The 55783-nt window shown below is 48.7% G+C and carries 59 protein-coding genes, 1 tRNA gene and 3 pseudogenes (1 of these 63 cut by a window edge); 28 read left to right on the top strand and 35 right to left on the bottom strand.

Features of this window, described 5'->3' with window-relative positions; all coding sequences use genetic code 11:
* The 7 genes and pseudogenes from A3SI_RS07990 to A3SI_RS07970 all read left to right on the top strand — a co-directional run.
* Nucleotides 1-949: the 3' portion of a B12-binding domain-containing radical SAM protein gene (locus A3SI_RS07990; protein WP_316929132.1), read on the top strand. The gene continues 581 nt to the left of window position 1, outside the view; the window shows 949 of its 1530 coding nt (coding positions 582-1530); its start codon lies off the left edge, out of view; it ends in the stop codon at nucleotides 947-949.
* On the top strand, nucleotides 883-1611 hold the full coding sequence (locus A3SI_RS22515) for a hypothetical protein (protein ID WP_316929131.1): 729 nt from the start codon (nucleotides 883-885) through the stop codon (nucleotides 1609-1611). The genes A3SI_RS07990 and A3SI_RS22515 overlap by 67 nt, the downstream gene beginning before the upstream one ends.
* Nucleotides 1612-1830: 219 nt before the next feature.
* On the top strand, nucleotides 1831-2193 hold the full coding sequence (locus A3SI_RS20530) for a hypothetical protein (protein ID WP_238531664.1): 363 nt from the start codon (nucleotides 1831-1833) through the stop codon (nucleotides 2191-2193).
* Nucleotides 2151-2930: an ATP-grasp domain-containing protein gene (locus tag A3SI_RS07985; RefSeq protein WP_238531663.1), complete on the top strand. Its 780-nt coding sequence runs from the start codon at nucleotides 2151-2153 to the stop codon at nucleotides 2928-2930. The genes A3SI_RS20530 and A3SI_RS07985 overlap by 43 nt, the downstream gene beginning before the upstream one ends.
* A gap of 133 nt (nucleotides 2931-3063) precedes the next feature.
* Nucleotides 3064-3345, top strand: a complete 282-nt coding sequence (locus A3SI_RS07980) for a DUF202 domain-containing protein (protein ID WP_040670471.1) — start codon at nucleotides 3064-3066, stop codon at nucleotides 3343-3345.
* A 12-nt stretch (nucleotides 3346-3357) separates the two neighbouring features.
* On the top strand, nucleotides 3358-4335 hold the full coding sequence (locus A3SI_RS07975; RefSeq protein ID WP_009054973.1) for a TerC/Alx family metal homeostasis membrane protein: 978 nt from the start codon (nucleotides 3358-3360) through the stop codon (nucleotides 4333-4335).
* Between the two features lie 108 nt (nucleotides 4336-4443).
* Nucleotides 4444-5321 (top strand): annotated as a pseudogene (locus A3SI_RS07970) (Ppx/GppA phosphatase family protein).
* A gap of 68 nt (nucleotides 5322-5389) precedes the next feature.
* Here the strand turns inward: A3SI_RS07970 and A3SI_RS22510 are convergent.
* From A3SI_RS22510 to A3SI_RS07945, 7 genes are all read right to left on the bottom strand, one after another.
* Nucleotides 5390-5890, bottom strand: coding sequence for a molybdopterin-binding protein (locus tag A3SI_RS22510; RefSeq protein WP_316929130.1), 501 nt, complete (start codon nucleotides 5888-5890; stop codon nucleotides 5390-5392).
* 32 nt (nucleotides 5891-5922) lie between these two features.
* Entirely contained in the window at nucleotides 5923-6312 is a 390-nt protein-coding gene (moaC, locus tag A3SI_RS22505) for a cyclic pyranopterin monophosphate synthase MoaC (protein WP_316929129.1), read from the bottom strand.
* The gene (gene mobA / locus A3SI_RS07960; protein WP_040670435.1) at nucleotides 6306-6917 is read right to left on the bottom strand and encodes a molybdenum cofactor guanylyltransferase; all 612 of its coding nucleotides are present in this window, start codon (nucleotides 6915-6917) and stop codon (nucleotides 6306-6308) included. Before mobA ends, moaC begins: the two co-directional genes overlap by 7 nt.
* Nucleotides 6905-7339, bottom strand: a complete 435-nt coding sequence (locus A3SI_RS07955; RefSeq protein ID WP_009054969.1) for a helix-turn-helix domain-containing protein — start codon at nucleotides 7337-7339, stop codon at nucleotides 6905-6907. Before A3SI_RS07955 ends, mobA begins: the two co-directional genes overlap by 13 nt.
* A 10-nt stretch (nucleotides 7340-7349) precedes the next feature.
* Nucleotides 7350-8015 carry a Cache 3/Cache 2 fusion domain-containing protein gene (locus A3SI_RS07950; protein WP_009054968.1) on the bottom strand — a complete coding sequence of 222 codons (666 nt, stop codon included), beginning with the start codon at nucleotides 8013-8015 and terminating at the stop codon, nucleotides 7350-7352.
* Nucleotides 8016-8133: 118 nt separating this feature from the next.
* Nucleotides 8134-8262 carry an MFS transporter small subunit gene (locus A3SI_RS23535; protein WP_449406403.1) on the bottom strand — a complete coding sequence of 43 codons (129 nt, stop codon included), beginning with the start codon at nucleotides 8260-8262 and terminating at the stop codon, nucleotides 8134-8136.
* Nucleotides 8259-9677 carry an L-lactate MFS transporter gene (locus tag A3SI_RS07945; RefSeq protein WP_009054967.1) on the bottom strand — a complete coding sequence of 473 codons (1419 nt, stop codon included), beginning with the start codon at nucleotides 9675-9677 and terminating at the stop codon, nucleotides 8259-8261. Before A3SI_RS07945 ends, A3SI_RS23535 begins: the two co-directional genes overlap by 4 nt.
* A gap of 228 nt (nucleotides 9678-9905) precedes the next feature.
* Here A3SI_RS07945 and fdhD point away from each other — a divergent pair, with 228 nt between their 5' ends.
* Genes fdhD through moaA form a run of 3 tightly spaced genes read left to right on the top strand, consistent with a single transcriptional unit; the run spans nucleotide 9906 to nucleotide 14094 of the window.
* Entirely contained in the window at nucleotides 9906-10787 is an 882-nt protein-coding gene (gene fdhD / locus A3SI_RS07940) for a formate dehydrogenase accessory sulfurtransferase FdhD (RefSeq protein ID WP_083836461.1), read from the top strand.
* A gap of 14 nt (nucleotides 10788-10801) precedes the next feature.
* Nucleotides 10802-13099, top strand: a complete 2298-nt coding sequence (locus A3SI_RS07935) for an FdhF/YdeP family oxidoreductase (RefSeq protein ID WP_009054965.1) — start codon at nucleotides 10802-10804, stop codon at nucleotides 13097-13099.
* 2 nt (nucleotides 13100-13101) lie between these two features.
* Nucleotides 13102-14094, top strand: coding sequence for a GTP 3',8-cyclase MoaA (gene moaA, locus A3SI_RS07930; protein ID WP_009054964.1), 993 nt, complete (start codon nucleotides 13102-13104; stop codon nucleotides 14092-14094).
* Nucleotides 14095-14176: 82 nt separating this feature from the next.
* On the opposite strand, the gene A3SI_RS07925 is transcribed toward moaA, so the two are convergent.
* The 16 genes from A3SI_RS07925 to A3SI_RS07855 all read right to left on the bottom strand — a co-directional run bounded on the left by A3SI_RS07925 (nucleotide 14177) and on the right by A3SI_RS07855 (nucleotide 29979).
* Entirely contained in the window at nucleotides 14177-14437 is a 261-nt protein-coding gene (locus A3SI_RS07925) for a helix-turn-helix domain-containing protein (RefSeq protein ID WP_156810223.1), read from the bottom strand.
* 19 nt (nucleotides 14438-14456) lie between these two features.
* Nucleotides 14457-15716: a peptidase domain-containing ABC transporter gene (locus A3SI_RS21570; protein WP_262491764.1), complete on the bottom strand. Its 1260-nt coding sequence runs from the start codon at nucleotides 15714-15716 to the stop codon at nucleotides 14457-14459.
* Nucleotides 15643-16578, bottom strand: coding sequence for a cysteine peptidase family C39 domain-containing protein (locus A3SI_RS23530; protein WP_449406402.1), 936 nt, complete (start codon nucleotides 16576-16578; stop codon nucleotides 15643-15645). The genes A3SI_RS21570 and A3SI_RS23530 overlap by 74 nt, the downstream gene beginning before the upstream one ends.
* Nucleotides 16579-16639: 61 nt before the next feature.
* Nucleotides 16640-17140 carry an HlyD family efflux transporter periplasmic adaptor subunit gene (locus A3SI_RS07915; RefSeq protein WP_040670432.1) on the bottom strand — a complete coding sequence of 167 codons (501 nt, stop codon included), beginning with the start codon at nucleotides 17138-17140 and terminating at the stop codon, nucleotides 16640-16642.
* Nucleotides 17137-17811 (bottom strand): biotin/lipoyl-binding protein, encoded by a 675-nt coding sequence (locus tag A3SI_RS07910; RefSeq protein ID WP_162098433.1) that lies wholly within the window; start codon nucleotides 17809-17811, stop codon nucleotides 17137-17139. Before A3SI_RS07910 ends, A3SI_RS07915 begins: the two co-directional genes overlap by 4 nt.
* Nucleotides 17812-17980: 169 nt before the next feature.
* Complete coding sequence (locus tag A3SI_RS07905) at nucleotides 17981-19522, bottom strand: T9SS type A sorting domain-containing protein (RefSeq protein WP_040670428.1); 1542 nt, start codon at nucleotides 19520-19522, stop codon at nucleotides 17981-17983.
* Nucleotides 19489-20607: a hypothetical protein gene (locus A3SI_RS07900; protein ID WP_040670426.1), complete on the bottom strand. Its 1119-nt coding sequence runs from the start codon at nucleotides 20605-20607 to the stop codon at nucleotides 19489-19491. The genes A3SI_RS07905 and A3SI_RS07900 overlap by 34 nt, the downstream gene beginning before the upstream one ends.
* Nucleotides 20573-21610 carry a hypothetical protein gene (locus A3SI_RS07895; RefSeq protein ID WP_009054957.1) on the bottom strand — a complete coding sequence of 346 codons (1038 nt, stop codon included), beginning with the start codon at nucleotides 21608-21610 and terminating at the stop codon, nucleotides 20573-20575. The genes A3SI_RS07900 and A3SI_RS07895 overlap by 35 nt, the downstream gene beginning before the upstream one ends.
* A 316-nt stretch (nucleotides 21611-21926) precedes the next feature.
* On the bottom strand, nucleotides 21927-22451 hold the full coding sequence (locus A3SI_RS07890) for a hypothetical protein (protein ID WP_009054955.1): 525 nt from the start codon (nucleotides 22449-22451) through the stop codon (nucleotides 21927-21929).
* Between the two features lie 187 nt (nucleotides 22452-22638).
* On the bottom strand, nucleotides 22639-23562 hold the full coding sequence (locus A3SI_RS07885) for a DUF4625 domain-containing protein (protein ID WP_040670424.1): 924 nt from the start codon (nucleotides 23560-23562) through the stop codon (nucleotides 22639-22641).
* A 98-nt stretch (nucleotides 23563-23660) separates the two neighbouring features.
* Nucleotides 23661-24779 (bottom strand): TonB-dependent receptor domain-containing protein, encoded by a 1119-nt coding sequence (locus A3SI_RS20510; protein WP_238531662.1) that lies wholly within the window; start codon nucleotides 24777-24779, stop codon nucleotides 23661-23663.
* A 7-nt stretch (nucleotides 24780-24786) separates the two neighbouring features.
* Nucleotides 24787-25812: a TonB-dependent receptor plug domain-containing protein gene (locus tag A3SI_RS20505; protein ID WP_238531661.1), complete on the bottom strand. Its 1026-nt coding sequence runs from the start codon at nucleotides 25810-25812 to the stop codon at nucleotides 24787-24789.
* Entirely contained in the window at nucleotides 25806-26081 is a 276-nt protein-coding gene (locus A3SI_RS07875) for a peptidase associated/transthyretin-like domain-containing protein (protein ID WP_156810221.1), read from the bottom strand. The genes A3SI_RS20505 and A3SI_RS07875 overlap by 7 nt, the downstream gene beginning before the upstream one ends.
* 374 nt (nucleotides 26082-26455) lie before the next feature.
* Nucleotides 26456-26647 (bottom strand): hypothetical protein, encoded by a 192-nt coding sequence (locus A3SI_RS20500; RefSeq protein ID WP_238531660.1) that lies wholly within the window; start codon nucleotides 26645-26647, stop codon nucleotides 26456-26458.
* Nucleotides 26602-28479 carry an alpha-amylase family glycosyl hydrolase gene (locus A3SI_RS07865; protein ID WP_009054949.1) on the bottom strand — a complete coding sequence of 626 codons (1878 nt, stop codon included), beginning with the start codon at nucleotides 28477-28479 and terminating at the stop codon, nucleotides 26602-26604. Before A3SI_RS07865 ends, A3SI_RS20500 begins: the two co-directional genes overlap by 46 nt.
* A 432-nt stretch (nucleotides 28480-28911) precedes the next feature.
* On the bottom strand, nucleotides 28912-29979 hold the full coding sequence (locus A3SI_RS07855; protein ID WP_040670417.1) for a LacI family DNA-binding transcriptional regulator: 1068 nt from the start codon (nucleotides 29977-29979) through the stop codon (nucleotides 28912-28914).
* A 291-nt stretch (nucleotides 29980-30270) separates the two neighbouring features.
* On the opposite strand from A3SI_RS07855, the gene A3SI_RS07850 reads away from it, so the two are divergent.
* The 8 genes from A3SI_RS07850 to A3SI_RS07820 all read left to right on the top strand — a co-directional run bounded on the left by A3SI_RS07850 (nucleotide 30271) and on the right by A3SI_RS07820 (nucleotide 37883).
* The gene (locus tag A3SI_RS07850) at nucleotides 30271-31860 is read left to right on the top strand and encodes a sodium:solute symporter (RefSeq protein WP_009054944.1); all 1590 of its coding nucleotides are present in this window, start codon (nucleotides 30271-30273) and stop codon (nucleotides 31858-31860) included.
* On the top strand, nucleotides 31845-32702 hold the full coding sequence (locus A3SI_RS07845) for a glucosidase family protein (protein ID WP_009054943.1): 858 nt from the start codon (nucleotides 31845-31847) through the stop codon (nucleotides 32700-32702). The genes A3SI_RS07850 and A3SI_RS07845 overlap by 16 nt, the downstream gene beginning before the upstream one ends.
* 144 nt (nucleotides 32703-32846) lie before the next feature.
* A complete protein-coding gene (locus A3SI_RS18860) occupies nucleotides 32847-33014 on the top strand; it encodes a hypothetical protein (protein WP_156810220.1) in 168 nt (55 codons plus the stop codon).
* Nucleotides 33015-33016: 2 nt separating this feature from the next.
* Entirely contained in the window at nucleotides 33017-33925 is a 909-nt protein-coding gene (locus tag A3SI_RS07840) for a carbohydrate kinase family protein (protein ID WP_009054941.1), read from the top strand.
* Between the two features lie 89 nt (nucleotides 33926-34014).
* Nucleotides 34015-34734, top strand: coding sequence for a LamB/YcsF family protein (locus A3SI_RS07835; RefSeq protein ID WP_009054939.1), 720 nt, complete (start codon nucleotides 34015-34017; stop codon nucleotides 34732-34734).
* Nucleotides 34727-35449, top strand: a complete 723-nt coding sequence (locus tag A3SI_RS07830) for a 5-oxoprolinase subunit B family protein (RefSeq protein ID WP_009054937.1) — start codon at nucleotides 34727-34729, stop codon at nucleotides 35447-35449. The genes A3SI_RS07835 and A3SI_RS07830 overlap by 8 nt, the downstream gene beginning before the upstream one ends.
* The gene (locus A3SI_RS17305) at nucleotides 35442-36293 is read left to right on the top strand and encodes a 5-oxoprolinase subunit C family protein (RefSeq protein WP_009054936.1); all 852 of its coding nucleotides are present in this window, start codon (nucleotides 35442-35444) and stop codon (nucleotides 36291-36293) included. The genes A3SI_RS07830 and A3SI_RS17305 overlap by 8 nt, the downstream gene beginning before the upstream one ends.
* A 78-nt stretch (nucleotides 36294-36371) precedes the next feature.
* Entirely contained in the window at nucleotides 36372-37883 is a 1512-nt protein-coding gene (locus A3SI_RS07820) for a DUF4301 family protein (RefSeq protein ID WP_009054935.1), read from the top strand.
* Between the two features lie 76 nt (nucleotides 37884-37959).
* Here the strand turns inward: A3SI_RS07820 and A3SI_RS07815 are convergent, their stop codons facing one another.
* The 5 genes from A3SI_RS07815 to A3SI_RS07795 are packed head-to-tail and all read right to left on the bottom strand — an operon-like array spanning nucleotide 37960 to nucleotide 41530.
* Nucleotides 37960-38916, bottom strand: a complete 957-nt coding sequence (locus tag A3SI_RS07815; RefSeq protein WP_009054934.1) for a helix-turn-helix transcriptional regulator — start codon at nucleotides 38914-38916, stop codon at nucleotides 37960-37962.
* 9 nt (nucleotides 38917-38925) lie between these two features.
* Complete coding sequence (locus A3SI_RS07810) at nucleotides 38926-39552, bottom strand: hypothetical protein (protein ID WP_009054933.1); 627 nt, start codon at nucleotides 39550-39552, stop codon at nucleotides 38926-38928.
* 57 nt (nucleotides 39553-39609) lie between these two features.
* Nucleotides 39610-40479, bottom strand: coding sequence for a DUF5777 family beta-barrel protein (locus A3SI_RS07805; protein ID WP_009054932.1), 870 nt, complete (start codon nucleotides 40477-40479; stop codon nucleotides 39610-39612).
* A complete protein-coding gene (locus A3SI_RS07800; RefSeq protein ID WP_009054931.1) occupies nucleotides 40476-41027 on the bottom strand; it encodes a YceI family protein in 552 nt (183 codons plus the stop codon). Before A3SI_RS07800 ends, A3SI_RS07805 begins: the two co-directional genes overlap by 4 nt.
* Nucleotides 41027-41530 carry a QcrA and Rieske domain-containing protein gene (locus tag A3SI_RS07795; RefSeq protein WP_009054930.1) on the bottom strand — a complete coding sequence of 168 codons (504 nt, stop codon included), beginning with the start codon at nucleotides 41528-41530 and terminating at the stop codon, nucleotides 41027-41029. Before A3SI_RS07795 ends, A3SI_RS07800 begins: the two co-directional genes overlap by 1 nt.
* A 438-nt stretch (nucleotides 41531-41968) precedes the next feature.
* On the opposite strand from A3SI_RS07795, the gene A3SI_RS07790 reads away from it, so the two are divergent.
* Nucleotides 41969-42451, top strand: a complete 483-nt coding sequence (locus A3SI_RS07790) for a Rieske 2Fe-2S domain-containing protein (protein WP_162098432.1) — start codon at nucleotides 41969-41971, stop codon at nucleotides 42449-42451.
* Between the two features lie 20 nt (nucleotides 42452-42471).
* On the opposite strand, the gene A3SI_RS07785 is transcribed toward A3SI_RS07790, so the two are convergent.
* The 3 genes from A3SI_RS07785 to A3SI_RS07775 all read right to left on the bottom strand — a co-directional run bounded on the left by A3SI_RS07785 (nucleotide 42472) and on the right by A3SI_RS07775 (nucleotide 44387).
* Nucleotides 42472-42684, bottom strand: a complete 213-nt coding sequence (locus A3SI_RS07785) for a hypothetical protein (RefSeq protein ID WP_009054927.1) — start codon at nucleotides 42682-42684, stop codon at nucleotides 42472-42474.
* Nucleotides 42654-43112 carry a hypothetical protein gene (locus A3SI_RS07780; RefSeq protein WP_009054925.1) on the bottom strand — a complete coding sequence of 153 codons (459 nt, stop codon included), beginning with the start codon at nucleotides 43110-43112 and terminating at the stop codon, nucleotides 42654-42656. Before A3SI_RS07780 ends, A3SI_RS07785 begins: the two co-directional genes overlap by 31 nt.
* An 87-nt stretch (nucleotides 43113-43199) precedes the next feature.
* On the bottom strand, nucleotides 43200-44387 hold the full coding sequence (locus tag A3SI_RS07775; protein WP_162098431.1) for a DUF4221 family protein: 1188 nt from the start codon (nucleotides 44385-44387) through the stop codon (nucleotides 43200-43202).
* 228 nt (nucleotides 44388-44615) lie between these two features.
* Here A3SI_RS07775 and smc point away from each other — a divergent pair.
* From smc to A3SI_RS07755, 6 genes and pseudogenes are all read left to right on the top strand, one after another.
* Nucleotides 44616-48156, top strand: a pseudogene (smc, locus tag A3SI_RS07770) (chromosome segregation protein SMC).
* A gap of 95 nt (nucleotides 48157-48251) precedes the next feature.
* Nucleotides 48252-48625: pseudogene (locus A3SI_RS23210) on the top strand (bile acid:sodium symporter family protein).
* On the top strand, nucleotides 48589-49077 hold the full coding sequence (locus A3SI_RS22490; RefSeq protein WP_009054923.1) for a bile acid:sodium symporter family protein: 489 nt from the start codon (nucleotides 48589-48591) through the stop codon (nucleotides 49075-49077). Before A3SI_RS23210 ends, A3SI_RS22490 begins: the two are co-directional and overlap by 37 nt.
* Nucleotides 49077-49802: a 1-acyl-sn-glycerol-3-phosphate acyltransferase gene (locus A3SI_RS07760; protein ID WP_009054922.1), complete on the top strand. Its 726-nt coding sequence runs from the start codon at nucleotides 49077-49079 to the stop codon at nucleotides 49800-49802. Before A3SI_RS22490 ends, A3SI_RS07760 begins: the two co-directional genes overlap by 1 nt.
* 65 nt (nucleotides 49803-49867) lie before the next feature.
* Nucleotides 49868-50095, top strand: a complete 228-nt coding sequence (locus A3SI_RS17300) for a hypothetical protein (RefSeq protein ID WP_009054921.1) — start codon at nucleotides 49868-49870, stop codon at nucleotides 50093-50095.
* 142 nt (nucleotides 50096-50237) lie between these two features.
* A complete protein-coding gene (locus A3SI_RS07755; RefSeq protein ID WP_009054920.1) occupies nucleotides 50238-50696 on the top strand; it encodes a hypothetical protein in 459 nt (152 codons plus the stop codon).
* Nucleotides 50697-50789: 93 nt separating this feature from the next.
* Here the strand turns inward: A3SI_RS07755 and A3SI_RS07750 are convergent, their stop codons facing one another.
* Nucleotides 50790-51518, bottom strand: coding sequence for an SDR family oxidoreductase (locus A3SI_RS07750; protein ID WP_009054917.1), 729 nt, complete (start codon nucleotides 51516-51518; stop codon nucleotides 50790-50792).
* Between the two features lie 165 nt (nucleotides 51519-51683).
* Here A3SI_RS07750 and A3SI_RS07745 point away from each other — a divergent pair, with 165 nt between their 5' ends.
* Entirely contained in the window at nucleotides 51684-52304 is a 621-nt protein-coding gene (locus A3SI_RS07745; RefSeq protein WP_009054915.1) for a DUF4230 domain-containing protein, read from the top strand.
* A 124-nt stretch (nucleotides 52305-52428) separates the two neighbouring features.
* Here the strand turns inward: A3SI_RS07745 and A3SI_RS07740 are convergent.
* Nucleotides 52429-52500, bottom strand: a tRNA-Glu gene (locus tag A3SI_RS07740).
* Between the two features lie 296 nt (nucleotides 52501-52796).
* On the opposite strand from A3SI_RS07740, the gene gap reads away from it, so the two are divergent.
* Entirely contained in the window at nucleotides 52797-53804 is a 1008-nt protein-coding gene (gap, locus tag A3SI_RS07735) for a type I glyceraldehyde-3-phosphate dehydrogenase (protein ID WP_040670412.1), read from the top strand.
* A 25-nt stretch (nucleotides 53805-53829) separates the two neighbouring features.
* On the opposite strand, the gene A3SI_RS07730 is transcribed toward gap, so the two are convergent.
* Both A3SI_RS07730 and A3SI_RS07725 read right to left on the bottom strand, forming a co-directional pair.
* Nucleotides 53830-54183, bottom strand: coding sequence for a hypothetical protein (locus A3SI_RS07730; RefSeq protein ID WP_009054911.1), 354 nt, complete (start codon nucleotides 54181-54183; stop codon nucleotides 53830-53832).
* Between the two features lie 3 nt (nucleotides 54184-54186).
* Nucleotides 54187-55428: a BaiN/RdsA family NAD(P)/FAD-dependent oxidoreductase gene (locus A3SI_RS07725; protein WP_009054909.1), complete on the bottom strand. Its 1242-nt coding sequence runs from the start codon at nucleotides 55426-55428 to the stop codon at nucleotides 54187-54189.
* Nucleotides 55429-55585: 157 nt separating this feature from the next.
* Between A3SI_RS07725 and A3SI_RS20495 the strand changes: the two genes are divergently transcribed.
* Nucleotides 55586-55783, top strand: a 198-nt coding sequence (locus A3SI_RS20495) for a hypothetical protein (RefSeq protein WP_009054908.1), incomplete at its 3' end; no start/stop codon positions are given.

Genomic DNA, 55783 nt, shown 5'->3' with positions numbered 1-55783 from the left:
AGCGCTGCGGGAGGAAACCCTACGCGGTGCGAGCCTGGTCTGTTTATCGGTTCCATTTCCGGGCAACTTATACAGTGCTTTGCGTATCGGGCAGTACCTTAAAAAGCTTTATCCTGCGGTAAAAGTGGCTATGGGAGGCGGGTATCCCAACACAGAATTACGAAGGCTATCGGATCCGCGTGTGTTTGATTTTCTCGATTATGTGACCTTAGATGATGGGGAGCGTCCTCTGCTGCAGGTGTACGGACACGCATGTGGGCAGGTGGAGTCCACGCAGCTGAAGCGGACCTTTATCCGTGATCAGAGCGGCGAGGTACAGTTCATCAATTCTGAGGAGCAGCCTGACTTTCCGTTTACCGCTGTGGGTACGCCCGATTACAGTGGCCTGCCGCTAAGTTCGTATTTGGGGGTAATCGCGTGGACGAATCCGATGCACCGGATGTGGAGCGATGGCCGCTGGAATAAATTGACCATGGCCCATGGCTGCTACTGGAAAAAATGTTCCTTTTGTGACATTAGTCTGCCTTACATTCAAGACTATAGTCCTCTGAGCGCAAGCTTATTAGTGGACCGCATGGAAGAATTGATTCAGGCTACGGGGACCACTGGCTTTCATTTTGTGGACGAGGCAGCCCCTCCGGCGCTTATGCGTGAGCTAGCGCTGGAAATTCTCCGTCGGGGGCTGATTTGTACCTGGTGGACGAATATACGCTTCGAGTCGCGCTTCAGTTATGACCTCTGTCGGCTGTTAAAAGCAAGCGGCTGTGTGGCTGTATCGGGCGGGCTGGAAGTGGCCTCTGACCGCCTGCTGGAGAAGATGCAAAAAGGAGTGACGGTGCTCAGGTGGCGCGGGTGGCGCGCAATTTTACCGCTTCAGGAATTATGGTGCATGCCTACCTCATGTATGGATTTCCTACGCAGACAGCACAGGAAACGGTGGATAGTTTAGAAATGGTGCGGCAGCTTTTCGGGCACGGTGTTCTCCAAAGCGGCTTTTGGCATCAGTTTGCTATGACGGCGCATGCTCCGGTGGGCTTGACGCCAGAAGATTTTGGAGTAGCGGAAGTGGGACCTGTTTTTGAGGGATTTGCCGATAATGATCGTTTCCACGAGGATCCTAGTGGGGCCGAACATGAACGCTTCGGTCCGGGCTTAAGCAAAGCGCTTTACAATTACATGCATGGTCATGGCTTGGACTTTCCACTTTCGGATTGGTTTGACTTTAAGGTTCCCCGCACCCGCGTGTCGCCGGAATTTATCTACGATGCCTTAGAAAGTGAGGAAGATGAGGTAGCAATCAAGCCCAGCACTAAGGTTGTATACATCGGTCATCCTTTCCGTCTGCGCACGCGCGCGCTGGCAAAGGGGCGTCGCCAGCAGGTGTACCGGGCTCAGTTAGGAAGTGGACAGGTGGAGCTGCCTGCTAGTCGGGAGCTTCAGGCATTTGTAGAGCAGGTGCTGCCCCTTTGCGCCCCTGGCGCGGGCAAAAAAAGCCTTAGCTGGAGCAGTTTTCAGGCCTCCTGTCTGGCTGCCGGCATACAGGATTTCGATGCCTTTACGGAGTCGGAAGTTTGGATGGGACTATTAGAGGCAGGACTTCTGCTGCTTTGAAACCTTTTATGCCCGTTCTAAGCACTTATGTCGCTTGAAATGGCCTGAAAATTGCTAAGAGGTGGCGAGGAACTGGCGTTCATACGCTATATTTGTATGTTTAAAAACTAAGCCTGTAATTATGTTCTTGATTGACTACCCGTATGTATCCGATTTTCTGAAAAGCACCTTGGCTGGCAGTGAGACTCCTGTAATTAAAACCCTGTAGCTGAGGAAATTATGGAAGGTTATTCGCCCAAGTGGATTTCCATCTCTGAGGCAGTGGCGCGCATGGAACGATCTGAACGCCCCAAATTATACACCAATTCTGAAAACACGATTTACTGGCTGCAGCAGTTTGCGGGGCACACGCCTATCCCAGAAAGCCTATCCTTTTTTAAGGACAAGCATCGGTTTAGAGGCCTCGTAAAGGCTGCTTTTCCAGATTATTTTTTCACGAAAGTGGCGGAGGAGGAGCTGGACAGTCTTGATGTGAGCCGTTTTCCATTTCCCTTCATCATCAAGCCTGCGGTGGGCTTTTTCAGCTGGGTGTATTTAAAGTGGACAGTCCTGAACACTGGCAGGAGGTGCTCCCGGCTTTAAAGGCGCAGTTGTTAGCCACACAGGACATGTACCCTGGTGAGGTAGTGAATACCCAGCAGTTTTTAATCGAGTCCTATATTCGTGGTGAAGAGTATGCGATCGATTGTTACCTAGACGCAGCAGGTGAACCCGTGATTTTAAATATCATGCATCACTGGTTTACATCGGAGGCGGATGTTTCCGACCGGGTATACTGCGCTTCATTAGGTACTTGGAAGCGGCTTCATGAACCTGTTTTAGCGTTTTTAAAGGTGTTAGCACAGGTTACTGGCTTGAAGAATTTCCCTTTGCACCTCGAGGTGCGGCAGCAAGAGGATGGACGCATCATACCGATAGAGGTGAATCCGATGCGCTTTGGGGGTTTCTGTACCACGGCAGATGTGGCGCATTTTGCTTTCGGGCTAAATGCTTATGAAGCCTTTATGCAGGAGCAGCGCCCTGATATCGAGGCCATGATGCAAGCGAAACCAGATGCGCTTTTTGCACTTGTTTTATTAGACAATACCAGCGGAATTCCGGCAGATGAAATCGCAGGCTTTAACTTCCCTGCTTTGGAAAGAGATCTCACAGGGATTCTGCATGTGCGCAAGCTCCCTTTTATCACCTATGGGGTTTTCGGCTTTGTGTTCACAGAAACACCGCTGGAGAAGCGCCATGAGCTGGAACAGCTTCTCCACAGTGACTTGAAAAAGTATGTGGTGCGTAAGGATGCGGTCACACGCCCTACCCCCTGCTAATGAAAAAGCCCTGCGCCCGCAGTAGTACGACACCATTAAGGTTTTTCTTACGTAAGCTCAAATAGGTGACTTCTGTCACCTATTTGATTCTTGTCGATAAGATAAATTTGTGAAAAAATTAAAAAATACAGCTATGAGCGCAGATCCAAAAAATGAAGAAGAGCTAATCGTACGTGATTACTTGGCTCGCCAGCGAACCACAATGGCAAATGATCGTACCTTATTGTCGTATATCCGTACCGCGCTGTATTTCTTGGTCAGCGGCACGGCCCTAATCGAGGTGAAAGCGCTCGATCATGTGAGCGATTTAGGCTATGTGGCCTTTGCACTCTCTGTGGGACTGTTGGGTTTAGGGTTTTACAATTATTTCCGCGTAAAAAGAAAGTTAGAAAAGCACTACTACAAGCAGATGTAGCGTGTCCGATGTATGGAACATGAACAGTACACCCTGATTGGGTTTTTCCTCCTGGTTCTCCTTTTGCTGGGAATCGATTTATTTGTTTTTAACAGGGAAGCCCATAAGGTAAGTACCCGTGAGGCCTTAAATTGGTCCATCGTTTGGGTGGGCCTAGGCCTACTTTTTGGCTTGTATATCGCTTGGGACTATGGAAAAACCTTTGCCTCACAGTATTACACCGCCTTTTTGATAGAAAAAGCGCTCAGTGTGGATAATTTATTCGTATTCATTCTGATATTCCGCTATTTTCAAGTGCCGGATAAGTACCAGCATAAGGTCCTGTTTTACGGTATCTTAGGCGCTATCATTTTCAGGGCCATCTTCATTTATTTTGGCGTAGCCCTTATCGAAATCACTTATCTGCCCGCCTTTTCTGTTGGCGACCTTTCGGTCAAAATCAACGTCGTCATGACCCTTTTCGGCTTTTTCTTGCTCTATGCCGGTATTAAAAGTTGGAAATCGGACGAGGAGGAAGCAGACAAAGACTTTTCTTCTTCTCTAGCCACACGTCTCATCCATCGGCTTTTCCGTGTAGATCCACGTTACCATAACGGTCATTTCTTTGTTCGCCTAGCGGACGGCAAGCGCTATGCCACCCAGCTGCTTGTCGTGGTGGCGGTGGTAGAGTTTACCGATATTCTTTTTGCAGTGGACTCTATTCCCGCGATTTTTGCGATTTCAAATGAACCGCTCATTCTGTACACCTCGAATATCTTTGCTATCCTGGGATTACGTGCACTGTACTTCCTTCTGGCAAATAGTTTTGACATGTTCCATTACTTGCAGCATGGTCTGGCCCTGATTTTGGTGTTTATAGGAAGCAAGATGCTGCTTTCCGCTGTCTTCCATGTGCCTCCCACCCTTTCCCTGCTAGTGGTCTTTTCCATACTTAGCATCAGCATCGCTGCTTCTTGGAAGCATTATCAGGACCAGCGCGCCGCCTCGTAGTGGTCACTATTTTCAGGCGGTGCTTATGAATCAGCTTCCATCTGCATGTAGGCCTAGGAAAAAGTAGTATATTAGTCATTGAAATATGTTTCACCAACCCCCTATCTTTTGAAGTTAGCCGCCGTAGATATCGGATCGAATGCCATCCGCCTCCAAATCACGAATGTTACCCACCACGATGGACAAGCCACCTTTAAAAAATTAGAGTACCTACGCTTTCCCTTGCGTCTCGGTATGGATGTGTTTCACCATCAGCGCATATCGGAAAAAAACCGCCGCAAGTTTGTCAAGCTGATGAAAGCGTTCAAGCTGTTGATCGACCTGTATGAGGTAGACGATTACATGGTCTGTGCCACCTCCGCCATGCGGGAATCCCTAAACGGAAAAGAAATCGCCGAAGAGGTGAAAGAGGATGTCGGGCTGAAGATTAACATCATCGACGGAAACCGTGAGGCTGACCTAATTAATGTGGCACTTTGGTCGTATATTGACGAAAAGCCCTACTTACACGTGGATGTGGGCGGTGGAAGTACCGAGCTAAATATTTACCACAAGAAACAGAAAATCGCTTCGAAGTCCTTTAAAATTGGCTCTGTGCGCGCACTCGAATCGAGTAACATTCCTCTTTCGGTTTGGAAAGGCATGCATGATTTCATCGCCAAACATGCTCCGCAGAAAGCCAATATCACCTGTATCGGAACGGGGGGAAATATCAATAAAATTTTTGAAATGAGTAAGCCACGAAAGGGTAATCGCTACATTTCCAAAGACCGCATCATCGAAATTCAGGCCTTTTTAGAGGGATATACCTACGAGGAGCGCGTGAACAAGCTCAACTTGAACCCGGATCGCGCAGATGTGATCATTCCGGCCTCTAAAATCTATTTGGCTGCCATGACAGCCGCCACTTCAAAGCGGATGTTTGTGCCGATGTGGGGCTAAAGGATGGACTTATGAGTGTTCTTTACGAACGCAATAAAAAGTAAGTCCACCCGCCTTATGCCCGATGGACTTACCGCTTATTCGTAATTATATCCACCTACTTTCTTTTCATTTAGGAGTCTGCTCCCGTGTCTAGCTTGTCCTGCACACGGAAAATATGCAAAACAGCAGGGAAAATAGCCGCCATAGATTCTTTGGCGCCAGCCGTACTGCCCGGAATACTGAGCACCAGTGTACGCTCGATCATGCCTGCCACCGAGTGGCTAAACATGGCATAAGGCGTGCGCTCCTGACCATAGCGCCGGATCGTCTCCTCGATACCGGGAAGGGGGCGCTGCAGGAGTGGCCGGATCACTTGGGCGGCCATGTCTTTACGGGTGAAGCCACTACTTCCGATCACGAGCACCATGCGATGCCCATCACGGACAGCTTGTAACAACTGCTTTTCTAGGATTTCCGCTGTCTCAGGGAGTACCTGATAGCCCTTTACCTGCACATTTTTAGCCTGAAGGGCCTCACGAACCAGTTGTCCCGCTTCGTCGGTTTTTTTACCACTCAGCACATCATCGGCACAGAAAAAGACCGCCGCATCTACGCCATGGTCTTGGGCCAAAGCCGCGTAATCGGTTTTCCCTCCCGTTTTTTTCAGCAGGCGTATGGAGAAATTTCCACCCCTTTATCGATAGGTTTAAGCATATCGTACATGGTGAGCGCCACCACCGAAGCTGCGTGCATGGCTTCCACCTCTACCCCGGTCTTGTAGATGGTATGAATTTCCATTTCGATGCGTACTTCTAGCCCTTCGATGCTGTACCGCACCGTAGCGAACTCGATAGGAAGTGGATGGCAGTCGGGGATCATGTCGGCTGTCCGCTTCGCGGCAAAAAGCCCGGCAACTTTCGCCATTTCCAATACATCGCCTTTGGGCACACGACGTTCTTGGATCGCTTGAATGGTCGCATCGTTGCTCACCCGTACCACCGCCTGGGCGATGGCTTTTCGTAGCGTGGTACTTTTATGTGTAATGTCTACCATTTTTTTCGGTTTTGTTCCGTGTATGTTTTGAGTTGGAGCCACTGCTCCGGCGTATTTACATTCATAAATTCGGCTGCCTGATAGCGGGGATCCCTGCTGACTTCGACGTTCTGCGCTTCTAGCTCGTGAAGGAGCGGCATCATGGCGCGGCGCCCCGCATCGAGCGCCATCGTAACGTGCGGCAGGGTCCTTTGTGGGTACAGTCCCACCGTGGGGCAAGTTCTTCCTTCTATCTGTAGCACCACGGGTACGTCGGGTGCGTTTAGGTGATTTTCCTGCAGGAGAGCTAAAGCCCAAATAGGAAGCAGGGGCATGTCACAGCTCAGCAGAAATACGGGCCCTATATCCTCGTGCTCCAAGGCGGCCTCTAATCCGGCCAGCGGACCCCCTCCAGCCCGTTTTTCAGGGATGCAGGGAATGTCTAGGTGGCGATGCTCTTCCTTTGCGCTGAGCAGAAAAACAGCATGCCCCTGAGCGGTTAGGCGTAGCTGAAGCCAGCGCCAAAAGGGGGTTTCCAACAGTTGCAAGGTAGCTTTATCCTGTCCCATGCGTGTGCTTTGGCCCCCGGCCAATACATATACGGGAGGAGCAGTTACGACTTGCATACTTTCAGCTGGTACTGTTTGGGGGTTAGGCCAAGTTGGCTTTTAAAAGTCTTAATGAAATAAGAGGTGTTTGCGTAGCCTAGTGCAAAACAGGCATCTGCCACACTTATATCTGGATTTTTTAGAAGTTCGCGTGCCACGCGTATGCGCTGTTCGTGGAGAAATTGGAGCGGTGTGGTACCAAAATGCGTTTTAAAGGCACGAAAGAACGTAGGGACGCTCATGTGCACCATGGCAGCTAACTTCTCGATATCAAGTTCCTCTTGATAATGCTGGCGCAAATATTCTCCTGCTTGGCTCACATGCCCCTGAGGAGGGGGCTGCTGTTCTGAAGGGAGGGATTTGTTTGCTTTGTTCTGAGCCACTAAAAGGCGTGCAAACTGCTTCATGGCGATTTCCAGGATAGCGCCGGGGCCATCCATGGGTCTATCTTTATAAAAATAATGAACGATCCGTGCGACGATTTCTTGGGTGTCTTTTTGGTCTGCATGTAAAATAAAATCTACGAGCTCCAGGAACTCCTCTTGCATGTACTTGGCATGCGACTGAGACTGCCAATTCAGGAACGCCCACGTAGAACATACCGATTAATTCTCCGTCTTGGATGATGGGATTATAGGCTGTCAAGTACCAGTCGTTTACCACGAAAGCAGAACCGCGATACGTTTCCCGTTTTAAGATGGCGGTGGCTACGGGGGAGCGGTTGGGGATGTAATAGTTGACAGCGCGACTGCCATCCAGGTTTAAGATATTCGTGGCGATTCTCAGGAAGCCTTCGGGGATCCGCTGAAAGATCGTTACGGTATTATCGGTAGCCTCCTTGATGGTATCGACCAGTTCGGTGTTAAAGTGCACTTGCTGACCCTGCATGGCCCACGGGTGAATCTGGGCTTTGTGCTCTTCTAATGTTATTTGGTTAATGGCAGGAACGGTAAGCGTTTTACTTTTTTCGATGTGAATCGGACCTTTCGCATAAAAAAGCTCTTCTGCTTTTTCCATGGCCAGCTCCACATGTTTGAGTCTATTTTCATTCTCTGTTTTTAGACTTTGATAGTATTCGGCGAGAATATTTTCAACATGCGCAGTACCTATTTCCATGTTTTTTTATTTCATTAAACTCCTTAATGGACGCAGGGTTTTCCTGTATCAAAAAAAGGATGTACCAAAGATACATCCTTTTTTATGTCCAAAATAGGGTAAAGCTAAGTTTTACGTTTTACTGAAAAATCGCGAGTGTTTTCAGAAAAACTTGTCCTACGCCCCAGAGCAGTGGAATGCTTACAAATCCCCAAGCGAGGGCGATCCATATAGGGGATGTCTGGGAATGCTGTTCTGAATTTTTCATGATTTCGCAGTTTGAAGTTTTGGTGTAGAAGAAGCAGTAGCATCCTTTTCTTTCATGTGGTATTTCGCATCCACTGGCTTGACTAACAGGTTGGCTATCATACCGATAACAAGTAATCCTGCCATGATGTACATGGTGAAGGAATAGGCTTGAGCTGCTGGAAGTCCGACCGTTTCGATTTGATAGGCGCGCAGATAATTGATTAGGCTTGGGCCGAAAACGGCCGCCAAAGACCAGGCTAAGAGGAGTCTACCGTGTATGGCGCCGACTTCAAAGGTGCCAAACATGTCTCTTAGGTAAGCGGGGATCGTGGCAAAGCCACCACCGTACATGCTAATAATGATGCAGAACGCAATGATGAAGGGTACTGCGGAGCCTAAATTTCCAAGTGACGGAATGACGAAGTAGAGCACGGCCCCGAGTAAAAAGAATATAGAATAGGTATTTTTTCTTCCGATTTTATCTGAAATGGAGCTCCAGAAAAAGCGGCCGCCCATGTTAAATAGCGAAAGTAATCCCACAAAACCCGCGGCGGCAGCCGCACCGATGGCTTTATCACCTACTGAGTCGGCGGAAAAGAGCTCCTGGATCATCACAGAGGCTTGGCCCAGAACACCGATTCCTGCTGTTACATTTAACATAAGGACCACGAAAAGAAAGTAAAACTGTGGGGTCTTGATGGCGACATCCGCTTCCACGTTGTTTTTGGTGATCATCTTGTTGGTGGATGCTGGAGGCGTATAGTTTTCTGGCTTCCAGTCCTTTGCGGGAACCCGCACCATAAAAACACCGAACATCATGAAGACGAAATAGATAAGGCCCATGGTGAGGAAGGTTTCGGCTACACCTGTGCTGGTGCTGCTGGCAAAAAAGTCCATCAAGCTTACAGATAAGGGGGAAGCGACCATGGCACCACCACCGAAGCCCATGATGGCCATTCCTGTGGCAAGTCCTGGTCTGTCTGGGAACCATTTAATGAGGGTAGATACGGGTGAAATGTAGCCTAGACCGAGGCCGATGCCACCAAGGACGCCGTGTCCGAGGTAAACAAGCCAAATGTTATGAATAGAAACACCAAAAGAAGCAATCAAAAAGCCTCCGGCGAAGCAAAGTGCCGCAACGAACATCGCTTTACGTGGGCCAGCTTTCTCAAGCCACTTACCAAAAAGGGCGGCGCTGGCCCCAAGGGTGAAGAGGGCGATGCTGAATATCCACCCCAATGTGGTCAGTTGCCAATCCCCATCTGCAGGAGCATCTATTCCGACGATACGGGTCATCGGCTCATTAAAAACGCTGTAGGCGTAAATTTGACCGATGCAGAGGTGGATGGCAAGGGCAGCTGGCGGAACGAGCCAGCGGCTGTAACCGGGTTTGGCAATACTTTTCTCCCGGTCGAGAAAGCTAAGAAATCCCATAGGTTTATTGTTTTTGAGTTAATGAATGCATGATGTGATGGAAAATAAGCTTGGTTTAGTGTGTTTAGTCACATTGCAAGTAACTAACTTTTCATGCCAGAAAATAACTGATATATGTCAATCTTTTCTAGTAATCCGATAATTATGAGGGATTATAATTGATGGCTGTTCGGTAATTTTACTTTCGTCTATCTGCGTCTTTTACGCATTTACAGTAACTTTATTTACATGACCCAAAATAGCTTACTTCGCCATAGGATTCATCGGGTGACAACCGAAGGGAGTCACATATTCGATGACCTAGTGGCTGTAGAAGAACCTTTAGAAATACGGCTCGGCTATGGGGAGCTCCCCTTTCGTCGGGAGCTAGCATTAGCTGTGACCATGCGGACTCCTGGGGAAGATGCTGCTCTGGCCGTGGGTTTTCTTTATTCAGAGGGCCTCATTCAAAGACCTTCCGACCTTCTTTCTGTCAAGCACTGCACGCGAGTGGAAAAGCCAGAGCAGTTTGGGAATGTCATCCGAGTAGAACTGGCTCCTGAGCTACAGTTCGATCCTGCTCGCTTACAGCGTAATTTTTATACCAGTTCCAGCTGTGGTGTCTGCGGTAAAAGTTCCATAGAGGCTGTGGAACAGCAGTGTTCGTTTATTCCCGTGCAGGAGCAACTGTTTTCTTCTGAGTTCTTATTGTCTTTACCTGATCGTTTACGTGCTGCGCAACCTAATTTTTCAGCCAGTGGGGGCATTCATGCTGCAGGTTTGTTTCGGCCAGATGGTCAGCTGATCGTGGTTCATGAAGATGTGGGACGTCATAATGCCGTGGATAAAGTCATAGGTGCTGGCTTTCAGGCTGGAGTTTTGCCGGAGGCAAATTTGCTCCTACAAGTCAGCGGAAGGGCGAGTTTTGAACTGGTCCAAAAAGCGGGACGTGCGGGAATTGCCGTGCTTTCTGCTGTCGGAGCCCCCAGTAGTTTAGCCGTACAGCTAGCAGAAGCCACCGGAATAACGCTTTTAGGTTTTAATAAGGCCGGCAGATTGAACAGCTACACGCATTCGGCACGAATTGAGGGTCTCACTTCTGTTGAAATTAAGGAAAAAATTCAAGGATAAATCGATAGTATACAATGGCAGTAACTGAAAAAAACATACCGGCTGCACAGCCGCCTGAGAAATTCGAAAAGATACGTTTAGAGAAGCCATCCACCTCTGCGGCAGGCTTCATGGGCGTCAAAGTAGCGATCGAGCATGTAGTCAGTGAAATGGGTGTTGGTGGTTTGGCTACCCTATTCAAGTTGAATCAAAAAAACGGTTTTGACTGTCCTGGATGTGCCTGGCCCGACCCTGACGAAAAACGTTCTTTTTTAGCGGAGTACTGTGAAAATGGTGCCAAAGCTGTAGCCGAGGAGGCAACACTTAAGCGTGCTGATCCTGAGTTCTTTAAAAAGCATAGTGTTCATGCGCTCACGCAGTGGACAGATTATGAGCTGGGAAAATCTGGCCGTATCACCCACCCTATGATTTTGCGCCCTGGCGCCAGTCATTATGAACCTATTCAGTGGGATGAGGCTTTTCAGCTGATCGCAGATAAGTTAAAAAGCCTTCCTTCACCGGATCGCGCGATTTTCTACACTTCGGGTCGTGCATCGAATGAGGCGGCCTTCCTGTATCAGTTGATGATCCGCATGTATGGCACCAATAACATGCCCGACTGTTCCAACATGTGCCACGAGTCCAGCGGTTATGCCTTGAGTACGACGGTGGGTATCGGTAAGGGATCGGTTACATTAGAAGATTTTCAGCATGCTGATGTGATTTTGATCGCTGGTCAAAATCCAGGAACGAATCATCCGCGTATGCTTTCTGCGCTGGAGGAAGCCAAGGCCAAGGGCATCAAGATCGTGTCGATCAATCCACTTCCGGAAGTGGGGTTGATGAACTTTAAGAATCCGCAAGGAATAAGTATGCTTACGGGTGCGCCGCTGACGGATATTTTTCTTCAGGTGCGCATTAACGGGGATGTCTCCCTATTTAAAGCACTGCTCAAACTTATGTGGGACCGCGAGCAGGAACAGCCGGGTAGCGTCTTTGATCATGATTTTATACAAGAAAAAACAGAAGGTTTCGAGGCCTTGAATGCGGATATCGCCAGCTATGATGCAGAAGCTTTGGCAGCGGATAGTGGGGTACCTTTCCATTTAGTGCAGGAAACTGCGGAGCTGCTTTGCAGCAAAAAGAACATCATTGCCTGCTGGGCGATGGGACTTACACAGCATAAAAACAGCGTGGATAACATTCGCGAATTAGTGAATATTCTTCTCCTGAAAGGCAGCATCGGCAAAAAAGGTGCTGGGACCTGTCCTGTCCGTGGTCACAGTAATGTACAGGGAGACCGCACGATGGGAATTTGGGAGAAACCGAAGCCAGAATTCTTGGATAGCTTGCACCGTGTGTTTGGTTTCGAGCCTCCTCGCGCCCATGGTCATGACACTGTAAGCGCTATAGAAGCGATGTATGCTGGGGAAGCGGATGTGTTTTTTGGCCTGGGCGGCAATTTCCTTTCTGCTACTCCAGACACCAACTATACGGCTAAGGCGCTAATGAACTGCGACCTGACGGTGCATGTTTCTACTAAGCCGAATAGAAGTCATCTGATTCATGGGAAAACTGCATTGATTTTGCCTTGTTTAGGGCGTTCAGAGGAAGACATGCAAGCTTCTGGGCCACAATTCGTGACGGTAGAAAACTCTATGGGCGTGGTACATATGTCCCGTGGAGACAGAAAGCCAGCATCTGCAGCCCTGCTGAGTGAGCCTGCGATCGTAGCAGGTTTAGCCAAAAAGCTTTTAGGCAGCGAAAAAGTAGACTGGGTCAAGATGGTACAGAATTACGATCATATACGGGATGCGATAGAGGCTGTTATTCCTGGATTTGATTCTTACAATAAGCGGGTGCGTAAGCCAGGAGGCTTTTACTTACCAAATGGATCACGTACGGGGGATTTCACGACGCCCGACCGCAAAGCACATTTTACGATCAATAAGGCTCAGGAGCTTCGACTAGCAGATGATCAGTATCTGATGATGACAATTCGCAGCCATGATCAGTTTAATACAACCATTTACGGTTTGAATGACCGGTATCGTGGGGTGAATAATGAAAGAAGGGTTATCTTTATGAATCCGAGGGATATGGAAAAAGCCGGCCTCAAGACGAAGGATGTGGTGAATTTGGTAGGACATTATGAAGACGAAAAGCGCTTTGCGTATAAGTTTCTAGTCATTCCATTCGATATTCCTGAGCGCTGCACGGCGACTTATTTCCCGGAGACCAATGTGCTCGTGCCGATTCGCAGTAAGGCGGACCACAGCCACACACCTACTTCTAAGTTAGTCATCATTTCGATCGAAAAAGCAAAAAGTTAACCATGAATACCTTATACGACAATCACGGAAGACCTATAAGTTATTTGCGATTATCCGTAACGGACCGCTGTAATCTGCGCTGCTTTTACTGCATGCCAGCGGAGGGAGTGCCTTACGTTCCGAAAAAATCGCTTCTAAGCTATGAGGAAATGCTCCGCATTTGTCGTGTATTGGCAGAAAATGGTGTTAGCAAAGTACGCATCACAGGTGGCGAGCCCTTCGTTCGGAAGGGGCTCGTCCCCTTTTTACATCAGCTTACTGCCTTAAAAGGCATCGAGGCCGTAAACATCACTACCAATGGTGTGCTCACGGCTCCCTACATTGCTGAACTGAAAGCTATGGGCATTAAAAGTGTAAATCTGAGCTTAGACACCCTGGATGCAGATCGATTTTATGCCATCACAAGACGTAATAAGTTTTATGCCGTGATGGACTGTTTGGAAAAGCTCTTAGCCGCCGGTATCGAGACAAAAATCAATACCGTCGTAATGGATGGCCAAAACATCGAAGATATTCTTCCACTGGTGGCTTTAGCCAAAACGCATCCTGTGTCTGTGCGTTTTATCGAGGAGATGCCATTTAATGGAGAAGGGCAGCATTATCCCGTCTTACACTGGACACATAAAAAGATTCTGAACCATATTCAAGAAGCGTATCCCCATTTGAAGCGCTTGCCATCATCGCCTGGAGCTACATCCACAAATTATGAAATTCCCGGTTTTCAGGGCAATTTCGGCATTATCGCAGCCTTCAGTAGAACCTTCTGTGGAAGCTGTAATCGCATCCGCATGACGGCCCAAGGTGACCTAAAAACCTGTCTATATGGAGATCCTGTCTTACAAGTGCGCGATTTGATGCGGTCAGGAGCTTCTGATGAAACACTTTTACACACCTTCAAGCATGTTTTCCAGCAGCGTGCCCGCGATGGTTTCGAAGCAGAGCAACTGCGTGCCAGTGGCGTCGTCACTGAATCCATGTCGACTATCGGTGGATAGAGCCGACAAATCACCCCATTTTGTGTAATAGGTATCCGCGCAGACGCATTTCCAAAGGAATACGGATCCACGCGGAAATAAACTATGCTGACGCTCTATTCTTCTTGATAATGCGTATGTGCACCTCCAGTTGCAGTCGACTTCCCTCTTGGAAATAAAAGGTTTGTCTTCTGCGCGAGTACTGTATTTCCAAGCCGATATCCCGTAGTTCTTCCAGAATCGCATAAAGTTTCGAGCGGCTGATACCTAACCGAGCCGCCAGCGCCTCGGGAGGTCCTGTATTTTCCTGAAGAAGGAGTTGATTGAGGAATTTGATCCGCTCGATTTGTAGAAAAAGTTCCATAGGCATTGGGTTAATCGGTTCAGGCGGCCTGAAACAGTACAGCTTGCTTGCGAATCATTTCGTAATAGATACCTTGTAGGGCGATTAAGCGCTGATGATGGCCTTTTTCAACCACCTTTCCAGCTTCTAAAACAAAGATTTCATCGTATTGCTGTACCGCTGCCAGGCGATGCGTAATGCATAAAATAGTTTTTCCCTCTTGGGCTAAAGCAAGTAAACACTCCTGAATAATGCGTTCTGAATGCGCGTCCAAAGCGGCAGTTGCCTCGTCCAAAATAATGATTTCAGGATCTCGATACAGGGCTCGTGCTAAAGCGACACGTTGTTTTTGTCCGCCCGATAAAGTGGCACCATGTTCACCGACATGCGTTGCTAGGCCCTGCGGAAGTGCATCGATAAAACTGTCCATGCCTAAGCGCTGACATAGGGCAAGCACACGCTCTACATCAGGCTGATAATCTCCAAGTGCAATATTGCTTAATAAATCGCCAGCAAATAAGGTCACATCTTGAGGAACCACAGCGATGCGTTCGCGTAGACTTTCCGGAGTTAGGTAGCGTAACTCATGTCCGCCGAACCAAATTTTTCCTTTTTCTATCGGATAAATTCCTTGGAGCAACGCCATTAAAGTACTTTTACCTGAGCCACTCTCCCCGACCAAGGCACTGATTTTGCCTGCCTGAAATTCTGCTGTAAAATCAGTGAATACAGGGGCTTTCGCACCATACCGAAAGTGAACCTGCTCAAATCGGATGCGCTCTATGGGCTCTTTAGGTAAGGGATAGCGCGTGCTTTCGGCTTCTTTTTCTTCTTCGGTGAGCTCCATGATTTCAAATAGCCGATCGGCCGCTATCCAAGCATTTTGAATCGTCTTATTCATACCTACTAAAGCACTGATAGGCCCTGTTAGATAGCCACTTAAGGCATAGAAGGACATCAATTCCCCCGGAGTTAAGACTTGTTGCAAGACATATCCAGCTCCCACCCACATGATAAGTAGGGAGAAGCCACGCGACACAAATTCAGAACTTGTACCAGTAAAAAAGCCCACCATTCCGGAGCGGTAAACACTGTTTAACAAATCTGTGAAGCGTGTTTCCATTTTCATGCTTACAAAGGACTCTGCTCCGAATCGCTTGATCGTACCGATGCCTGTTAAAGATTCAATGAGGTGCGCATCCAGCTCAGCACCATCCTCCATGAGCTTACGCTCCGTCTTCTTGTTTAAGGCGTTCGTTATAAAGTAGAGCACGCTGTAGATGGGAATAATTGCTAGCATGATAAGTGCTAGCTTCCAATAAAAAAATCAGCATTAAAGCGAATGAAAAAAAGGACGACACAAACGTTAACAACCAAGCCGATAAGCGTGTCATTAATAAAAAGTCGAATCTTAACGGCATCATTGATTCGGGATACGATTTCACCCACACGCATAGAATCAAAAAAGCTTTGCGGCAGGCGCAAAACATGTTTGTAATAGCGAGAATAAGCCGAGCATCTATCTTTTGACCTACTTTAAAAACGAAAAGATTCTTCAAAAAGCCAATGCCCATCTGAAAAAGTAGAATCAGGAGCATCGCTACCGAAAGTATATTAAGTAGACCTACATTTCCTCCGACAAATACAGTGTCGACCAGTTTTTGTACATACAGAGAAGACGCTAAACCCAGAACCGTATAAAGAATCGCTCCTATCAGTGCTTGGAAAAGTACGGGACGATGTGGCCGCAGCAGGTAGCGAAAGCGCTGCCAGATGGAAACCGTCAGATCTCCTGCCTGAAAATCAGCATGAGGCATTAAAAGAATAAGTACGCCTGTCCACTTTTCTGAAAATGATTGTAGCTCCTCTACATGCATGCAACCGTCTGCAGGATCCATATAATGCACTTTACCTTTTGCTACCCGATAAAGCACCACGAAATGCAAAAGCCCAGTTTTGAGTTGCACATGAGCGATCGCGGGATAGTTAATTTCTTGTAATGCCGCCACATTACCCCGTACTCCCTTAGCAGAAAAGCCCATTTTCTCGGTTGCTTGGAGCATGCCCATAACGCTAGTGCCCTTTTTATTGGTAGCAGCGAGTTGTCGTATTTTAGCTACAGACAACTTTAATTTGTAATGAGCAGCCACCGAGCTAGGCAAGCAGCTCCGCAGTCGGTTATATCTCTTTGTTTAATCTCTTTGCGTATCATCCTGAAAAAAATTAGTGCGTAGGTACTTGATGAGGACTAAACCAGCGGTCGAGACGCTGATACAATAGATGCCAGAGGCTCCTTTTTCCTACTTGGAAGCGCGCCTGAACGTTCATGCCCTTTTTTAAGGCGCCTACTGTACCATCTTTGCGCGAAAGCGCTTCTGTGTCCAGAGCACATACCACCCAGTAGCCCGCCTGCTGTTCTCCAAACATTTCCCGGTCGGCGCCTATTTGGAGAACCTTTCCTTTTAAAAGGCCCCAAATATGATGGTGAAAGGCATCTACCTGAAACCATACCTCCTGCCCTTCTTGTAGAAATGCGATATCTTGGGCAGGTACGAGTACATGTGCGCGAAGGGTCTCTTGGGGCGAAATCTGTGCTATTTTTTCGCCTGCCAGCACCATATCTCCCGGTCGGATGTCTGCCACTTGCAAGAGATTTCCCGCTACGCCCGCGTAAACGTGATGCATGGAGGCATTGGCCACTAAGCGTGCCTCTTGTTGTTTCATGCGGGAAATCTCCAGTTCTGTTTGCTCCAGTGCGAGGCGAATTCTGCCAACATTTGATCTTGATAGGCTTGAAAAAGTAAACGCTCCTGCTGGTACTGTACCTGCACTTCATCGAACTCAGCAAAAGGCAAAACCTTCGCCGCAAACAGGCTCTGGGCACGCTCATAGTCCCGCTGGGCTTTACGTATGGGGCTTTGACGCTGTACAAGTTGCGCCTGATAAGCTGTCCACTGGTTTTCTACTCGTTTACTTCGGAACGTGTGCTCTTCATTCGGATCCGTCGCGGCACGCAGTAGATAGATTAAATCTGCTTGGACATTTTCTTGGTAGCGCATAGTTTGGCGTAGCTCCTCCAATTCAGATCTGACGGCCGAAACATCCAAGGAAAGCAGTAAATCTCCCGCTTCCACCTTTCCATTTTGGTGCACATATACCTCTTGTACACGACCAGAAAGAGGCAGCTGCACTATATTCGGACGAACTGCCGACTGCAAGGCCCCAGTAGCATCCACGCTTACCGCAACTCGTACCAGCGGTAGTGCCAAGAGTGCACTTGCTATTAGCGTGATTAATAAAAGGTAAATGGATTTTTGGGTCACTCCGATTCGGGCATCGTACACCTCTACAGTGCTCTTAATGATTTCAGGAGGAAAAAGTGAAGACTTCTGCATAAACATAAAAAATAATTCGTTGTGCAGTAAACTTACATCAGCTACCACCTTTCAGTCGGGAAGTAAGCATTTAAAATCACTTAAAAACCCATAATCAGCCCATAAAAAAATCCCATCCACACGTAACATGCAGGATGGGGACTTTAATATAGGACGTAAACTACCTGGTTTACTGCTTAATAAAACGAATACGCTCCGTGTATGCTCCGAAATCCACGGATACTATGTACACACCAGGTTTTAAATCCAAGAAGGAGAGTTCTAGGCGGCTCATTCCAGGCGCTATGGAAAAACTTTGCCGCAGGCGGCCCTGGGTATCATGCACATAGACGTCTACCCCTTCACGGATGGCTGAGCGGAAAACAAGGTGCCCACTATCCCGCAAAGGATTCGGAAACAAGCTTGCCTGCCCTTTAATTTCCACTTCTACGCGATTCGACTCTAGTTGATAGTGCTTGAGCACCGCGGTGGTTTGATGCCAGCCAAGTGGCATTTCGTCCAGCTCTAAAGTCCAGGTATTCGGATCTTGCCGCTGCCAGCTCGTCTCAGCGCCAGCCTGAAGTAGGGCGCGCTGAAACCCACCCGCTAGTTCCACCTCCCCTAGCGCATCCAGAGGCTGCTTGGTCTGCAGACGTAAGACTGTCTTAGGGCCCTCCATTTGTGTCACTTCCAGTCGAAGCTCTTGGTCTGCCAGCGACTGCTGCATGGGTAGAAGCGGCACTAAAAGCGGAGCGGCAGAAAGTGGCAGACGAAACTCCCCATCCTGGATGTCCAGCACTAAAGGCTCTAAATCGCTGCTTTGGCCACTGATGCGGAAAGCTTCCTGAGCCGCATACGGATAGAAAAAGGCATGAGGTACCTCTTCCAGTTCGTCCCCCGGCACAGGGCGCCAAGCCAGAAGATGTGAAAGCTCCCCGGCAGCATTGCGCAGCACGTAGATATAGGCCTGCTCGGACTCCTCCAGAACCGAATCGAAATACAGGTCCCCCATGAGGTTTTGCATACGCTCCACGGCCTTAAAGGCCAATTTTTCACGGAAGCCGAACAAGCGTGATTCTGTCAGACCCGAGCGATCATAGTTGATCGGCGCCCCCCCGTTTTCCATGGGCACATTCGCATAGAAAAACCAGTCCGCCCGATCGACCCCCATGCGGCTTAGCCAAAACAATCCACGTAAAGCATACAGGGCCTGCGCCTGCTCACTGACCGCCTCCGTATTGACTGCCTGCTCATTCAAACTAGAGGCATCCCAGCCCCACTCTGTCACATGGACCTCTTTTCCGGGCATATTATGGTCCCGGAAACGGATGCCAGCGAAAAGATTTCGCATGCCGGATTCCGGGTGCTCAGGGTGTACGGCGATCCGATTTCCCGAAGCATCACGCGTATAGCTATACACATGAATGTTCACGCCATCCAGATAGGGGGCCGCCTGAGGGGACAATTTATACCCCATAAAGTTTTTGCTTACGCCCGTATTACCCATAAAAGGATTCGAAGCCTGTAAGGCAGCAGGCAAGACCTTTAGCTGTGGATCAGCTGCTTTTAAAGCCTCCGCCATGCCCTCTAGGATGGCCACATAGGTGCTGTCACTGTAGTCCCAGGGCTCATTTCCGATTTCTACCGTTTGCACCAAGTTTTCATGGGAGGGCCCAAAAACCGACCCAAAAGCGGTACCTAAGCTGCCGCCGAAGCGAATGGGGTATCCCAAGCCGACTCATGGAAGCGGTCAAAGGTGTAGGTGACATTCACCGTAAAGCCTTTCTGCTTCCAGTCGGCATATTCCCGCAGCCACTGCGTCCAGCCTCGGAGCACGCGAACATCCCCTCGGGTATAGCTAGGAATCTCATCAGGGTCGGCGGTGTCCCAGTGTAAATTATGGTAATTCCGGGCATTGCTGCCGGCACGGATGAACTTTTGCGCCCCTTCATCTGGACTTTGTAAGCTCGGAATGCGATTGGTTCCCCATGCCCAGACCGTATTGATGCCGAAGAGATCTGAGAAGCTGTGCTTTTGACTTTTGGCCTGGGGCGGTGGCCCAAAGGCGCCGAAGGCATCATACACCGTGAGCTCTTGCACGCTTGCTTTTTTAAAGTTTTCATCTACGATTTCATGCACGACACGCACATATCGGATGCTCAGCGTGCTATCAAAGCGGATGGTTTCATAGTGGATAGCTGACGGATTCAGTGTGGCCACGCGCCGCATATCGGTGCTATCTTGGCCCACTTCCAAGTAGCTCCCTAAGACATTTCCGACACCATTAAAATGGCGACTGCGTACCCAGCTGACCTCTTTAGCTTCCCCAAGGTCTAGGGTAACGTACTCTTTCAGCGCTTGGCTGTAGGCGGCGATTTCATGGATGATAAAGGGAGCACTAGAAAAAACACGAATGCCTCTAACCCCTTCTACCTGTGGCAAAAAATATCGATTTGGACTGCCTCCTACTGGATATACGAGGGTCGTATCACGCTCTGCTGAAGTTTCCAAATGGATAAAAACAGGTGCTGTATGATTCGCAAAGCGCGCATTTAGGCCACGGATACTGGTTTCTGGTACACTGAGCTCATACCAGGCTTCTCCCTCTGCCGGATCCACGGGAATCGTGGGAGTTCGGACCCCCCAAGCCCCATCTGTGGCGGCTTGCACAGCCACATTGCCGGAGGCAAAACCATAAAGCTGTAGGAGCACATTCTGGTGAGGCGCACTGGCATAGCGGTCAGGAAGCGGATTATTCGATATCCAGCCACTCGAAAAATTTTCATCTATGATGAGAGCAGGAGGATTGGTCTGCATGTTGACAGTGGAGCTTGGCAGTCGTCAGTGGAAGTGCCGAGAGACTCGGATAAACTCCTGCGTAAGGATCCCAGTGGGCAGGGATTTCGGGACCTTGACCCGTACCGGGCCCTGTACCCGGAAGGCTAGGCTCATTAGGTTCCGCGAAAGCCTGTAGGTGAAAGGCACTTACACGGCGCCAGTTTTCAGGAAGTAAGGTATGCCGAATCTCAATAAAGCGCATCAGCATGGGCTCCGAAAGTTCTACGGTTAAAGTGCCCGCATAAGCTGGGTCTAAGACCTGTATCAGCTGCAGATTGTCCCGGTCTAGCCCACCGAATAAAGCACTCGCACTAGCGCTAGCACTTCCCGGAAAATGCTTGAGGTCGACAGAGGTAACCAACTGATCTTCTGTTAATTCTATACCGATGAATTCTTGTAAAAGCGCGGCTGTAGTTCCGATTTCGAAAATACCGAATGGGGCAGAACTACTTAAGAGTAGCGATTTTACGCCCTCTTGCTCAGGTGCAAAGCGCAGATGCTGGAAATTTTGACCCGAGGTGTAGGTATAGGTCTGAAGGGTGTTCCCCTGTACGTCTTGGAGGCGAATCTGTACTGGTTGGCTTACATTACGTAGGCGTACGCCTAATCGATGAATCTGCTCCGGACTGGGAAAGGTAAAGCGCACTTCTGCCAGCCCCTCCACCACAGGGATATTTTGAGTGAAGGACTGTAGGTTCCCGTCTAGGGCTGGCGCCAATTGTATTCCAACTGGCGCAGTCCAATCTGCCCGAAGCAGGCTGTTCTGACGCTCTGAGGCATAAAAGGCATCTGGAAAGGGCGAAGTAGATTGCCAAGAAGAATTGAGGTCGCCATCGACAAGTAAAGCAGCGGGCCGCTGTTCGGTTTCCGAGCTCGCGTATACTTTGCCCGCTAATGGAACCTTGGTGGACGAAGAGTCTCCTTGGGCATCCGCAGCCTGCACCAGCAGGAAAGCCCCGAGGTAAAGTAAAACACGTGTCATAAAGGAATAATTGTGTGGTTGTGTGCTAATTTAAAATAATAGTACTGTAATTAGCAATAAATTGTTATTATTTATTGAGATTAAAAAAATGATAATTAGTTAATTCCGAAAAGTAAAAAATATAAAAGTTTAAGAACAATGGGATAATGTATAAAAATTGCTATCTGCTCTCTTCATTTTACTAAATCCAGCGGTAAAAAAATCGTGCTAATTAATGTTTTAAATGTAGGAGACCGGGATGCCTTGTGCCACACAGAAGCGCCCCCCCTTAATTCAGTAACAGGCCGGCTAATGAAATAAGAGGGGCTGCACCTACTTAGTAATAGGGACTACATACCGTGATGGCAGTCGCATCGAATGCCTCTGGACTAGCATCATTACGTCCTACATTGCCGGCCACTAGAATTTCTTCATACTCTGGCCCGCTATCCGCAAGGTGTACTTTTATATGTCCATCGAAATTTTGGAAGTCGGCAAAAGTCAGTATTTTTCCATTAGACAAAGGACCAAGGACCGTTTCAGAGCGCAAAGTTTCGCTGTTAACGGGCGTCAAAAGGAAAGCGATATCGGCATCGATACGGTCATAAGTACCGAAATGCAAGTGGGCAGGAAATGCCACAGTCGCATCACCCTTTGGCCCATTCATGCGAAGGTCTAAGGTAAGGGTGCCATCTTCCAGCTCACGAACAGTGAAGGTACCCTCAAAGGCGAATGGAGAATTTCCCTGAAATAAGGGATATTCCACTTGATTTCTGTAACGGGGACGATCTTCAGAATTTCTACACCCCACGAAAGCGATAAGTAGAAAGCCGAGAAGCAGTAAGAAGGAGATATTTTTCATAGCAATCATTTGGTTTATAACGCGGCAGAGCGCACTTTAGTTAATGAAACGCTTTAATCTTTTGTAAAGATACGAAGACGAGGATAGTTTCGTGTGATATTGGTCATATAACCAACTGATTTTTTACATGCATGAAAAACCCCTAGGCACTAACCTAGGGCTCAGTAATTCTAAATCCAATTAACATTTATCTGTTGATACGGAAAGCACGGCGCGTAACATTACCGGCAGTGTCTTCTACCCATAAAATCAACCATAAATTTTCGCTACCTGAAGGAACGTTGATCGCTGCGTCCCCTGTGAATAAAGTAGTTAAATCCAACATAGAAGTAGAAGGAAGCGCTGGTCCACGGAAACGATCACCGTTGTTATCCACACGGTACATGCTTCTTCCCCACATGCGCTCGTAGATGTCATTTCCAGCCAATACTAAATCCTCATCATCACTATTTTCTGTGCTCACACGTGCCCAGAAGAAGGCGAGCTCAGAGCTAAGCGGATGATTGGTTACTTCTACTTTGCCCTCTACATTTAAAGGCTGACCAGAAGTCGCAGTAAACGCACCATTAACTGCATTATCAATAAGGAACTCTGGTGCATAAGGACGCTCGATAAAGAATGTTTTAGAAATGGTGGTACCATTCGCATGGCTCGTAGCATTTCCGAAAATGTCTGTTGCGTCAATGGAAATATGGTAAGGACCTGCCAGTACGTTAGTCTCGATTCTATTTCTCGGATCGTTTCCTTCCCAGTAAACATCTAAGCTAGAGTCATCGTGGTTGTAAAAACGAGCTCCATCCACCTCAATGATATCGTTTACAAGCAGCTGCTCGAAGGCTCCAGAAACTCTGCCGTGGGTATGTCCGTCGAAACCTCCGTGGATATCGATACGCACTTGCTGAATACCGGATTCATCTTGCACACTGAAGCGAATATGCATGTGGTCAGTAGCGCGTGAACGAATTTCGTTCATCACAGGGCGGAAGGTGTCACGGTTTTCAGCAAAGGTGATGGTAGGTGCTTCCAGGTCACGCACACTGTCGTCCTCACTGTCACATGCAAAGGCGATTACGCCTGCTAACATCACGGGAAATAGTAACTTCTTTTTCATTGTATAAATTGTGGGTAGTTATTTAATGCAATTTCGTTGCAAATATACGGTTAGAACGCGGACTATACAACAAGGTTGCATAAGCAATTAAAATTTATTTAATTTTTTTCATTCTTTTCTCCTATGGGCACTTTTAGGGTCAAGATGAAATTTCTTCCCTGCTCGGGTAAATTGAGCAAGCGGTACCGAGACAAGTGATTGAAGTAAAAGGTATCCAGTAGGTTTTGGCCGGAGGCCTGCACCTGGAGGGGCTGATTAAAGAGCCGAAGATTTAGATGAAATCCTGCCTCTAAAAGCATAAAGCCATCTGTCCGGAGTTCATTTCGATCTACTCTATTCTGTGCTGCGCTTATGCGATGTTCGATAAACCCTCCCCACTGCCGCACAGTCCCAGACCCTGTCTTCGCCTCGTAACGGAGCCCGTTTAACACGGATAAGGGCGGAGTCAGCGGTAAGGGAAGCCCTGTATCCAAATTATAATTATACACATATTCAAATGCACTACTAAGCGTCCAGCGGCGATGCAACTTCCACTCAGCCTTCAGTTCTGTGCCCATAAATACGGCATCATGCTGTCGGTATTCCCACATCATGCCCGACGCAGGGAGATTACTAAATCTACCCGTAGGTGCTAAATAAATAAACCCTTCGTAAAAGGACCAAAACGGCGTAAGCGCGAGATAAAAGGACTTCCTCTGCCAGGCATAGCTCAAATCCACCTGATAGGAGCGCTCTGGCCGCAGATCGGGATTACCGATTTCATGCCTGAAATTTCCATGATGTACACCGTTGGTCGCTAACTCGATGGCAGTAGGCATGCGAAAAGCAGAGCCGAGGTTCACCTTCAACAAATGATCCGGGTGGATGAGCCAACTCAGGCCTGTGCCACCACTAAGATTTCCCATAAAACGCTCAATATCAGGATTTCGCTGATCAAACTCACCTGTAGGCTGCTGCCGGCGAAAGATGGGCTGCAGGTGCTCCTGAATGTCATGGGTTCCAAAATCTAAGCGCAAACCTGCATTCCAAGTAAATCCTTCCCGCGCTGTCTGCTCATGGAAGAAGAAAAGGCCGCCCTGCTCAGAATTAAAATTTGGAAGTAAAAACTCAAATCCGCGCTGCCGATTTTCCATCCGCTGCCACTGAAAACCGAAAATCTGTTGGACGCCACGGCCGAAGTGTCGGTAAAAACGCGCATTTACCGTGTAGGTATCCAAATCTAGCCTAAAGCCAGATTACCCTCCGGAGTAGGTGCCTGCCCATGCACATGTGGGGGCTATTTTCCTCCCGCATGTTGCGCTGATACCCCAGATCTACCTCTAACCAGTTTTTGCCCAGCTGGATACGAGTATTATGCAGCACCTTCCAGTGCGTATTGTCTTGCTGGGGCAAAGAAATATTTCTATTCCCCCCCCTATGCTGCAAGTTGAAGCTATTTGGGATACCCACTGCCCCGGGAAATATACCTGCCAACTGATGAAAACGACTTACGGTCAGGGTGCTCTCCCCCCATTGTTTGACGATACCATTTGAAATGCTAAAGTGCCGCTCTCTACCGGCGGTATTTTTAAGCCTCCCATCGAAAATCGGCAGCACGAAACCCGCATAAGTAAAGCGATCCGTAGGAATACGGTAATCCGCATAATCTTGGAACGTGAGTCTCCCGCGAAACACCCAATCTCCTTCACGGCCTTCGATGCCGGCAGATGTGCTCCACATATCGTTATTCGTACGGAAAGAACTTATAACATCTCCGCGCACAGTCCCTTTTTCTGGGTGTGCGGCTGGGAGCAGATTAATAACCCCTGCCATACCATCGGAACCGTAAATTAGACTACCGGGACCCTTGATCACCTCTACACGTTCCACGTCGAAGGGATCGATCTCTAGTCCGTGATCAGCACCCCACTGCTGCCCCTCCTGCTTAATCCCGCGATCATTAATCATAATCCGGTTAAAACTTAGCCCCCGTATCACCGGCTTGGAAATCCCTACTCCTGTATTTATCGTGGTAAGTCCTGGGAGTTTTTCCAGCGCAGCTGCAAAGGTGACCGCCTGCATGCTCTCCATATACGCTCGGTCTAGCACATCGACCGTCTGACTAAATTGAAGTGGACCATTACGGAATGGGTTGGCTTGAATAACAGCTTCTTGTAAATCTAGCGCAGACTCTCGAAGCACTATGGCCAGCTTCTCCGCAGGCGCTGTGCCTATTTCGAGAAGTACCTGCTCGCTACGATAGCCTAACATGGAAACTTGGAGATGATAGGTACCTGGGCGTAGTCTTTCAACGTGAAGTTGCCCTCCATATCCGCTACTGTGCCTTTTCGCGTTTCTTTTAGCGACAGCATGGCGGGTAAACCCTCCCCAGATTGGCTTTGGACCCTACCCTGCACCATAAAAAGCTGCTCCGCATGCAGAAAACTTCCACAAACAAGACATAAAAATAAAATAAATAGCGTAACGGGTAGAAATACGGACAGGCGGAGCGACATGGGGGAAATCCAAGACAATTTCAAGCAAATACGTGTTTGATGAAATGATGTTGCAAGTTAAACAAAAATTCAGCTTCATGCAACGATTATGCACTTACGGGCTGCTGCTCAGGTCACCTTACCCCGGTGTGTGGATAACTGGATAGTCCACTACACGATATAAAGGATAATTTTAAGAATGAAATTACCTCAGTCATGTAACCTAGTCAAATTACTCCCGTTATAGAAGCTAGCCAATCCTGAAAAGATTTTCACTGCTCATACGGAGAGTGGGCTTTTCTTGTAGTTTAGTTTAGTTGAAAATAATTATTGGCAAAGGGGGGGATTTCGGTCCCCTCCTTTTTTTATGGCCGGCTTACTGGAGCCCCTTTTTTGTAAAAGTTTATTCCTTTTACATCTCACGTTTGCACCTCCAGACGCTTAAAAATTTGCATCACCCGAGGAGGCAGTAGGTGCTGCCCCTCTTTGCCCACCTGCCATACCTGATCTAAAAGCCCCTGATCACGTCCGAATCCACCGAAGCGCTCCTCATCCGAGCTAAGGCTTAGCTGCAGGGGCCTTCGGGCAAAAGTGCACAAGGCAACTCCCATACCTTACTTGGGTGTAAGTTGACAAGCACCAAATATCCTCCTTTCTCATAAACAAGCCCCTTTTGGTCTGCATCCAAATGGTGCTGCACGAGACTTTGACCAGAGGTCAAAAAACCAGCCACTTTCGCTAGCTGTAACATGGCCATATCCCAAGCAAAAAGATACTTAAAACGCAGATGTTCATTATCCACTAAGGACCACTGTCTGCGCGCATACTGATAGGACCATTTATTTCCTTCCCGTGGGAAATCTACCCATTCAGGGTGGCCAAATTCATTTCCGATAAAATTCATGTATGCCTCACCGCCTAGGGAAAGGGTCAGCATGCGGATGATTTTATGCAGTGCGATACCACGGTCGATCACCAAGCTTTCACTGCCTATATGCATCTGATGATACATTTCCTTATCCATAAGCCAGAAGGCAATGGACTTATCCCCTACCAGCGCCTGATCATGGCTCTCCGCATAGGCCACGGTGCCCTCACCAGCGGGGCGATTCGTGAGCGCATGCCAAAGCCCAAACATGTCCCAGTGTTCGTCTGGGGAATATTTGAGTGTTTTAATCCAAAAATCGGGAATACCCATGGCAAGGCGGAAGTCAAAGCCCAAGCCTCCATCTTCCAAGCTGCGCGCCAGCCCCGGCATGCCTGTCACCTCCTCGGCGATGCTGATGGCATCAGGGGAAATTCGGTGGATGAGGTGATTCGCCAACTGAAAATAGAGCACAGCATCTTGATCTACACCCACATCGAAATACCGTTCGGCATCGCTGAAATCGGTATGTCCATGGTGCTCATACAGCATGGAGGTCACACCATCGAATCGAAAGCCGTCGAAACGGTACTCTTCCATCCAGAAGCGGAGATTGCTCAGTAAAAACTGCAGCACCTCCCATTTTCCATATTGAAACAGTTTAGAATCCCAACCCTCATGATAGCCCCTATCGCCCGGGTGAAAATACTGGTCAGGAGTTCCATCGAACTCATTTAAGCCCTCATACACGTTTTTAACGGCGTGACTGTGCACTACATCTAAGATTACCGCGATGCCAAGGGCATGTGCGTCGTCTATAAGCGCTTTCAGTTCTTCGGGGGTGCCAAAACGGGAGGAAGCCGCGAAAAAATTACTCACATGATAGCCGAAAGAGCCATAATAAGGGTGCTCCATTATCGCCATCAGCTGGATAGCTGTATACCCTGCTGCATGGATACGCGGGAGGATTAGCTGCGCAAATTCAGCATAGCTGCCCACCTTCTCCTCTTCTAGTGCCATGCCCACGTGGCACTCATAGATAAATAAACCCTCGGTTTTATGCCGTGGCTGAAACGTTTTCGTCTTCCAGGTGTATGGATGATTCGGGAACCAAAGTTGGCCCGAAAAATTATGACTTTCGGGGTCTTGGATCACCCTTCGGATATACGCGGGGATACGGTCCAGTTCCGTGTCATTTGCGCCGATGACCACGACCTTGAGGGTACTTGCGTGTACGAAGGTATCTTTATACGTTTCATACGGGAGGAAAATTTCCCAGTCACCACGATGGTTCCTTTTGAGCGGGTGGCTACGTCGGTCCCACCAGTTGAAATCCCCGGTGAGGTAAAGGGCCTTTGCCGCAGGCGCCCACTCCCGATAGTACCATCCTCGGCGAATCGGATCCCAGTGAATGCCATATAGCTGATGGGCGGAGGCGAATTCCACCACATCTCCATAGCTGTCTGCTAAGCCCTGAAGGGCAAGGAGATAGCGCTGATGGCGCTCCTGTATGTGTGTAGCGTAGGGCTTCAACCAGGGTTCCTGGCTTAAGGCTAAGGTGTCGGTGGATTCCTTCATAATCTCAAGCGTATAGGCTCAAGGTACGCAAACATTTTTCTTTTCACAACGCTACTTTCTTTAAAGCGTGCCAAAAAAAACCTCTTAAACGCTATACAAAAGGGAGAAAAGGCCCAAACGGAATAAAAAAATCGATTGCACAGAAGAATATCCGATTCACCTACAAGTAAAAATAAACCATGATGGCGGCCAGAAAGTACCCTAAAACAAAGGAAAAAAACACGGGTCCAACGAGTGATTTTTTTGGTTTCGAGAAGGGGGAAAAATGGAAGCCAGGTGCGTGGCTAAACTTTTTCGCGAAAGACTCAGGAATCAGCGCGAGGATGGCTAATCCATAGATGAGACTGAGAAAGATAAAGGCAAAAACAGTGTCGAACTCCATAACTTGGCGCAAAGTTACGGTAATGTTATGCGAGCACCAAGAAAAATGAATTAATTGTTACCTACTAAAGCCTCTTGTGTCTGCTGCTGCACTTTTTTTCGCCCTGAAGACTCTCGGATGACGAGATTGGTTTTGATTTCTGTGATCGCATCTGAGGAAATACTAGCCCCTGCGAGAGAGTCGAGCAGCATTTGGGTGGCGCGTACTCCGATTTCATAGCCATGCTGATCCACAGTGCTTAGCGCTGGAGAGGAAATTTCTGCCAGCTTCCAGTTGCTAAATCCCATCAGCCCCACTTCACCGGGAACCTCTATTTTTTGTTCTTTGAGATAGCGTAGCACCCCGAGTGCCACTAGATCCGTGATGCAAAAAAAGGCATCGGGAGGATTCGGCCCCTCTAAGAGTTCTTTGGCGAAGCGATAACCCTCTGCCTCATTAATTTGGACACAGTGCTTGACCCAGTCCTTTTCCGGTGTGATGCCGGCATCTTTTAAGGCTTGTAAATACCCGAAATAACGCTGATTGGCATTTTTTACGATCGGGCGACCGCGAAAGTGTGCGATCTTCCGATAACCATTTTGGATTAGATGCTGCACGGCCTGATAGGCGCCATCAAAATCATCCACGATCACCTGCGGCGTTTTTAAATGATCGGTAACCTTGTCCATTTGAACGACAGGTTTACCTGCATGCATCAGCTCCTGAATATGCTCGCCCAGTACCGTCTCGTTCGAAATACTAATCAGCAAGCCATCCACTCCACTATGCAGCATGGCATTTACCGCCGCTTTCTCATCCTGCAGCACATCATTCGACTGCGACACCATCACGTTATACCCCGACTGATTAGCCGTGGCGATCGCGCCGCTGATGATATTCGAGAAAAAATGATGCACGATTTCAGGGACTACCAAACCAATATTAAAGGTCTTCTTTTTCCGAAAACTGATCGCGAGCGAATTAGGCACATACTGGTATTTCTCAGCTAACTCCTTTACTGCACGCACCGTTTCCTTCGCGATATCGGGATGCGCCTTCAGTGCGCGAGAGGCAGTAGAAACAGAAATCCCAAGTTCCTTGGCAATGTCCTTCAGCGTTACTTTACTCTTGTCGATCATAGTAGTCCGTGTTAAATGCGGAAAGCGATAGGGAGCGAAATAATTACTACTTTTTCTTAAAATTAGGAAAAATTCTCCGTGCACGAAATGCTTCAGAAAGGTTTTTTTTCACTTCTTGTTATTTGGAATTTGTCTAAATAATAAAATATCAACCGATTCCGCAATCGATTGCAGTATTTTATTGCTTGTCAATCTCTAAAACTTTCCTCATTCTTGTAGAAGACATAAGCATATGACACTATCCTGGTGAAGCGCTTTATTCCCCAAATAAACTCCCGAAAATCAACCTAAATGGATACAAATTTACTGCATCGCATCGACCTTATCATCATGTTCGTCTACCTAGTAGGCATGATTTTCTATGGTCTCTATCACTCTAAGCGTACTAGCTCAGAGGATTATTTTTTAGCTGGTCGCAGCATGACTTGGCCCGTGGTGGGGATTTCGCTTTTTGCAGCCAATATTTCCAGCACCACACTCATCGGCTTAGCAGGAGATGCTTATAGTACGGGAATTTCCGTTTACAATTACGAGTGGATGGCTGCCGTCATTTTAGTTTTTTTCTCCATCTTCTTTTTACCTTTTTACCTGCGCTCGGGTGTCTACACCATGCCCGAATTTTTAGAGCGCCGCTACGACAGCCGCAGCCGCTACTATTTTTCCTTCATCACCCTTATCGGTAATGTCCTCATCGAAACGGCTGCAGGGCTCTATGCCGGCTCTCTTATCCTAAAACTAGTCTTTCCTGAAGTGAGCATGACACTCATCATTATGCTCTTGGCCTTTGCGGCAGCAGCCTACACCATTCCCGGCGGTCTGAATGCAGTCGTACACACTGAAGTAATCCAGGCTATCTTGCTGCTGGCGGGCTCCCTGGTGCTCACCTACATCACCTACACCGAGGTAGGCGGCTGGGAAAATGTTCGTGCGGTCACCCCTCCAGACATGATCTCCCTCATTCGCCCCATCGATGACCCCTCCGTCCCCTGGACAGGCTTGCTCTTCGGAGTCCCCCTTCTTGGTTTTTACTTTTGGGCGAACAACCAGTTTATGGTACAGCGCGTGCTTACCGCAAAGGACCTGAACCATGGCCGCTGGGGAGCGCTCTTTGCAGGCCTCCTGAAACTTCCTGTGCTCTTTTTTATGGTGCTCCCGGGAACCATGGCCCGTGTGCTCTTCCCTGACCTGGAAAACGCTGATACCGTTTTTCCTACGCTCGTGTTCAACTTGCTTCCCGCAGGACTTATCGGACTGCTCATGGCCGGACTGCTTGCCGCCATGTCTTCCAGCATCAGCGCCACCCTAAACTCCGCGTCCACGCTCATCACCATGGACTTCGTTAAGAAAGCCAAGCCAGGACTCAGCAGCGCACAGCTGGTACGTGTAGGGCAGGTCTCCACCGTTATTTTGGTCCTTCTGGCCGCGGCTTGGACGCCGCAAATAGAAAAATTCGATTCTTTATTTAAGTACCTGCAAATTGTGGTGGGCATGATCGCACCTCCTGTGGTAGTGGTCTTCATCTGGGGCATGTTCTGGAAAAAAGGCAATGCCAATGGTGCCTTTTATAGTCTGCTCTCGGGCTTTGGCATCGCCGCCACCCTTATTACCCTTAAAGTAGTAGCACCGGAACTAGCCATCAGCCAGTGGCACTTCCTGCACACAGCGCCGCTGCTTTTCGTCTGCTGCTCTGTCATCTACGTAGCGGTAAGCTTGGTTTCTCCGGCTCCCCGCCCCGACCAAATCGAAGAATACACATGGAAAAACAGCATCTACACCGATGAAACCGCCGCGCTGAGCGCCCTTCCTTGGTATAAAAACTACCGCGTCTTATCTGTTTTACTCTTGATTCTAACCGCTATCATCGTATGGAACTTCCGATAGGTTATCTCGAAGCCCTCGCCTGCATGCGGAAAGCCAGCCATCCAAATGGTTTTTTGGCCTCCTCCGCCGCTGGTGAAAACTATCCACGCATCTGGGCCCGCGATGGGGTCATCACAGGGCTGGCCGCACTAGCTAGCCGCGACGAAGCACTTATCGAAACGTTTCGCCGCACCCTGCAGCGCCTAGGTGAGTTCCAAAGCCCAGAAGGTCACATTCCCTCTAACGTGGCTACGGATAGCAGCGACGTAAGCTTGGGCGGTCTGGCCGGTCGCGCAGATACAGGCAGCTGGTGGGTGATCGGGCTCTGTTTATATGCACACTGGACAGGAGACCGAGCGTTTTTGCTAGCGCAAAGTGAACGTATTGCCCAAGTATTCCGCTTGTACCAAGCCTGGGAGTACAATAATCGGGACCTGCTCTATGTGCCGCTGGCCGGCGACTGGGCCGATGAATACCTCCTGCATGGCTACACACTTTACGATCAGATATTGCGCTGCGCGGCCCTTAAACTAGCAGGAAAAGCCCTGCAAGTGGAAGCCTACAGCGAAAAGGCGAGCCGCATCCAACTGGCCATCGAAAAAAATTATTGGTTGGCCAGCCCTCCTGACGCTACCTGTATCCATCCTAGCGCCCGAAAGCGCCTACTGAAGGAAAAGGGAGCGCTGCCCTACCTGCTCGCTGGCTTTCATCCCGCAGGTTATCAGCCCTATCTGGATCTGTTTGGAAATGCCCTGGCCATGCTGTTTGACCTGCACCCCGACCCTACCAGCACCCTAGCGGCTGTGCCTGAACTGGCGCCATCGCTCCCTGTTTTTCTCTCCTGTGGTGGAGGAAGATGCTGAGGATTTTGCGCTCCTGCGCCAAAATTACCGCTTTACCTTCCGAAATAAGCCACATGAATTTCATAATGGCGGAATCTGGCCTATGGTTTTGGGCTTTTATGCCTTGCGGCCCAAAAATACCACTCTCAGGAAGCGGCCAAAACAGTGTATGCCCGAATCGATACGCTGAATGCGCAAGACAACTATTCCTTTAATGAATGTTTCCATGGCCTGAGTGAGCTCCCCTGTGGCGTAGCGGCCTGCACCTGGAGTGCGGCGGGACAGGTGCTCCTTTATCAGGGCATTACCAATGGATTTTCTTTAAGCACCTAAACATGAATAAAACCTTATGGATCGCTGGTGAATTACTCGTGGACCTTATCGGACAAGAAATACGGGATTCGCTTTTTCGTACACATACCTTTCGCCGCTATGCAGGTGGATCCCCTGCGAATTTAGCGGCCAATTTAAGCCGTCTTGGGCATTCTGTACAGCTCGTGGCTGCAGTGGGACAAGATGGCCTCGGTGATTATCTCGTGCATGAGGCGGAGCGACTCGGTGTGGGCACAGCGCATGTGCAGCGCATCGCACAGACCCCCACGAGTATGGTGCTCCTTTCCCGTAGCCATGAAACTCCAGAATTTATCGCTTACCGAGGTGCCGATGCGCATTTAGAGCCTGCAGCTTTTCCTTATGAGCAGCTGAAAGGGGCGGGGCTTTTCCACTGTACCTGTTTTGCGCTAAGCCTAGCGCCAGCCCGAGAAACGTTAAAACGGGCCGCAGAAACTGCCCACGCTTTCGGGGTGCCGATTAGTCTGGACATGAATTATGCCCCCAGCATCTGGCCCGATCGTGCAGAAGCACGCCAGTTCGTAGCGCACTGGTGCCAGCTGGGCGCTTGGGTAAAGGTAAGCCTGGACGACTGCCGCCGCCTTTTTGGAGAGGATATTCAAGAGGAGGAGGCGATCGCCCAACTGCTGACTTGGGGAGCGGGACTGGTTTGCTTCACGAAAGGAAGTGCCGGCAGCCGCCTAAAAAGTGCGCATGAAGATGTATCCGTACCCGCCGAGCCTGTCCACATCTTGGGTGAGGCCACAGGAGCCGGAGATGCCTTCTGGTCAGGCTTCCTGAGCGCCTACTTACGAGGTGCAGGTGCAGCAGAAGCCTTGCGTAGCGGTGGGAAAATGGCTGCGCTAAAGCTTTCGATCGATGGCCCTATGCCGGAAAAAGTGTCTTTAGACTGAGCACGTAGGAGCGCTGGTCGCATATATCATTACCTGCATGCTTTCTACCTGATCGGGAATTTTTTCGACTCAAATTTACTTGTACAAGTATGAAGCAGGGTGCGATAAAATTGAATTGTGATATGGGCGAAGGGCTGGCGAATGATGCCCAACTGATGCCCTTCCTAGATTTTGCGAACATTTCCTGTGGGGCGCATGCGGGAGACGAAGCTGCTGCGCGTTTAGCTATGCGAGAAGCCCAAAAGCATGGGGTGGGCATCGGCGCGCATCCTGGCTATCCGGATCGTGCGCATTTTGGCCGCCGCTCTCAAAGTCTCGACTCAAGGGCTTTGGTAGCGCTGCTAGACGAACAGATGGAGCACTTCACACATTGGCTTTCGGCTGAAAGGGCCACCTTGCACCACATTAAATTACATGGGGCACTCTATCATGATGTGGCCTTCAGTCCGCTCTTGGCAGAAACTTTTATCCGCTGGCTGCAGGAAAATTTCCCAGGTATTCCAGTATTTGGGCCTCCGCAAGGCGATCTCTTCCGCTTGGCACGTGCACATAAAATGCCTTACCTACGTGAGGGGTTTCTCGATCGCCACTATGCCGCAGATGGCAAATTGCTCCCGCGCTGTCATCCTCAGGCGCTGTTGCAGGACATACAGGCGATGGAACAGCGTTTAACCGGCTTGCGGTCTGGTAAAATCCGAACGCTATCTGGAACGGTTTTAGCCGTACAGTTTGAAACGCTTTGTCTGCACGGAGACCACCCGCTCGTCCTACATTTCGCACGAACCGCAGCCCAGTTTCGCGATGCCTAAGCCTGCTCTAAGGTTCTTTTGCTTTCTTCCCGGTCATTATGAGGTCCACTGGGAGGAGAAAATTTGCCCTGAGCAGCTTCAGGTCCTTTTGCGCCTGCGCGATTACGTCCAAAAGGCTTTTCCTAATGCTATAATACGTCATACCTATCATATTCTTAGTGTCATGCACCCGCCAGATTCCGATCTGGAGCGCTGCTTAGAAGCTTTTTTAGATTCTGAATCGACTTTATGGAAGTGCATGCCCACCCCTACTCGCTCCCAGCGGACTTGGTGGATTCCACTATGTTATGCCCCCAGCTTGGCTCCCGATTTACCAGCATTTTGCGCTAGTAAAGGCTTGGAACCAGAGGAATTTATCGCGCTCCACACTGCTCCTGCCTACACAGTGTACTTCCAAGGCTTTAGGCCAGGATTTTACTATTTGGGAGGCCTTGACGCTCGCTTGCATCATCCTCGCAAGGCGAACCCTGCCCTACGTCTGCCAGCGGGAACTTGTGGCATCGGCGGGGAGCAGACGGGTATTTATCCTAGTGAGAGCCCTGGAGGCTGGTGGCAAATCGCCCACTGCCCACTCTCCCTCGTACCTGAATATGGCAAAGAGCCGCCAATTCAAGCGGGAGATCATTTGCGATTCATACCGATTACCCTAGCTGAACACACCGAAATTCAGCGCAATAAGCTGGATTTGACCCTAATTCAAAACCGCTATGGATAAGTTGACACTCCTTCAGGCGGGTCCCTATACGAGTCTGCAGCGGCTGCCGCGCTGGGAGAAACTCGCAATGGGCTGGCCCGTGGGTGGTCCCCTGGAGCCTGACATCGCCGCGCTGATGCGCCGGCTACTCGGAATCCCTAAAGACGCGGCGGTACTAGAATTTTTTGGGGGAGGCCTACGCATGGAGGCCACTTGCCCGTTACGCGGCCTACTTTGGACCCCTTCTACGCGCTTCACCTTTCAGGGAGGCCCACAGCATATTCGCGCAGGTGAATTTTTCCAACTACGGGCAGGCGATCGCCTTAAAATACCTATTTTGAAAGAGAGTTACTTAGGCTATCTGGCTTTTGACCGAAGTTTAAGCACAGAAATAACAGATAAGGGCACGGTTCGTTTGGTACAGAAGGCTACTTTGGCCCTAGGGCCAAAAGTCCTTAGCCCGACGTTCCATGCGCGTGTTCAACTTCCCTTTTTTCCGCTGCGGACGAAGCCTTATGAACTTCCAGTGTGTGCTGGGCCCGATTTTCATTTACTGGACCCGTTCAGTCTAGCCCGTTTACAGGAGCAGCCCTTTACCTTCAGCGCAGCCGCCTTTCATCGGATGGGCCTTCGCTTAAGTGAGCACTTGCAGCCGCATGCCCACTCCTTATTAAGTAGTCCCACGCAACCTGGCACGGTGCAGTGGACTCCATCGGGTGAGTTGATTCTTTTAGGGCCTGACGCCCAAGTGACAGGCGGCTATCCGCGGATTTTACATCTCCCAGAGTCCTCGCGGCTGGCACTTTACCGCCTTTGTCGAGGCCAAGCGTTTATTTTTTCACTTAATCCTAGAAAAAGCTTTTGAGCGGAAGTAGATTTTTGTAATTTAAAAATCCGTTACGGATAGCTTTTTATTACACCTATTAAACACATTTCACTCACCATGAAAGAAACTTTGAAGGAAAAAATCGCCGCTCAGGGGATGGATCCACAACTAGCCGAAAAACAAATCCAGCATTTCAAGGAAGGCTTTCCGTTTTTGCCGATTGTAAAAGCCGCCACTTTAGGTGCAGGCATTATAAAATTAGAAGAAGAGCAGCTGCGGGAAGCCGTAGCCTATTACGAAAAACGTTCGAGGCAGTTAGACTTGGTGAAATTTGTGCCCGCCTCAGGTGCCGCCAGCCGGATGTTTAAGGATTTATTTGCTTTTTTAGAGGGAGATGGAGCTTTAGACAAGGACGCATTTACGCAGAAATTCATCCAGCATCTGGATAAGTTTGCCTTTTATGGGGCACTAAAGGAGGTTTTGGCCGCTGCAGGCACTCCACTGGAAGAAGTTTTAGCGAAAAAAGACTATAAAAGTATCGTTGCCGCACTGTTAGAAGAAAAGGGGCTTGGGTATGGGGCTTTGCCTAAGGGGCTCCTTCAGTTTCACCGCTATGCAGATGAAATCCGCACCGCTGCCGAAGAGCATTTTATCGAAGGCATCCAGTATGCGCGTGGCAAAGGTGGGCGCGTGCAACTGCACTTTACGGTCTCTCCCGAGCACCAGGAGCGTTTTGAGCATCTTACCGAGAAGGTACGGCCTGCCCTAGAAGCGCATTATGGCGTGGAAATCGCTGTTAGCTTCTCTACACAGAAAAAAGCTACGGATACCATCGCGGTCACAGCGGATAACGAACCCTTTATAGAAGAAGACGGCAGCATCTTGTTTCGCCCAGCTGGACATGGAGCTCTTCTGGAGAACTTGAACGACATTCAAGCAGATATTATCTTTATTAAAAACATCGATAATGTGGTGCCAGACCACCTGAAACCCACCACGAAAACGTACAAGCAGGCCCTCGCTGGGGTGCTATTAAAAGCGCAAGAGCAGGTTTTCGAGCTCCTACATCAGCTGGAAAAAGGCTGTGATCAGGAGCTTCTCCTACGCGCAGAAGAACTGCTCCAAAATAAACTTGGCTGTAAGTTGAGTCCGCGTTATTACGAATTGAGCTTTGATGAACGTGTAAGCTATGTACAGCGCAAGCTAAACCGTCCTCTCCGCGCTTGTGGCATGGTGAAAAACACGGGTGAGCCGGGAGGAGGCCCGTTTTGGGTCGAAGATGCTGATGGCTCACATTCTTTGCAGATCGCAGAAACAGCGCAGATAGACCTAGACGACTCCGCACAGAAGCAAATCGTGCAGACCGCCTCTCACTTTAATCCGGTAGATCTGGTTTGCGCCACCAAAGATTATACAGGTAAGCCTTTTGATTTGCTCGCCTTCCGGGATGAGCAGACTGGATTCATCACCGAAAAATCAAAGTCCGGGAAAGTTCTTAAAGCACAGGAACTTCCGGGGCTTTGGAATGGTGCAATGGCAGGTTGGGGTACGCTCTTCGTGGAGGTTCCGATTATCACCTTTAATCCCGTGAAAACAGTGAATGATTTGCTCCGAGAAGAACACCAGTAAGTTTCAGACACGTGAAGCAGCAGGTCAGGCTAATTCGTTTAGCAGGGCCTGCTGTTTCTTCTTCTTTTCAGAACGTCTACTCTTCTTCCTCTAAATCCATTGCTTGTTTGGGATGCACTCCTTGCACGAAGTGCCAGCTACCCACTTTTTCGGTCAGGTAAGCAATCAGTTCATCGCCACCTAAGACGGTAATTTCTCCTGGCAAGCCCAAAATAAAGCGTCCTATCCCGCGAAAATCGGGCACCTCCAGTCTTAAAAAGCCCTTTCCATCCTTTCGCCGCCTCAAATAAGGCCACACAGCGGGATATTCTTCCTGCAGAAGCTGACAGGCCCGCGCCGACAGGCGCAATGTGACCGGAAGTGCGCCCTTACCGATAAAGCCAAAAACATCTTGCTCCAAGCGCTCATGCAAGTCCTGGTACTCCATGTCTTCATCCAGCACGCTAACGCGGGTAATTCGCTCCAGCTTAAAGAGTTTCATACGCTTGTCTACGGTGTCCAAAGCATAAATCGAATCAAAAGGCCGGGTAAAACATACAGGTTCTATGATGCGATCACTAACAGAATCACTGTTGATGGAATAGTAATCCTCCAGTTTGGCCCGCACCCCCATCCGCATGCACATGCTAAGTAGGTCCACTTTTCTGCCATAGTCGGCCTGTTGTAAGAGTTTGGCACTCTTAACCGTATCTAGCTCCAGCTGTAGCTTGGCGATTAAAACCTTTCGCTGCTGCGCGTCAGGAATCTGCTGCTCGATAGCCTGGCGCAAGAGCTCCATTTCGGTGCCGCTGAACTGCGTTTCTGCGCCCTTCACTAAGGCTAAAGGCTCTTCAATGCGGTACTTCCCGAACTGCTTGATAATCCGAAAGCCGATGACTTCTAAGAGTTTCAGATAGCGGTACAGGGTGCGCTCTTCCACCCCGATGCTTTCAGCGAGTTTATGGATTGGTTTCCCCACCGGGCCCTGCAGCAAGACGATGAGCTGAAGTACCCGTAGCATTTTCTGCTGCTCGATGCTTGTCGCTTTCACCATATCCTGAGCTTAATAAAGTGCTGCTGTCACCTTCACACGTGCCTGCGTCTTCCCTGAGTAGGTGATCCCCTCTATGCTAAATCCATTACCTTGGAAGCTGTCTTCTATTTCCTCCGTAGAAAGGATGCGATAGCGTAGGTTTTGGCCTTCGGCCAATCGGGCAATCTGGGCTTCACCTTTCTGAACAGCCTCTAAAAAAAGGCGCTCCTGTAGTTCCGCACGTGCCTCTGCCGGTACGAAAACCCCACTGGAATTCACATAGGTGGTCAAACCTTCCGCAGCTTCTAAAGCCTTGGTTATTTGTTCGATATCCCCCATATCTTCCACTAAAAAGCGGTAACTTAGGCTGAGCACGAGCTGGCGCGCCCCTTCTTCCCCTTCTTGGTACATGTTCTCGAAAGTGAGTAAAGGGGAAAACCGCTGTAAGGGCTCCGACTGCAGGATTTGATTGATTTGCTCGCGCTGTGCATGCTTACCGTTTATATTGACAGAAACGGCAAGTGGAAATCCAGCCAAGGTCTCTTCGGCTGCGGCCAAAACACTGAGCGTTCGGGTATTTTCTGAGCTGGAGCTGCATGCAGAGCCAAGATAGAAGCTGAGGAGCAGCGCGAAAAGTAAAAAAGGAGTCTTGTGCATGATGGTCTTTTTCCAAAAATACACAAAACTCCTCGAATTTAACTCCCAAAAAGAAGCTTACTTTTTATTTAAGCCCTTCGCAAAGACCCGGTTCACATTAAAGCCGATGCGAAACTGCTCACCGGGCACACCATTTCCTCCCGCTAGTAAATACTGCTCGTTTAACAGCTGAGAAGTTACAAAATACATTTGAAAAACATGTCCACCCGCTTCTAAATCGATACCCACTCCCAGATTATTCCGAAGATCATTATTTAAATTCGGAATGTACTGGAAAGTAAGCGAGGCCACTTTGGAAATTTTATACAGTGCCGAAAGTCCGACTGCCACATAAAGCTCCTGATCCCCTTCTATCGCAAATACAGGTAAGGGGTCATGGAAATAGGCCAACATTGGGCTTACCTGAACGCTCAGCTTGTCCGAAAATTTACGCGCCACCATCAGCTGTCCGGCATAGGAGGTCCGCTGCTGAAAGGAGGGCGGCCCTTCAATAAGGAAATCGTAAGGAGAAGAATTCACGCCCACATTTCCCATAAAAGAAACCGAAACTGGCATGCTATTATCCGTTTTTTGTGTCAGTAGATGGTAGCGCCCATACAGACTGTAAATACGGTCGCGACTTTGGCGCGCAGCGCCAATACTAAACTTTCGGTTCCAAGCATACTCAAAGCTAAACATGATATTGGCCCCATTATCCAGCCCAAAAAGCTCCTGAATACCACCATCGATAGTGCCAAAGGTATGCATGATCGCAAAATGGAGTGTCTTCGCTTCCAGCGGCTCCACTGTCATTAAATTGATATGCCGCGGGGCATGAAATGTATTTTCTACCTCCTCCGAGACGGTGGCCAGCTTCCGTTCCAGTTGGGCCGAAGCTGCTCCCACTACTCCGAAAGTAAAAGCGATCAAAATGGCAAATTTTCTCATTTCTTTAGTTTGGCTTTGATTTGCACGATTTGTTCTTCTGCTAGCTCGTAAAACACGACGGTAGGGATACTGATTTTATGGTCGCTGAGCAGCACACGAAACTCTGCTTCCAGCTCCATTTCCGAGTTGGATACACGTTTTAGCTGGCCAGGCACTTCTATTTGGCGCTCCACACCATGGATTTTAAATTTCCCGACGGCCGTTACTTTTTTGCTTTGCCCTACGGGCAAATCCTTTACATCCTCCTTAATTTTCCCCGTAAATTCCGCAAAGGGATACTTTTTCGTTTCCAAATAATTATCCCGCATGTGTCTATCGCGCAGGCTAATACCTGTTTTTAAGGTATTCAGGTCCAGATAAAAGTCCAAGAGGTTTTTATCCAAATCCACTAGGCCATGCAGCTGACTACTTTTCCCTTCAAAATCCCTCAGAGAAGCTTTCGAAAGGAAAACCACGTCTCCTTTTTCGGTTTGGAAACCCTGCGCCAGCACTCCATCTGGCATACAGATAAGGAATAGCAGAAGAAGAAAAGCGATTTTAGTGCGCATCAAAGTGTTATGGTTAGGATGCCTTCAGCAAAGGAATTTTGGAAACTGCGTAAATCCGACCGGGCAGGTCCGCCGCGAAGAGCGCCAGTAGATGAAAATTCGGAGCCATGACAAGCGCATCGTAGCGTGTCACTGTTAAAGGACCATCTGTTATTACATCCCTGATGGGTACATACAGCTGTTACAGTGGAGAAGGTATCGTTTCCAAGGTTAATAACGATAACGTCGCGCTGACTGATTACCGCCCAACCTCCAGCGGATTGTAGCGCTGGTACGCGAGAAATGTCAATCGTCAGGCCATTTGCTGTTATCGTGACAGGGCCACTTCCGTCATTATTGTCGTTAATGAGCGCAGGCTCGGTATCATCACTACTACAGGCCGTAAAGAAATGAGTGCCAAAAAGGGCCATTACGCTTAGTGCGCCCGTTTTTTTGATGAAATTTCTTCGGTGCTCGCTGAGCGTACCGGATTTTTCTACCGTAAGAGTGGACTTGTTTTTCATGGGATAAATTTAAGTTGTTAGATATACGCGCTTAAAGAGCGAATCAGTTTACATCTGTATAACTGTGTCCACACCAAACAATCTTTTAGTAAATCAAAAAAAGCACTGATTCACGTGTATTTGTAAACGAAATAGACGTATAAGTGAATGAACTAATTTGCTGAGGATTTACTCTAAGCTGAGGGATGAAAAAATGCAAATTAAAATCATTGTATAAAAAACATATAAATTCCTGAAAAATTTATTTAAAATAAGGTCAGGACGATTTTTTTCAACTAAATTCTTTTCATCCCTATTTTCGCTAACGCATGCCTTTTTCTCCTCTCGAAGTGATTAGTTGCAAAATAGTAGTTTTATAACTAATCTTGTATTATGGAAAAATTTTTAGCTACTCCTTCGGAGCGTATCAAACACGAATCCGAACCCAGAAGGGCATTTTTGAAAAAAATAAGTGTGCTTACTGGTGCCAGTCTTCTAAGTATTCCCATTTTAAGCAGCTGTGATTCTACGGAAGAAGAACCTTTAGATGAGGAGATTTTTGATACCTTCAGCTATAACTTGCGTGACCCACAGTCACCTGTTCGTTTTTGGCCAAATGGCCTTATTTTAGAACTAGACCGCCTACCAGAACTACGGCGTACAGGTTCATGGATGTGGATAAAGGAGGCCAACTGCATGGTAATTAATGATCGCGGGATTAGCTATACGCCTTTAGATACACGATGCACACACTGCCGGAATAAGGACCGGTGGAGTTATCGTCAGGAGGTGCTTACCTGTGGGCATCACAACTCTGAATTTGACAGGCGGGGAAATGTGCGTCGTGGACCCGCGGTAGCGCCACTATTGGTCTATAGCGCTTCTTTTTCACTGGATAATATTTTAACAGTGAACCTGACGAGCTATTCAGAGCGGCTCTAAGGCGCTTACGCTGCTATTTATCAAAAATGCTTACGGTTTAAAATTTCTGCTAAAATCACCGCATCTTTTGCTGTGCGAGGATCTCGGAGCATTTTTTTGTAGCGATTCGTGCCTTTGGATTTTTCCGCCGTTTCGACCTCTTCTATGCCTACTCCTAAGCGTTCCACAGGCTTATCGAAATCCACAAGCTCATCGATGGTTTTTAATTTCTTACTCTCGGCGGCAGTGAGCATGCCCTCGTACGCTTCGAATTTCTCTTTACCCTGCGCCTGATAGGGCTTTTCTTCGGTAGAGCGAAAAGCGCGGCTGCTTGGCTCCCTTTGCGCCTGCGCGTCTCCTCCTGCGCTTCACGCGAAGCACGACGGGGCGGCAATGGGGCATAATCGTCCTCCTCATCGTCCTCCTCGAAATCGGTCGCACGGCGTCCCTGGCCGCTTCTTTCTAGGTCACGCTCGGCTCCCTGCTGGGCGCGTCGAATTTCGCGCAACATATCCTCAAAGGAGCCCGATCTCTGCTTCGGTCCCTCCTGCTCATTTCCTATCTCTTCTGCTTCGCGCGCCTCCTGCTCACGTTCTGCTTGCTTTTTTTTGCCAGCGGTCACCGCGGAGTAGATAAAGTAAATGATAATGGCGATGATGTATAAAATATTTCCTGCGTCCATGGGATAAAAAAAGGATTTGCATAAAGATACGTATTAGGGGGCGCAATGTTCCTCATCGCGCCTCCTACACGAATATAAGCATTATTTTTATTTCGAGCACCCGGATACGAACAAAGGCCAATTCATCGTCCCTATTAATCGGAAGATGAATGGCTCCATCATAAAAAGGCCCCCAGCTGCATAATCCTCTACTTTTCCTATCTCTACTTCTCCTAAAAGGCGCAAGTTTTCCAAATCAAATACCAGTAGCACCATCTCCATCTCATTTTTAGGCGCTTCCTCCTCTTCTACTTGCTTCGATTTACTTCTTCGCGCTAGTCGGTATAGTTTTTTCTCCTTTTCGTCGGCGATAAAATCACCCAAGTACCAGTTTTGGGCGATGTCCTTACTTAGTTCTTGGAAGCGCTCCATACTTTCCACTTCTGTCACGGGAGGCTTTTGCTGTATAGCCATTTGGAACCTACTTTCTGGAACGGGAAGTTTACGCAAGGTGTCTTTCGCTACTTCATAGATAAGCATGTCCGCATCGATCGAATTTCCGATCAGCACGCCCTCCTGAATAGGTAAAATATGAAATCCTGGAATACGCGCAGTACTAGAACCTTCAGTGCTAAACGAAAGGCTAAAGCCTGCATAATCTGCCAATGCTTCGATAGGTATGGCTTTCAACTCTTCCTTTTGGAGATCCATACGCGTCAAATAACTTGGCATAAAGGACCCGCTTTTTCCAGAGATAGACCATGCCACTTGACCATTTTTCTCAAACGTTACAGCAGGGTTAAAAAACAACTTCTCTTCCCAATCTATCTTTTCGAAACTCTCTTCGAACGAGCGAATTTGTTTTTCCACCTCACCCGTATGTGGATTTAAAAAGCGGAATGGCTGATAAGTCGCCGTGGTGTAGTAAAGGCCATCGGAAACTGGGCCGAGAAAATTAACAAAAAAACCCAAGCTGTTCGGACCATCTCCATCTTGCTGTTTTTTACTTACCAGCCGCATGTCTTTTAGCGAGATAATCTCTAATATGCGTGTTTGATAATCATAATAGACCATCTCGGATCCATCATGAGAAAAGTCATAGCTCATGCCTAACTTGGGCGAAAGTAAAAACTCCTCACCACTGTCCACGAAAACGGTATCAATGGTCAAGGAAAAATCCGAAAGCCCCCCTGACGAAGAGGAAGAATCTGATCCCCCGCAGGCATAGCCTAAAAAGGCAAGAGGGAGAAGGCTTGGTAACAGGGAGGCGAGAGTATTTCGCTTTTTGTAAATCATGGGATACATTAATTAAGTAGTAATATACTTCCTAAAAGATTTTTTTGAAATATAAGCCATCTAAAGTTGAATTACAAAAGCTTTTTTAAGCACGCATCCTTCAGGGCGTTAGCTGTTAAAAAAGATAGGCGATGAATGGCAGGTACCGAAGCTAGGCATGGTCGCTCTACTGCGTCACAAAATAGAGAAATTTGGTTACTTTTGCTGTTTGTGCATAGATACTAGGGCATGCTCTTAAGTAAGTTAGAAATTAAAGGCTTTAAAAGTTTCGGAGACCGCATGGTCATTCACTTTGATAAAGGCATCACCGGCGTGGTGGGCCCTAATGGCTGTGGCAAATCCAATGTCGTGGACGCTATCCGCTGGGTGCTCGGCGAACAAAAGTCCCGTATGCTGCGCTCGGACAAAATGGAAAATGTCATTTTCAATGGTACTAAAAACCGTAAGCCAACCAACCTGGCGGAGGTGAGCCTAACCTTTGAGAACACGCGCAACCTGCTGCCGACTGAATATACGCATGTAACCATCACGCGGAGATACTACCGCTCCGGAGAGTCCGAATACCTTATTAACGGCGTCACCTGCAGGCTAAAGGATATCACCAATCTGTTCATGGACACGGGCATCAACTCGAACAGTTATGCCATCATCGAGCTGAAAATGATCGATGAACTACTTAACGATAAAAATAACTCGCGCCGAGAGCTCTTCGAGGAAGCGGCGGGGATTTCAAAATTTAAAACGCGCAAACGGGAGTCGCTAAAAAAATTAAGTGACACCGATGCGGATCTAGAACGGGTAGAAGACGTCCTTTTTGAAATCGAAAAAAACCTGAAAAGCCTGGAAAAACAGGCCAAGCAGGCCGAAAAATATTTCCAGCTGAAAAACACCTATAAGGAAATCAGCATCAACTTAGCCAAGCGCTCCGTGGCGGCTTTTCGCGAGGATTTATTGGGCCTACAGGCCCAAATCACCCAAAAACAAGACGAACAGGGAGGCATTCAGAGCCGCATCAACCTGCTGGAAGCGGGCATAGAGGAAGCTAAGGCCAGCCTACTCCAAAAAGAAAAGCTGTTATCCTCGCGCCAAAAGACCCTAAACGAGCAGGTCAATAAGATTCGGCAATTTGAAAGTGATAAAAAAATCAAAAACGAGCGGCTACGCTTTTTAGAAGACCGTTCTCAAAAGCTGCGCGAAAGCCTCGATCAGGATAGAAAATCGAACGATCGAGCAGGCTTTAGTATCCGCTCCCTAGAACAAGAGTTGGAAAGTGCCGAAAAACGCTTCCGCGAGCAGGAAATCGAAATGGAGGAACTGAAGACCATTTACGAGCGTGAAAAGGAGCGCGTACGGCAGTTTCAGGAAGAACAGAAGGTCAAGCAGGAGCGCTTTGCGCAAGCAAAAGAAAAAGTCTATCAGCTGGCGAAAGAACAGGAAATCAAGCAAATTCAGCTTTCCACGCTCAAACAGGAGCTCGAAAAGACAACGACGGCAGATTACCAGCAGGAGCACCACCTGCAAGAGTTTGAAGACAAGGCCGCCGAGCTGCTCGATGCCCTTCAGACGAAGGAAGACGAAGTCGAGCGCCTCAGCCATAAGCAGCAGCAGCTCGAACGTAACATCGAGGAAGCCGAAAAAGTAGCGCAGCTCATAAAAGATGAACTCGTGCAGCTCAACAGGAAGCTGGATGCTAAGCAAAATGAATTTAACCTCACGAAGTCGCTGGTAGACAACTTAGAAGGTTTTCCGGAGGCGATCAAGTTTCTGAAAAAAAATGCCTCTTGGGGAAAGGAAACTCCCCTGCTTTCGGATGTGCTGACGACGGCAGAAAACTACCGCGTGGTGATCGAAAACTACCTGGAAAGCTACATGAATTACTATGTGGTGGAAACCCGCGAGCAGGCACTTTCAGCGGTGAACTTGCTTAGCGATGCCTCCCGAGGTAAGGCGAATTTCTTTATTTTAGATGAGTTTCAGCAGTATATCCCGCGGCCTGAGCAGCTTTTCCCGAACGCTCGCCCTGCGGCCAGTATCGTGGATTATGACCCAAAATACCGCCGCCTGATCGCTTTCTTGCTGGATAATGTGTATGTGGTGGAAGGAGATTTTCGTGATTTTCCTGAAAGTGAAGCGCATGTCTTTTTAGCCGCGAGCGGCAAAATCATCCGCCGCCCTTTTAGCATCTCCGGTGGTTCTGTGGGGCTGTTTGAGGGCAAGCGTCTGGGGCGCGCTAAGAACCTGGAAAAACTAGAAGAAACCATCAAGCAGCTCCAGAAAACGATAAGCTACACGCGTAATAAGTTAGAAGATAAAACCACAGAAATTCTCAAACTACGTAGCCAGCAGGTGAAACCCGCCATCGATGCCGCGCGGCAAGAAATGGACCAAACCCGCCAAGCCTATATCGCCATCCGGACGAAAAAGGAGCAGCTCGCCGAACTCCTCAGCAGTAATGCCAATAAGCGCGAAGACATCGAACAGCGCGTGGAAGAGCTTCTAGACACGCTCAGCACACTAGAGCCCGAATTACAGGAAGCCCGCGAGGCGCTGCTCATCGACCAAGAAGAAGCGGAAAGTTGGCAAGAACAGGTTCAAGCGCTAAATGAAGGGCTGGCGCAAAAGTCGGCGGCCTTTAATGAGGCAAATATCCGCTATCATCAGGGACAAAATCGCGTTTCTAGCTTAGAACAAGAAATCGACTTCAAGCAAAAAGCATTCGAAAGCAGTGCCGAGCGTATTCAAGTAGCGCAGCAAGAGCTGAGTGGTTTAGATCAGGAAATCAAACATTTATTAGGAACCAATGAAGTCAAGGACGAAGAGCTTTTCGCGCTCTATGAAGAAAAAGAAGCCATCGAATCTGGCCTGACCGAATCGGAACAAAGTTACTATGCCGCGCGTGGTGCCATCGATGAGCAGGAAAAAGAAGTGCGCCTCCTGCAGCGTCAGAAAGAGCAACTCCAAACCCTACTCCAGGAGTTTCAAACGGCAGCCACCGACCTTAACATGCGCATGCACAGCTTGCGTGAGCGGTCTCAGTGTGGAGTTCGAGTTGGACTTAGATGCACTAATGGAAGAAGATCCAGAGGTGGCGGAAGCTTATCGTGAGGAGAGCCCAGAAGCGCTGCGTAAGGCCCTGCAGCAGCAAAAAGAAAAGCTGGAAAAAATGGGACCCATAAATCCTATGGCCATGGAAGCTTATGATGAAATAAAGGAGCGCCATACCTTTATACTCGAACAAAAAGCAGATCTCATAGATGCTAAAAATAGCTTAGTGAAAACGATAGGAGAAATCGATCAGGTGGCGCGTGAAACCTTTTTAGATGCCTTCGAGAAGATCAAAACCAACTTTATCAAGGTCTTCCGCTCGCTATTTACCGCAGAAGACGACTGCGACCTTAAGTTAGTGGATCCCGCTAACCCGCTTGAAAGCGCCATAGAAATCATGGCCAAGCCAAAGGGTAAGCGGCCGCTAACCATCAACCAACTGTCGGGAGGGGAAAAAACACTTACGGCCACCTCACTGCTGTTCGCGATTTACCTGCTGAAGCCCGCCCCCTTTTGTATTTTTGATGAGGTAGATGCCCCACTCGATGATGCGAATATCGACAAGTTCAATCAGATCATTAAAACCTTCTCTTCGGAGTCACAATTTATCATCGTTACCCACAACAAGCGCACCATGGCCAGCACCGATGTTATCTATGGCATTACCATGATCGAAGCGGGCGTGTCTCGTGTGGTGCCGGTGGATTTACGCGCTTTAGCATAAGGCATGGAAGCATTAGACAGTAGTACCTTAAACTTCAGCCATACAGGCATTTACCTCTTACAGGCAGCCCTGGCTGTGATCATGTTTGGCATCGCCTGAACCTAAAATGGACCGATTTTCAGGCCATTCGTAAGCAGCCCAAGGCCTTTTTTCTTGGCTTGATCTCACAGTGGGTTTTGCTCCCCTTACTTACCTGGGGACTGGTTCAGCTACTCCAGGTTCCTCCCTCTGTGGCGCTGGGTATGTTCTTAGTGGCTGCTTGCCAGGGGGCAATGTCAGTAACTTTATGACCCACTGGGCGAAGGGCGATACGGCACTATCGATCGCCATCACAGCGGCTAGCACGCTCATTTCTTTTGTGATGACTCCACTCAGTTTTGCCTTTTGGGCAGGTCTATATGCCCAGCAGCCTCTCTTTTACGCAGCTTCGAGATGCCGCTCGGCGAAATCTTTATTACGATTGCGATGATCCTTCTGGTACCCCTTCTGGCTGGAGCGGCCGTCAAACATCGCTTTCCGCAGCTAGCCCTGCAGCTCAGCCGCGTGCTCCAACCGCTGTCCATAGCGCTATTTTTACTCTTCGTAGTGCTTGCCTTTTTCGGAAATTACACACTCTTTCTGCAGTTTATTGGGCTCATTTTCTTTTGGGTACTTGCCCATAATGGTCTGGCTATCAGTGCAGGATTTAGCTTGGCCTCAGCCTTTGGTTTAAATAAGCAGCAGCGACGCACCCTGAGTATCGAGACGGGAATTCAGAATTCCGGCTTGGCGCTCGGCATAATTTTTACGTATTTTGGAGGATTAGGAGGCATGGCCATCATCGCCGGTTGGTGGGGTGTCTGGCATCTGGTATCCGGCCTCCTACTGTCTAGTTTTTGGCATTTTAAAGCGCCCTCCCCCGTAGAAAAAACCGTCTCATAATGATGCAAGACCTCTTTAACGCAGTACTCCGTGCCTATGTAAAAGTAGCTTTAAACGTTTATTTTAACCGCATCCGCGTCCATGGTGCCGCACATATTCCGAAAAAGAAAGCTGTCTTGCTGGTTGCCAACCATCAAAACGCCCTCATTGACCCCATCCTTTTGGCCACCCATACCCGCCTAAACCCATACTTTTTGACGCGAGCCTCCGTATTTCGCAAGTCCTTCGTAGCAAAAATCTTGAATTTCATTCGCATGATTCCGGTTTATCGTGTCCGAGATGGCTTGCGCAACATGGAAAAAAACCAAGAATCTTTCGAAAAGTCGGTAGAGGTGTTGCGCAAAAAGGGTTGCATGATCATTTTTGGAGAGGGTAATCATGGCACTAGCCGGTCCCTGCGCCCCTTAAAAAAGGGCTTTGTCCGGATAGCATTTCAAGCTCTACAAGAAGATCCTGAACTGGATTTGGTAGTCTTGCCCGTGGGCATTAATTATACCAACCATCAAGCTAGTGGCAGCGAAGTAGGCATTTACTTTGGCGAAGCCATACCTGCCCAACCTTACTTGGGTAAGCCCCTGCAGCTTTTGCGCGCGGTAGAAACGGCCTTACAGCCACTTGTAAGCCAGATTCCGGAGGAAGAGCATGCTGAAATCACGCAAGCTTTAATTAAGCGTAAGGTGAAATTAAGTGACCCGAAGCTGTTCGCAAAGGCCTGCCTCGGCTAGAATTTGACTGTGAGGGTAGCTTAGCCACAGTCCCTAGGAGTACAGGACCGGGGCTCCTAAAGCGCTTGAATCGCTGGGCACATTTTCCCGCCTATCTGTTTTGGCGCTGGGCTGCGCCCAAAGTTTCCGATCCTGCCTTTATCGCTACCTTTAAATTTTGTATCGGCTTGGTACTTGTGCCCCTTCAGCATGCCCTACTCTGGTATTTAGCCTTCCAAGGTCAGTACTGGGCAGCGAGCTATGCGGTAATCGCCACTTGCCTCCTGCTGGTTCAACGCGCAGATCCTAAATAAAAAAAGGAATAGCTACTTGTGTACGCTTTTATTTTTTTTGTACACATTTTTCAGTTGAACACTAACATACTAGAATACCCTACTAACCCTTGCAACATAGTTGCGTTAATGGAGTAAAAGTTAACCAACAAACCAAAACACAATGACTAAAGAAGAAATCTTAGCAGCATTAGAGCTATGGGGAAATGCCGTAGTGGAAATCGGTAAGGCCAAAGGCAATCATGAGGAAGCTACCGCTCGTGCGAAAAATGCGCTAGACACGCTTTACGGTTACCCGGAAGGTGAGGTATTATTTAAGCCCACCAAGTGTAAAGACATTCAGTTCAGAAATACCTATGAGGGAGCCTTGGCTTACTTTGTAGGTAGAAATCCGGACTTCCCGGAAGATCATGGCTTCGCAGTAAATCCTTGGTTGGCGGTACGCTTCGAAGACCTGAAGTTTTCCATCATCGGTGAGCAGGGCTTGGTACAGGGGAATTACTTCTTCACTCCTCCGATGGGTCCTGAGGTAAAAGTTGAGTTTACGTTTGGATTCTTTAAGAATGCCGAAGGCAAAATCAAGATTAACCTGCACCACTCTTCTGTTCCTTTCCAAGGGTAAGCAAGTAGAGGTAGACTAAAAAAGGGAGCGTATGCTCCCTTTTTTATGCGCTGTCCCCTGCCTTAGACCCACAGGATACCGTAATTTTCACGATTAAATTTGGCTTTTGCCGCCAGGCATGCTGGGGCGAACCTCGATTTTAGAAGGGAGAGTACGTGGGTGCATGTGCATCAGGTCTACGACCAACTTACCGATATCTTCGATCTGGATTTTCCAGTGATCCGCCTCGCTGGGCACGTGATCATTAAAATAAGTAGCCACAGAGCCCGGCATAATTGTGCTTACACGGATACCATGCTGCCTCAGATCCAGCATAATGGCCTGGGAAAAGCCTGTGAGTCCGAATTTGCTGGCATTATAGGCTGCGCCTCCGGCGAAGAAGTTGGTGCCCGCCAAGGAGGAGATGGTGATAAAAAAGCCTTTAGAAGCCTTTAAACCCGCTAAGGCAGCTTTTATGGAATAGAAGACGCCGGTGAGATTGGTGTCGATTACTTCATGCCACTGTTCATGAGACATCTCCTCGATCGAAGCGAAATGCCCCAAGCCCGCATTGGCCACGAAAAGGTCTAGCTGGCCCCATTTTTCCATTACCGCTGCTACGGCCTGCTCCTGCTCTTGGAAGTTGCGCACATCGGCTTGTAGCGCCAGAATTTCACCGCTGCCGACATCTGCGAGGCTCTCTGCTGCTTTTTGAGCCGCTTCCAGAGAGCGACTGGTGATGGCCACACGCATGCCTTGTTCCATTAGAGAACGGGCGACGCCCAAACCGATACCTTTACTTCCCCCTGTGATGAGGGCTGTTTTTTGCTTTAAATTGACCATAAAAATTTGCTGTTGGTTTCGTTTTTATAGGGGCATAACTCCCAAACTTAGCCAGAAGTTCGTATTTTACTTTCTCCGCTGAAAAGCCCCCACGAAAGCCCCCTATTCCGCTAACGTGAGGTCGTTTTTGGTTGGATTTTTGTGCAGTAAAAGAAAAAATCGAGCATGACGCGCTTTCTCCTTGGAATTATTACCACACTTATCATAGGTCTAGCCGCCTACATGGCATTTTTCAAATCCGCCGGCGTACAAGAGCAGATAGAAATTCGCCACGGAGATGTCATTAAAGAACAAGTGGAGCAGGTCGGCAAACTCGTCGTGACTGAGGGTAACTTTTCACTGGTAACCAGCTATGAAAACTCCAAAAGACTGTATTTTGACCTCATCAAAAGCAATAAAAAAGCACTCGTCGTAGTGCATGCCAAAGTAACCGTAGCCTATGACCTCAGCCAAATGCGCTACGAAATAGACGAAGAGAATCGCATTTTACGTATCCTTTACATTCCCGATGAGGAGCTCAACATCTATCCAGACATCGAATACTACGACATCAGCCAAGATTACTTTAATCGTTTTGAAGCGAAGGATTACAACAAGGTGCGGGCTCAAGCTACCTTTAGAATCAAGCAGCAAGTGCTTTCAAGTGGCATTCAGCAGGATGGAAAGAAAAGATTAGTGGAAGAGTTGGGTAAACTCTTTTTTCTAACGAATATGTATGGCTGGGAACTTCAGTATAAGGAAACAGCTGTAGAAGACGAAGCTGCCCTCAAACGGCTCTTGCGCTAAGGACTACGCATAAAAAAACCTAGTCTAAGAAAGACTAGGTTTTCACTCACTTTAACCACTAACAACCATAAAACAAATTCATCATGCAAGTGCAATCCGAAAGATGAAAAACATCAATTTGTTGTAGTCCGTACGGGAATCGAACCCGTGTTTCATCCGTGAAAGGGATGCGTCCTAACCCCTAGACGAACGGACCATTTTGTGTTTGACTTGCTGTCTTCCTGAATGGTGATGCAAATATAGAGGGTTAAATTAACAATGCAAAATGAGGCGAAAAAAAATTAACATAGAATTCACAAGTGCCTGAAATTTAGGTGAAAAAAATACAGGAAATTTCAAATCAGTGCCAAAAGCCGGCCAAATTCCAAACAATCCCCCGTAAAATGGCTTTTAGCAGACAAAGGCACGAACACAAATTTCTGGCTAATTCTGTGATTCTATCCGCAATTCCGTAATTTCGCAAGCGTTTTCTCCATCTGCGTACTCTAACTCATGAATCAACGTACTCTTAAAATAGGCGTAAACGGCTGCGGCCGTATCGGACGCTTGATCATCAAATTACTCGCTCGCGATCCCCGCGTTCAACTTGTGGCTGTAAATGATCTGACCGACGTACATACACTCGCACACCTGTTGAAATATGACTCCATCCATGGTGCCTACACAGGTCAAATCGCTGTAGAAGGCGAGCACCTGCTCTTAGAAGGGCAGCCTGTGCGTGTTTTTACCGAAAAAGAACCTGAGCGCATTCCCTGGGGAGACTATGAGGTGGATATCGTACTGGAATCGACAGGAAAATTCACCCAGTATGCTTTGGCCGAAGGCCACCTTAAGGCCGGGGCTAAGCGCGTAATTCTGACAGCTCCTCCCAAAGATGATATGCCCATGGTTGTGTTAGGCGTAAACGATCATGTGCTGGAAACTAACCCTAAGATCATTTCGAATGCCAGCTGTACCACGAACTGCCTCGCGCCGATGGTAGCCGTCTTAGATGAAGCCTTTGGCATAGAAAAAGGTTTTGTGTCCACCGTGCACTCATACACGAACGACCAAAATCTGCATGACGCACCGCATCGCGACCTCCGACGTGCACGCGCCGCAGCCTACTCGATTATCCCCACGACGACCCACGCAGCCATGGCCATGGAACTGGTACTCCCCCATCTAAAAGGAAAAATTGAGGCCTCTGCCATGCGCGTGCCCGTTCCGAATGGCTCGCTTACAGATCTTATCGTGCAGGTACAGCGCCCTACCAGCACGGAAGAGGTGAACGCCCTGTTCCAAGCTGCTGCATCTGGCCCGTATGCCGGCATCATTTCTTATATCACCGAACCACTGGTGTCCATCGACATCATCGGAAATCCGCACTCCTGCCTGTTCGACGCGGGCCTGACCTCCGTGAAAGGTGATCTCATTAAGCTAGTGGGCTGGTACGATAATGAAGCAGGATACTCCCACCGCTTGCTCGACTTAGTCCATGCACTGGGAAAAAGACTTTGACCTGCAGTCAAAAAGAAGGCTTGTCTCAGCTCTCTTCTTGGAAGCGCTGAATAAGTCCTTCTACCTCTACGGTAACGGCCTGGCTTTCCTGAACCAGCTTCTCCGCATGCAGTCGGAAAGCCAGCCCAAAGCCCTCCTGCTCGTAGAGTTCCTTTCCTTCTTGCAGCAGCTGCTGCAGTGAACGCACGCCAAACATTTCCACAGTAGGTTTTAATTTATGCCGGATCAGCCGGATTTGCTCCGCATCCTGTGCCTCAGCACCCTGCGCATAATGCTGGCGCAACTCTTCCAGAGCGCTTAACAAGGCTTCTAACAACTGGCCCTTAAAGCTTGCATCTCCTGCTGCTAAGGCATCCAACTGGGTTAAATCTACATGCATAGTTTACTCGTTTATGGGGCGTTTTAGGGCCGCCACCGCTTGCCCTGCCTGGGTTCCTGCTACAAAGCCGGTGCTCCAGGCGGCCTGAAAATTAAATCCCCCCGTAATGCCGTCGATGTCCAAAACCTCTCCCGCAAAATAGAGCCTCGCATGCTTTCGAGCCTCCATGGTAGCTGGATTGACCTCGGCTAGCGCGATGCCTCCCGCCGTCACGAACTCCTCCTTAAAGGTAGTTTTTCCGCTCAGCCGAAAAGGGTAGGCAAAACAGAGGGCCGTCAACTTATTTTTTTGCTTTTTATTCAGCTCTTGCCAGGGCGTCTGCAGTGGAATCTCCGCCTGCTCCAGTAGAAACTGCCAGAGTCGCTGGGGCAGAGGAAAGGCAGTACTGTTTTTCACTTGCATCTTCGGGTGCTGAGCGACCTGGCTGCGCCAAAGCTCCTGCAGCTGCTCCTCTGTACATGTGCTCACCCATCGGATTTGGGCGACGCCCTCATACTGCGTGTCCGCGAGGTGCCTGGCGGCAAAGGCCGATAACTTCAGCACCGCCGGACCACTTACCCCCCAGTGCGTGATCAAAAGTGGACCCACATAGCTCCACTTGGTACCCTCCAAGCGGACGCTGGCTTGAGGCACACTTACTCCGGGCAGCTGCCGTAGCGGCTCTTCCGGACCATTAAAGGTAAACAAGGAAGGCACCGGTGTAACGATGTCCAAATTTAAATTGGCAAGCCAATCCAGCTGAGAGCGCTTAGATGCTCCGCCTGTACATACGATCACGCAGCGTGCCTGAAGCACTTTGTCCTGAAGCTGCAACTCCCAGAAAGCTTCTTTTGGAACAAGTTGAAACACCTGACCTTCGGTCAAAAGCTGAACACCGCATCGATCCGCTTCTGCACGCAGGCAGTCGATGATGGATTGGGAGCTATCCGAGGTCGGAAACATGCGTCCATCAGCTTCCACTTTTAATGCCACTCCACGTGCTGTAAACCAGTCCACTGTATCCTGCACCTGAAAACGCGTAATCACCTTTTTCAGAAAGCGCTCGCCGCGCGGGTAGTTTTTGAGAAGTTGGCCTGACTGAAAAGCCGCATGCGTAACATTACAGCGTCCACCACCGGAAATTTTCACCTTCGCCAGTGTTTTCCGTGTTTTTTCGAGAAGCAGCACCTCCGCGCCAGCCGCCGCGGCATGGATGGCGGCGAAATAGCCCGCTGCACCTGCTCCGATCACTATTACCTCATGCATAGCCCAAAGTTACGCGATTCCTGCATTCGAAGGTGCTTGGCAGTCTCAGAAAGGCCCATTTTTTATCAAAAATCGGAAAATTTCACTAACTTCGAGCGGATGAATTGGGTTTACCTTTTAACCCAAATCCGATTAGCGTCAAACAATTATCCTTTCCATGCGATCTTGCCTGAGAATCCCTGCACTTCTTCTTATACTCTGTAGCGCCCTCTTATTCCTACCGCACCTCAGTCAGGCTCAGGTACGACTAGGAGGCTCTTCATCGGAGCGGCTGATGCAGCAGGCTGAGACTGACAGGCAGGCCGCTACGAGCGTGCAAATGATTTTTCCGCGAAATATCGATAACAAGATGAGC

Origin of the sequence: Nitritalea halalkaliphila LW7 (assembly GCF_000265075.1) — a bacterium.
In the GTDB taxonomy this organism is placed as follows: Bacteria; Bacteroidota; Bacteroidia; order Cytophagales; family Cyclobacteriaceae; genus Nitritalea; species Nitritalea halalkaliphila.
The sequence above is the reverse complement of the archived record's forward strand: the minus strand, read 5'-3'. Positions and strand labels throughout refer to the sequence as shown.

Bases quoted from the DNA above. Each gene is read 5' to 3' on its own strand.
- A3SI_RS22515 (WP_316929131.1), top strand. From the start codon at position 883: ATGGTGCATGCCTACCTCATGTATGGATTTCCTACGCAGACAGCACAG.
- A3SI_RS20530 (WP_238531664.1), top strand. From the start codon at position 1,831: ATGGAAGGTTATTCGCCCAAGTGGATTTCCATCTCTGAGGCAGTGGCG.
- A3SI_RS07980 (WP_040670471.1), top strand. From the start codon at position 3,064: ATGAGCGCAGATCCAAAAAATGAAGAAGAGCTAATCGTACGTGATTAC.
- A3SI_RS07975 (WP_009054973.1), top strand. From the start codon at position 3,358: ATGGAACATGAACAGTACACCCTGATTGGGTTTTTCCTCCTGGTTCTC.
- moaC (WP_316929129.1), bottom strand. From the start codon at position 6,312: ATGGTAGACATTACACATAAAAGTACCACGCTACGAAAAGCCATCGCC.
- mobA (WP_040670435.1), bottom strand. From the start codon at position 6,917: ATGCAAGTCGTAACTGCTCCTCCCGTATATGTATTGGCCGGGGGCCAA.
- A3SI_RS07955 (WP_009054969.1), bottom strand. From the start codon at position 7,339: ATGGATGGCCCCGGCGCTATCCTGGAAATCGCCATGAAGCAGTTTGCA.
- A3SI_RS07950 (WP_009054968.1), bottom strand. From the start codon at position 8,015: ATGGAAATAGGTACTGCGCATGTTGAAAATATTCTCGCCGAATACTAT.
- A3SI_RS23535 (WP_449406403.1), bottom strand. From the start codon at position 8,262: ATGAAAAATTCAGAACAGCATTCCCAGACATCCCCTATATGGATCGCC.
- A3SI_RS07945 (WP_009054967.1), bottom strand. From the start codon at position 9,677: ATGGGATTTCTTAGCTTTCTCGACCGGGAGAAAAGTATTGCCAAACCC.
- fdhD (WP_083836461.1), top strand. From the start codon at position 9,906: ATGACCCAAAATAGCTTACTTCGCCATAGGATTCATCGGGTGACAACC.
- A3SI_RS07935 (WP_009054965.1), top strand. From the start codon at position 10,802: ATGGCAGTAACTGAAAAAAACATACCGGCTGCACAGCCGCCTGAGAAA.
- moaA (WP_009054964.1), top strand. From the start codon at position 13,102: ATGAATACCTTATACGACAATCACGGAAGACCTATAAGTTATTTGCGA.
- A3SI_RS07925 (WP_156810223.1), bottom strand. From the start codon at position 14,437: ATGGAACTTTTTCTACAAATCGAGCGGATCAAATTCCTCAATCAACTC.
- A3SI_RS21570 (WP_262491764.1), bottom strand. From the start codon at position 15,716: ATGCTAGCAATTATTCCCATCTACAGCGTGCTCTACTTTATAACGAAC.
- A3SI_RS07915 (WP_040670432.1), bottom strand. From the start codon at position 17,140: ATGAAACAACAAGAGGCACGCTTAGTGGCCAATGCCTCCATGCATCAC.
- A3SI_RS07910 (WP_162098433.1), bottom strand. From the start codon at position 17,811: ATGCAGAAGTCTTCACTTTTTCCTCCTGAAATCATTAAGAGCACTGTA.
- A3SI_RS07900 (WP_040670426.1), bottom strand. From the start codon at position 20,607: ATGCAGACCAATCCTCCTGCTCTCATCATAGATGAAAATTTTTCGAGT.
- A3SI_RS07895 (WP_009054957.1), bottom strand. From the start codon at position 21,610: ATGACACGTGTTTTACTTTACCTCGGGGCTTTCCTGCTGGTGCAGGCT.
- A3SI_RS07890 (WP_009054955.1), bottom strand. From the start codon at position 22,451: ATGAAAAATATCTCCTTCTTACTGCTTCTCGGCTTTCTACTTATCGCT.
- A3SI_RS07885 (WP_040670424.1), bottom strand. From the start codon at position 23,562: ATGAAAAAGAAGTTACTATTTCCCGTGATGTTAGCAGGCGTAATCGCC.
- A3SI_RS20505 (WP_238531661.1), bottom strand. From the start codon at position 25,812: ATGTTAGGCTATCGTAGCGAGCAGGTACTTCTCGAAATAGGCACAGCG.
- A3SI_RS20500 (WP_238531660.1), bottom strand. From the start codon at position 26,647: ATGGGAGTTGCCTTGTGCACTTTTGCCCGAAGGCCCCTGCAGCTAAGC.
- A3SI_RS07865 (WP_009054949.1), bottom strand. From the start codon at position 28,479: ATGAAGGAATCCACCGACACCTTAGCCTTAAGCCAGGAACCCTGGTTG.
- A3SI_RS07855 (WP_040670417.1), bottom strand. From the start codon at position 29,979: ATGATCGACAAGAGTAAAGTAACGCTGAAGGACATTGCCAAGGAACTT.
- A3SI_RS07850 (WP_009054944.1), top strand. From the start codon at position 30,271: ATGGATACAAATTTACTGCATCGCATCGACCTTATCATCATGTTCGTC.
- A3SI_RS07845 (WP_009054943.1), top strand. From the start codon at position 31,845: ATGGAACTTCCGATAGGTTATCTCGAAGCCCTCGCCTGCATGCGGAAA.
- A3SI_RS07840 (WP_009054941.1), top strand. From the start codon at position 33,017: ATGAATAAAACCTTATGGATCGCTGGTGAATTACTCGTGGACCTTATC.
- A3SI_RS07835 (WP_009054939.1), top strand. From the start codon at position 34,015: ATGAAGCAGGGTGCGATAAAATTGAATTGTGATATGGGCGAAGGGCTG.
- A3SI_RS07830 (WP_009054937.1), top strand. From the start codon at position 34,727: ATGCCTAAGCCTGCTCTAAGGTTCTTTTGCTTTCTTCCCGGTCATTAT.
- A3SI_RS17305 (WP_009054936.1), top strand. From the start codon at position 35,442: ATGGATAAGTTGACACTCCTTCAGGCGGGTCCCTATACGAGTCTGCAG.
- A3SI_RS07820 (WP_009054935.1), top strand. From the start codon at position 36,372: ATGAAAGAAACTTTGAAGGAAAAAATCGCCGCTCAGGGGATGGATCCA.
- A3SI_RS07815 (WP_009054934.1), bottom strand. From the start codon at position 38,916: ATGGTGAAAGCGACAAGCATCGAGCAGCAGAAAATGCTACGGGTACTT.
- A3SI_RS07810 (WP_009054933.1), bottom strand. From the start codon at position 39,552: ATGCACAAGACTCCTTTTTTACTTTTCGCGCTGCTCCTCAGCTTCTAT.
- A3SI_RS07805 (WP_009054932.1), bottom strand. From the start codon at position 40,479: ATGAGAAAATTTGCCATTTTGATCGCTTTTACTTTCGGAGTAGTGGGA.
- A3SI_RS07800 (WP_009054931.1), bottom strand. From the start codon at position 41,027: ATGCGCACTAAAATCGCTTTTCTTCTTCTGCTATTCCTTATCTGTATG.
- A3SI_RS07795 (WP_009054930.1), bottom strand. From the start codon at position 41,530: ATGAAAAACAAGTCCACTCTTACGGTAGAAAAATCCGGTACGCTCAGC.
- A3SI_RS07785 (WP_009054927.1), bottom strand. From the start codon at position 42,684: ATGCTCACTGCCGCCGAGAGTAAGAAATTAAAAACCATCGATGAGCTT.
- A3SI_RS07780 (WP_009054925.1), bottom strand. From the start codon at position 43,112: ATGGACGCAGGAAATATTTTATACATCATCGCCATTATCATTTACTTT.
- A3SI_RS07775 (WP_162098431.1), bottom strand. From the start codon at position 44,387: ATGATTTACAAAAAGCGAAATACTCTCGCCTCCCTGTTACCAAGCCTT.
- A3SI_RS22490 (WP_009054923.1), top strand. From the start codon at position 48,589: ATGCCGCTCGGCGAAATCTTTATTACGATTGCGATGATCCTTCTGGTA.
- A3SI_RS07760 (WP_009054922.1), top strand. From the start codon at position 49,077: ATGATGCAAGACCTCTTTAACGCAGTACTCCGTGCCTATGTAAAAGTA.
- A3SI_RS07755 (WP_009054920.1), top strand. From the start codon at position 50,238: ATGACTAAAGAAGAAATCTTAGCAGCATTAGAGCTATGGGGAAATGCC.
- A3SI_RS07750 (WP_009054917.1), bottom strand. From the start codon at position 51,518: ATGGTCAATTTAAAGCAAAAAACAGCCCTCATCACAGGGGGAAGTAAA.
- A3SI_RS07745 (WP_009054915.1), top strand. From the start codon at position 51,684: ATGACGCGCTTTCTCCTTGGAATTATTACCACACTTATCATAGGTCTA.
- gap (WP_040670412.1), top strand. From the start codon at position 52,797: ATGAATCAACGTACTCTTAAAATAGGCGTAAACGGCTGCGGCCGTATC.
- A3SI_RS07730 (WP_009054911.1), bottom strand. From the start codon at position 54,183: ATGCATGTAGATTTAACCCAGTTGGATGCCTTAGCAGCAGGAGATGCA.
- A3SI_RS07725 (WP_009054909.1), bottom strand. From the start codon at position 55,428: ATGCATGAGGTAATAGTGATCGGAGCAGGTGCAGCGGGCTATTTCGCC.